The organism is Chloroflexota bacterium (assembly GCA_016875535.1).
Lineage (GTDB): Bacteria > Chloroflexota > Dehalococcoidia > SHYB01 > SHYB01 > VGPF01.
This window is the reverse complement of record VGPF01000004.1, coordinates 1-54,465: the sequence shown is the minus strand read 5'-3', so window position 1 is coordinate 54,465 and position 54,465 is coordinate 1. Positions and strand designations below refer to the sequence as shown.

Sequence of the window (54,465 nt, the reverse complement as noted above, 5' to 3'; positions counted from 1 at the left end):
AGTACAACCTGCCCATCAACCTCCACATCGCCGGGGGACGCACCCAGCAGGCGAACTTCCTCAAGGACCCGCTGCCCGGCCAGGCGGAGGTCTTCCTCACGGAAAGCTCCCTCACCAACTTCTCCATCCTGGCCTGGATCGTTTGGGGCGGACTGCTGGCGCGGCATCCCAAGCTCGTCTGCGTCTCATCGGAGGGCGGCATCGGCTGGGTGCCCTACTTCCTGGAGCGCGCCGACCATGCCTTCAACCGTCACCGCTTCTGGATGAAGGCCCAGATCAAGGAGCTGCCCTCCAGCTACTTCCACCGCCAGTGCTACGTCGCCTTCATCGAAGACTATGCCGGCATCTTCGCGCGCAGCCTCATCGGCGTCGAAAACATCCTGTGGGAGTCCGATTACCCGCACACGGACACCACGTGGCCCTTCTCCCACCAGGCGGTGGACAAATCGCTGAAGGGCGTGCCAGAGGACGAGCGCCGCAAGATCGTGTACGAGAATGCGCGGCGGGTCTACCACCTGGACTGAGAGACACCCTCTCCTCTCGGGCTACGCTCGAGTTCCTCTCCCATCAAGGGAGAAGCGCGCGGGCAGAAGTGAACTTCCACCCAAAGAGGGTCACATCGTGAAGAGGTGGCCTGCCTGGCGGAGCTTGGCGCGCCGGGCGGTGAAATCCGGAATGAACCTGGCGACGCGCTGCCAATACCGCTGCGAATGGTTCGGCACAGCGATGTGCGCCAGCTCGTGGACGACGATGTAGTCTATGAGCGAAGGCTCCATCAGGGCGACGCGCCAGTTGAAGCGGAGGGTGCCATCCCTGGCGCAGCTGGCCCACCGCTGGCGCTGATCGCGAATGAGGAGGCGCTTGGCCTTGAGGCCCATGACCTCCGACCACCTGGCGAGGCTGTTGGCGATAGGCTCGTAGGCGTGCCTGGTGTACCAGCCTTTGAAGGCCTCCACGATGGCTTCGCGGCGGCGCTTGCCCCGCAGCTCCTCCGGCACGCCCACGTGGAAGCGCCAGCCCTCCAGGGTCACGGAGACTTCGGCCACGGGCTTGGCTTCCAGCACCAGCTTGGCCGGGCGGCCGAGATAGGGGAGCGTCTCCCCGGTGACGAAGGCGCGCCGCCGCCCGCGCTTGCGCATCTCGCCGACGGTCTTGAGGATCCAGCGGGCCTTCTGCTTCACAAAGCTGTTGATATCACTCCAGGAGGCGCGCATGGGCACGGCCACAATGACGCCATCGCTGGGGTCAACGGTGATCTGGAGCGTGCGGCGGCGCTTGGGGCTGCGGACCACCTGGTAGCGGATGGTGGAGCGCCCGACGCGCAGGGTCGCCTTCGCGCTTGTTGTTCGCTGGGAGGGAGGCATAGGAACGGGGTAGGAGAAGGCCTCGAAAATCTCGAACAGCGCGAGTTGTATTGGTACGCCCTCGCCGGACTCACCATGGGAAGGGTGCACAGGAACCAGTCTAGCGAATCGCGCGGCGGGAGGCAAGACGATTCAGGAATCTTGACTTCTGAATCAAACTGCGTGAGAAGCTGCCGCGCTGGCGGACCACGATCCAGCCGTCTCGTTACAGGGCGCGGACGATGAGCCGATACGAAAGGCTGGGAACAACAGTCACAACGCCAACTCTACCACTTCAGCCTTCTCCGCCGCGACCATATCGTCTTCGGCGGGCTTAAGATAGAGGGCGATCGCCTCCCTGATGTTCGCCAGGGCTTGCTTCTTCGTCTCGCCCGCACTGATACAGCCGGGAAGCGAGGGAACGTAGACCGTGTACCCGCCCTCGTCGCTCTTTTGCAGGACTACTCGAAGCTTCATGAATCCTCAACCTCCTCCTTAACCCAGGGCGTCCTTGATGCGCTCGAAGAAGCCTTTGTCCTTTTTGGAGACGTCCGGCTTCGGGAGGGACCTATGCAGCTCTTCCATAAGCTTGCGCTGGTGTGAATCCAGGCTCTTGGGGATGACGACGTCTATCGTGACCAGGAAATCGCCGCGACCGCCGCCGCGCAGGTGGGGGACGCCCTGGCCCTTGAGCCGGAAGACGGTGCCGGGCTGTGTCCCCGGCGAAATCTTGATCTCGGTCTTCTTTCCCTGGAGGACGCCGATCTCAAGCTCCGCGCCGAGGGTTGCCTGGGCGATGTTGAGCGGCAGGGTGTAGAGCACGTCGTCGCCCTGGCGATCGAAGATGGGGTGCGGGGCGATGTTCAGCGTGATGAAGAGATCGCCGGAGGGGCCGCCGTTGACGCCCGGTTCGCCTTGCCCGGTGAGGCGCACCTGCGAATCTTCGCTGACGCCCGTCGGGATCGCCACGCCGATGTTGCGCTTCTTGCGCTCGCGCCCCGCGCCCTTGCACTGTTTGCAGGGGCTGGAGATCACCTGGCCCATGCCCTGGCAGGCGCTGCAGGCGGCGACGTTCACGAACTGGCCGAAGACGCTCCGCTGGACGCGGCGGATCTCGCCCGAGCCGTTGCAGGCGGCGCACCGGCTCGGCGAGGTGCCGGGCTCGCTGCGCGCGCCCTTGCACCGCTCGCACGTCTCCAGGCGGTTGATCTCGAACTCCTTCTCCACGCCGAAGGCCGCCTCTTCGAAATCAATCGCGATGGTGGCCGCCAGGTCCGCGCCGCGGATGGGGCCGTTGCGGCGGCCCGCTCGGGCGCCTGTGGCGCCGCCGAAGAAAGCGTCGAAGATATCGCCGAAGCCGCCGAAGCCGAAGTCGTCGCCGTTGGGCGCCTGTGCGCCGGGTCGCGCGTGGCCGAAGCGGTCGTAGTGGGCGCGCTTCTCCGGGTCGCGCAGGACCGCGTAGGCCTCGTTGACCTCTTTGAACTTCGCCTCGGCATCGGGCGCTTTGTTGCGGTCGGGATGCAGATCGAAGGCCTTCTTGCGGAAGGCCTTGCGGATGTCCTCTTCCGAGGCGTTCTTTTCGATGCCGAGGACTTCGTAGTAGTCGCGCTTGGTGGTAGCCATGTCGGTTATGGGCGCAAGGCACCCAAGCAATCATTATACCGGATAAGGGGAGGGTGACCGAAGGCTAAAGCGCGGAGGCCGATTACGCCGGTTTAGGCTGGCGAACCATGGCCCAGGCCATCGCCTTGCCGCCGTCTATGCTCAGCTGCTGCTTCACTTCAAAGCCGTACTTCTGGTAGAAGCTCAGGTTCTCGCGCTTGAAGGTGTCCAGGTAGATGGGGAGCTTATCGCGGTGCGCGCGCGCGAGGAGCTCTTTGAGCAAGAGGCCGCCGAGGCCGGTTCCCTGCCGGGGAGGATTGACGCCCAGGAGGAGGAGGTACCAGTGCGGGCCGCTGATGTTGCGCACGTGGAGCTCCCGGATGGCGGCGGAGGCGAGCTGATAGCGGCGCCAGGATTCGCGGCCGTACTTGAGGCGGGTGATGAGCTGGCGCAGCTTGTAGGTCCTGCCGGGCTTGGGCCTCGGCGCACCCGGGCGGCCATGGACGGCGGTGACGGAGGCGCCGTGGATAGCGCCCTGGGTGACGTGCGCCTGGCCGTAGGTGAAGGCGTAGGTGACGCCGGACTTCATGATGACGGGAACATGGCGGGCGCGGGCGCGCTCATCCGGGAAGACGTAGATGAACATGCCGTCCGTCTGGAAGGCGCGCCCCAGGATGTAGGCCGCCTCATTGATCTGCTCCCTGCGGAGCGGGGCAAGGTTGGGAAGAGCGATTGCTTGTTGGTTCGCCACGTAGGCCTCTTGGAGAGTGGCACCACTTTACCAGGGCAAGCAACTGGGTGGAAGGGATGGAAGCACCCGTCAATCGCGAAGGGCGAGGGCGAAGCGGATGGCCTTATTCACGGCGGCCGCCTTTTCAGGGATGAGGGTGGTGATATACCGGTCAAGCCAAGCCTTCTCGATCGTAGCGATGTTGTCCAGGTTTGCGACACACCGCTCGGGCAGGCCATCGGCCTGACCGAGTAGAACTTCGGCCGGGATGCCATAGATCCTGGTGGTTATCGGAGCGACGGTTATGGAATCGCGCACCTCGTAGGCGACATCGCGGGAGAGCAGCACGACGGGCCTGCTACCGATCGGAGCCGGGATGTTCGCCCACCAGACTTCGCCGCGCTTCACTGTTTGTCACCTGCACGCCATGGCGAATCTCGGAATGCCGATGGCGCAGTGGCGGCCGCCCACGGCACCTCGTCACCTTTGCCCTTGCTCCGGAGGTAGGCGGTGCGATATTGCTCCTCACGCGCAGATTCGGCGTCCCGATGCAGTGCTTCTTCCAGCGCCTTGCAGAAGAACTCGCTGCGCGATTGCCCCTTCGCGCGGCGCTGGCGCTCAACCCAACGGTAGAGGTCCTTTGGGATGCTGATGGCGACTTTTTCTGTCCTGTTCATACTGGATTCATACCTAAATCATACTTTGGTATGACCAGCATAGAGCCAAGCCGGCGCTCCGTCAATGGCGCGGCGGTGGGTGGGACTAGCGGGCACGTTCAGCGCGATGCATGGGTAGGCCGATGTGCGAGGCCAGGTGAAACGGCCTGCCTTCTTGAACTCACGGCGGAGGCGAATCAGCCAAGGCCTAGTGCTAGTCGTTAGAGGGAGCAAGGGGCGATCGCTTCAGAGTCGTCTTAGCAATTCCAGAACTCCAGAAATCAAGGCTTCGTTCTTTGCCCTTGTGCACCTCTTGAGCTGCTGTTCTCTTTCCATTGTCGCTGTTCTGGTCTGATACCTCTCCTGGTATGCAAGCTGAAAATTACCGTGCTCTCTTGTGAACTTCGCCCCTTTTGATGCGCCGTGCAAATGCTCTCGCAATCGGGCCTGTAAGTTGCCTGTCTGACCGATATACAGACTGTTGTCCGCAAAACGAAGCACGTAGATGGTATAGGACATGTTGATACCCTTCGGCTCCTCGCTCACGCTCGTCGCTCAGTGCATTCGACTCGCTTTCCGCGGCTGGAAGCCATGAGCGAGCGAAGCGAGTGGAATGGCTGCCCCGCCTGGATTCGAACCAGGGCTAAAGGATCCAAAGTCCTCTGTGCTACCGCTACACAACGGGGCAGTGAGACCGGACGGGCGCGCTAGCGCTTGCCGCGCAGCCTGGCCAGCAGGCGCGAGAGGAGGCCCTTGCGCTGCTGCCGCTCAAGCCGCCGCCTGCTGCAGTCCGCGCAGGTGCAGGCGGCCGGATGGCCCTTCGCGTATGCCTGGCGCTCGTCCATAGGAAAGGCGGCCTGGGCCGCTCGAATGATTATACCTCAGGACGGCTTGCGGGCGGCTGCCAAGGGCGTCGGCGCATCTTGCACGCCCGAGGCCCAAGGGCCGCCGCCTCAGGCGGCGGAGGGGGCTTGACGGCAGTAGAACGCCTGTGCTACCATCGAGCCATTCATCAGAACGTGCGTTCGGATTGCAGAAGGGGCAACTTGATTTGAAGGAGCACAGCGATGTCAGCAAAGGCCGAGGTGAGGCAGTTCCAAGAGGCGATTGAAACGGCGCGGACGCGGATGGCGGCAGCGGCGGACCGCCCGTGGCAGGCGAGGCAAGCGGCGGCGGTTGAGCAGCCCAATGCCTCGCGGATGTTCTCCCTGGTGCAGCGGGTGGGGATGCGCGGCGTCTATCCGCGCCGGAAACAGCCGCTGGCGGGCAAATCGTATGTGGCGGGGCTTGCGGTCTCCGCGCCCCAGACCCAGTACAACAGCTATTCACTCTTCTCCGGCGAGCCTCGCGAAGCGCTGACGCTGACCATCGCCGAAACGGACGCCGGGATGCCGAGGCCCATGGTGCGCGTGGTGCATCACGAGCAGTGGAGCGGCAAGCTGGAAGATGTGCGCCTCTCCGCGCTGGTCAGGGAACAGCTCGCGCCGTGGCGCTTGAGCCGGGTCGTCGCGGGGATGCCGTCGCTGGCGTCGGCGGCGGATCACATCGAGCGCGACGGGGCGATGGGCGACGGGCGCGTGGAGGTGACTGGCCTCTACGGGCGACAGCGCACGGAGCTGTGCGCGCGCCTCCTCCATGAGGTGGAGGCCGAGCTGGTGAAGGTCTACGCCCAGGACGGCTCCCGGGAGGCGATGGACTTCTGGGCGCAGATCGTGCGGGCGCAGGCCAAGGCGAAGCCGGACGGGGGCCTGGAGTTCCCGCCGGACACGGCCTCCGACGATGGGTATCTGATGAGCTTGGCATTAGCCCTGGAGGCGGCCCGGGGTCTCTATCTCGCCGCCGTGACGGCATAGCGTCGCAACGGAGCATTGGATTGCAGTTGAGCGCACTGGAACAAGGAGAGGACATCGCTATGGCTCGGACATCATCGCTCGATCATCTTCCGGAATTCACCAGCTATCGAGACACGGGATGCGATATGCATCCTTCGTGCCTGACGTGCCCGCTGCCGCGCTGCCGCTATGACGAGCCTGGGTGGCTCATGAAAGAGGAGCGGACCTCGCGGAACGCCGAGATCTTGAAGTTCCGCGTGGGCGGCCGGGCGTCCGTGGACGACCTGGCGAGCCGCTTCGGCGTCAGCGTGCGGACGGTGCATCGCATCATCCGGCAGGCTGCACCTTCGCCGCAGCGCATCGCATCATAACGATCGGAGCCTTTTTCGCTCGGCTCGGCCCGATCTGCCCCGTCGGGCTCTAAGAGCGAGTCCGGCCGCCGCCTGTCTCCCTTTTCCTGGTGAGGAAGCCCCAGGGAGATGAGCGGCGGCCCTTTTTATTTCCCGGGAGAGGCGCCTTGTGATGCCAAGTACCGCATGCGCCCGTGGTCCGGGATGACGCGGACCAGGGGGATCATGAGAAGCAGGATGACGCCGAGGCCCGCGAAGATGTAGCGCATGCCGATGGCCTCATCGCCGAAGCGGCTGAGGACGAGGGGGATCGAAGCCGTGCCGATGAGGCCGCCGGAGATGCGGAACATGCCGCGGATGCCGGATGCCGCGCCAACCTGGCCTGGGGCAAGATCAAGGACGGCGTTATTCGCGGCAGGATTGCTGAAGCCGACGCCGATTCCCGTGATCATGAAGATGAGCCCCAGGAGCGCGGCGTTGGACAGCTCGAAGGAGCCGATGCGAACGCCGTCCAGCCCCAGACTCAGGAGGAAGAGGCCTGCGGCCATGAGGAGCGATCCGGCGATCATGGGGCGGCGGTAGCTGTATCTGAGGAAGAAGAAGCTGCAGAGGAGCGAGGCCGCGAGGGTGGCGGTGGAATAGGGCGTGAGGGCCAGGCCGTTCTTCCCCGGGGAGAGGCCGAAGGCCACGCTGGCGTAGTACGGCAGGAAGGCCGGGATGGAGAGGGTGGCGATGCCGAAGACGACGTTGTAGAAGTTGATAGCGGCGAAGGCTGGCTGCCGCAAGAGGTCCAGTTTCAGGAAGGGGGCGCTGGCGCGTCGCTCGTGCAGGATGAAAGCTGCTAGGAAGAGCGGGCCGAGGCAGAGGAGTAGGGGAACGCTCCAAGGGATAACCCCCGTGTTGTGCGCCAGGTCGGTAAGGCCGTAGAGGGTGAGGCTGAGCCCGCCCGCGAAGAGCCCCACGCCGGTGAGATCGAGCCTCTCCGGGGCCTTCTTCGGCACGTTGGGAAGGACGATGGAGGCGCCGATGATGAGGCCGATGCTGAGGGGGACGGTAACGAAGAAGATCCACCGCCAGGAGAGGTGGGTGAGGATGAGGCCGCCGATGTTGGGGCCGGCGATGGCGCCGATGGGGACGATGCTGGCCAAAAGGCCGATGGCGGTGGAGCGTTTCGCGCCGAAGGTATCGCTGACGATGGCCGTGGAGGAGGGCTGGAAGAAGGCGCTGCCGAAGCCCTGGAGGATGCGGAAGCCGATGAGGACGCCGATGTTGGGCGAAAGGCCGGAGGCGATGGTGCAGGAGGTGAAGAGGATGAGGGCGGCGATGAAGACGCGCTTGCGGCCCAAATCGTCGCTGAGCTTGCCGGCCAGGGGCATCATGATGGTCTGGGCGAGCTGGAAGGCGGTGATGGTCCAGCCGATGGAGGCAAGGGAGGTGCCGAGCTCGCGCCGCATGGTGGGCAGGCCGACGGCGACGATGGTGGAGTTGATGGAGGCGACGAGGAGGACGGGAGCGACGACGGCGAGGATGAGGTGGGGGCGTGGCGCGCGCTGGGTCATGAGGCACTCGCGGGAGGGCGCATAGTGAGGGATTATCGCCTGGTGTGAGCAGGCGGTCAATCGCGCGACGAGGGATGAGTCGGGTATACTGGCGCGAGCCTTGTGGAGCGAGGCGGGGGCAACGCGCACAGGTGGGCATCTTCTACGAACATATGCTGCGGCCGGCGCTGCACCGGCTGGACCCTGAACGCAGTCATCAGGCAACGCTCGCCTTTCTTCGCGCCGTCCAGCGGCTGCCGCTTTCCTATCAGGTGACGCGTCGGCTGTACGCCTATGCGGACCCGCGGCTGGCCTTCACGTGGAAGGGCCTGACTTTCCCGAGCCCCGTGGGACTCGCGGCGGGAGCGGACAAGAACGCCGAGGCCCCGAGGATGTTCGAGGCGATCGGCCTGGGGTTCGTGGAGATCGGCACCGTGACGCCCCTGGCGCAGCCCGGGAACCCGAAGCCGCGGGTCTTCCGCCTCAAGCAAGAGCAATCGCTGGTGAACCGCCTGGGCTTCCCAAGCAAGGGCGCGCTGAAGGTCTCCTCCAACCTTGCGCGCTATGCGACGCGACGCGTGCCCCTGGGAATCAACATCGGGAAGAACGCTTCGACGCCGATGGAGCGGGCGGCGACGGACTATGAGAACTGCCTGGAATCGCTCTACGCCCACGGCGACTATTTCACCGTCAACGTCAGCTCGCCGAACACGGCGGGGCTCACCTCCCTGCAATCGGCGCAGTCGCTGCGGGACCTGGCTGCGCGGCTCATCGCGGTGCGGAGCCGCGTCTCCCAGGGAAGGCCGCCGAAGCCGCTGCTGGTGAAGCTTTCGCCCGATATGAGCGATGAGCAACTGGCCGATGCGGTGAGGGCCTGCGTGGAGAGCGGCATGGACGGAATCATCGCGACGAACACCACGACGGAGAAGTCGCTGCGGCCCGAGCGGGCGCGCGCCTGGGAGGGCGGTCTGAGCGGGCGCCTGCTGCACCAGCGCTCCCTTGCGGTGGTGCGGGCGGTCCGCACCCATGCGCCCAAGGACTACTTCATCATCGGCGTCGGCGGCATCTTCGGCGGCGAGGATGCCGAGGCGATGCTGAACGCCGGGGCGGATGCGGTGCAGGTCTACACTGGGATGGTCTACCGGGGGCCGGGGATCGTGAAGGAGATCAACCGGCACCTGGCGCGGGTGCGGCGATGAAGGGCCGATCACAGCTCGATGTGCTGACGCCTTCCGGGTGGAAGGACTATGAGCTGTTGGATAGCGGCAACGGGCAGAAGCTGGAGCGCTTCGGGCCGTACACCTTCGTGCGGCCGGAGGCCCAGGCGATCTGGAAGCCGGGCTTGCCGCAAGAGGCGTGGGACAAGGCGCACGGCACCTTCCGGGGGACGGACGATGCGGGGAGCCGATGGTTCTTCCCGAAGGAGATCGAGCCGCGGTGGCAGATGAGCTACGAGAGGCTGACGTTCTGGACGCAGCCGACGCCCTTCCGCCACATGGGCCTCTTCCCGGAGCAGGCGAGCCACTGGGAGTGGATGACGCCGTTGATCCAGGGGGCCAAGCGCGAGGTGAAGGTGCTGAACCTCTTCGCCTATACCGGCCTCGCGACCCTCGCGGCCTCGGCGGCCGGGGCCCACGTGACGCACGTGGACGCATCCAAGAAGGTGGTGCACTGGGCCTCCGAGAACCACCGTCTCTCCGGGTTGGGAGAGCGCCCCGTGCGGTGGATCGTGGACGACGCGCTGAAGTTCGTGAAGCGCGAGGGCAGGCGCGGCGCGCGGTACGACGGCTTCATCATTGACCCGCCGAAGTACGGGCGCGGGCCGGAGGGAGAGCTATGGCAGATCGAGACGTCGCTGGCGGGGCTGCTGGAGGAGTGCCGGGCCGTCGCGAGCGAGCGTCCGCTCTTTCTTATCTTGACGTGCTATGCTGCCCAGCTTTCGCCGGTGAGCCTGGCGAACATCGTGGGCGACGCGATGGCGGGCAAGGGAGGACAGGTGACGGCGGGCGAGCTGGCGAACGTGGAGAAGAGCAAGGGGCGATTGTTGCCCACGGCGATCTTCGCGCGATGGAGAGGGTGAGCGAGTTTCTCCCTCTAGCCCGCTCGTCGCTCTGTACAGAGCGCGCGGGACGGGAGACGGCACGAGCTCGGTCGTGAGACAGTAGAGTCATCGGGAGGCAGAGATGGCAGAGCAGGCGCTGAAGTTCGGCATCTTGACGCCGATCCTGACGCATTTGCCCAGGCGGCATGGGAAATGGGAGACGGAGGGCGGCCCGGCGGAATTGCGGCAGATCGCCATCACGGCGGACCGCTGCGGCTTCTACCACATGACGTGCAGCGAGCATGTGGGCATCCCCACGGAGATCGGGAAGATACGCGGCCACCGCTACTACGATCCGCTGGCGACCTTCGGCTATTTCGCCGCGCTTACCAAGCGCATCCGGTTCGCGACCCACGTGCTGGTGCTGCCGTACCATCACCCGCTCGCGGTGGCGAAGCGTTACGGCACGCTGGACAGGATGTCCGAAGGGCGGGTCATCCTGGGCATCGGCGTCGGCAGCCTGCGGCAAGAGTTCGAGCTGCTGGGCGCCGAGTTCGAGCGCCGTGGGGAGATCTACACGGAGGCGCTGCAGGCTCTTCGCGAATCCTTCGGCAAGCAGAAGCCCGTCTTCAAGGGGAAGTTCTACGAGTTCGACGACTTCGTGATCGAGCCCCACGGCGTACAGGAGCATGTGCCGATCTGGCTGGGCGGGCGCACCAAGCTTTCGCTCAAGCGGGCGCTGGCCTCGGCCGACGGCTGGGACCCGTTCGGCTTCGACCTGGCGACGCTGGGCGCGCTGCTGCCCGAGGCGAAGCAGTGGCCTGAGTGGCGATCGCGGAGGGAGCCCTTCGATGTGGTGCTCGGGCCGGAGCCGGTCTACGACGTCACGACCACGAGCGGGCTTGCCGGCGTGACGGACCAGATCGCCAGCTATCGAAGGGCGGGCGGGACGATCCTCAACATGTATTTCCGCTCAACATCCCTGGAGCACTACTGCGAACAGCTGGAGATATTTAGGGACCGAGTCGCGGGGAAGTTCCAGTAGAGATTCGTCCACAGAGCGCACAGAGTAGGAAGACGGAGCTTGAGCCAAGGATGATCGGGGGGATTGATGGCTGAGCGCGGGATGCTCTTCGGGCTGGTGACGCCAATCGCGACGCACCTGACGCGCCGGCACCAGCCGTGGGAGGTAGAGAGCGGCCCCAGGGAGCTGCGGCAGATCGCTGTCACGGCGGACCGCCTGGGCATCCACCACATCTCCTGCAGCGAGCATGTGGGCATCCCTACGCACATCGTGCAGTCGCGCGGGCCGCGGTACTACGACCCGCTGGCAACCTTCGGCTACCTGGCGGCGGTGACGAAGCGGCTGAAGTTCCTGACGCACGTCATCGTGCTGCCGTACCACCACCCGCTCTCCGTGGCGAAGCGCTACGGGACGCTGGACGTGATCTCCGGCGGGCGGCTCATCCTGGGAGTCGGCGTCGGCACGTTGAAAGAGGAGTTCGACCTGCTGGGCGTGGAGTTCGAGCATCGGGCCGAGCGCTACACCGAGGGACTGCAGGCCCTGCGCGCAGCCATGGGGGAGCGGCAGCCGGTCTTTCACGGGAAGTACTACAACTTCGATGATTTCATTATTGACCCGCACGCCGTCCAGGAGCGCATGCCCATCTGGCTGGGCGGGAACACGAAGGTCTCCCTGCGGCGCGCCGTGGCGAGTGCGGACGGCTGGGACACCCCCGGCCTATCCATCGAGCAGTTCACCGAGATCATCACGGCGGTGAAGCAGACTCCCGAGTGGAAGGCCCGCGCCTCGCCCCTGGAAGTCGTCATCATGGGCGACCCGAACTATGACATCAGCGAGCCGAAGGGTTTCGCAGCCCTGGTGGACCAAATTGCGGCCTATCAAAAGGCGGGCGCCACGGGGATGAACTTCTACTTCCGGGCGAAGTCCCTGGAGCACTACTGCGAGCAGTTGGAGACCTTCGCCTCCAAGATCATGGCGAACTTTCGCTAGCAGCTAGCGGGAAGCGCCCCCGCCGCCGGAGCGGCCTCCGCCGAAGCCTCCGAAGCCCCCTCCTCCTCCGCCTCGATAGCCGCCGTAGAAGCCGCCCCACGTGCTGCCCCAGGATGTGGAATGCCCGCTGGAGGACTGCCACTTGTAGGCGTTGGAGAGGATGTAGTCCAGGACAAGACCTGCGACGGCGCCGATGAAGATCCCAAGCACGATCGGAGGCCAGCCATTGGCCAGGATGCCTGCGATGAGGCCGACGACGACGCCCCAGATGCCGCCGAGCCAGATGGACTTCGAGCGGGCCATGTAGGCGCAGGCATAGATCGATGGGATGCCCAAGCCAACGAACCACCAGAAGTGCCGTCCGAAATAGTCGCCGACCTTTTCAGAGACGGGCCGAGTCCGCACAGTGCCGGGAACGTAGCTGCTGTCCTTGACGGCCTGGGCCATGGCCCGCGCCGTGGAGACGAGTCCCAGGGGCACGTTGCCCCTGGCGCGCTGCGGGACGAAGTTCACCTCGAGGAGGAAGCCCGCGAGGCTATCCGGGATATAGGGCTCCATGCCGTAGCCGACCTCGATGCGAACGCGCTTCGATTCGTTATCGAAGAGGAGAAAAAGGCCGTTATCTACGCCCTTCTTCCCGATGCCCCACTTCTCGAAGAGGCGAACCGCATAGCCTTCGATGGTGTCCCCCTGGAGGCTCGGGACCGTGACGACGGCGATCTCCACGGTGGTCTCCTGCTCGAACTGGCGAAGGGCCGTCTCCAGCGGGGTGCGAATCTCAGGCGTGAGGATGCGCGCGAAATCGCTCACGTACCCCTGGGGCTCGGGATACTTCTGCGCGGCGGCCGAGGCCAGCGGCAACAGGGCCGCCAGCGCCGCGCAGACGATGAAGAGCCGTCGCAGGCGCGACATGGCGACCTCGCTATCTCGAGGGCGTTGGCGTGCGGCCGAAGTTCACCGGCGGAGCGACATCGGTCCCTGGGGCGGCGTTGAAGTAGGTGCGCTTCTCGAAGCCGAACATGCCAGCGACGACGTTGCTGGGGAAGCGCCGGACGGCGTTGTTGAGGCTCAGGACCGCATCGTTGTAGCGGGGGCGCTCGACGGAGATGCGGTTCTCGGTGCCTTCAAGCTGGGCTTGCAGGGCGCGCACGTTCTGGGCGGATGCGATCTGCGGGTAGTTCTCGACGACGACCAGGAGGCGGGCGAGGGCGCTCTCCGTCTCGCTGGCGGCTGCGGCGCGATCGTTTCGCGGGAGCGCATCGGCTAGCCCAGCTTGATCCAGACGGCCTTCGTCTCGAGGGAATGCTCGTACTGCTCCGTGCCGCTCTCACGGCCGAAGCCGCTGAGCTTGTAGCCGCCGAAGGGAACGGCGGGATCGGCCGCCTGAAAGCAGTTGACCCACACGGAGCCGGCCTTGAGCGCTCCGGCCAGGCGGCGAGCCTTGGTGATGTCCCTGGTCCAGATGCCGGCGGCGAGGCCGAAGGGGTTCTCGTTCGCGAGTCGCGCCGCTACTGGACGGGCGACCAGGGAGCCGGGAGAAGCGTGCGCTCGTCCCAGCGGTCGCGGAAGGCGAGGGCCCTGGCGAGGGCGCGCTTGAGCGGCAGGTGCCGTTGGCGCGCCTGGACCACATCGGACCAGTCGTTCCAGTCCTTCACGGCCCAGAGCTCCACGCACTGGTCGCTGGGGCCGGTGCCGGGGAAGATGTGAAGAAAGGTGATGAGCTCCATGCCCTGCTTCTCCCAGGCGGGCTTGAGGGTGGAGCCTGCGAAATCGAGCCACTGCTCCATCTTGCCCGGGGTGACGCGGTACATTAAGTGGATGAAGGTCGCGCCGTTCTTCTTGCGCTTCATGAGCTGCTCATGCGATGGCGCAAAGGGCGCGGGGAAGTAGAAGTTCTTGATCCACCGCTTGCGGTAATCGAAGGCCATCTCGGCCCAGGAGCGCACGCCGGGGTGCCACTCATCGCGATTGGGGTGGCCTTCGGTCGTCGCCACGTCTTTGCCCCAGCGCCGCCAATCGTCAATGCCGTTGATGAAGATCACTTCGTTATAGGTGCCTGTGCCGGGGACGACGCGGTACATGCCGATGGGCTTGTTGCCGCGCTCTAGCAGCGGCGGGAGGGCCTTTTCGCCGAAGATCTTCAGGTATCTGTCCATCATGCCGGGTTCGGCTTGGACGATGTCTTGGTAGTAAATCATGGCGCTCTCGATCCTCCTCTCTTTCATTCTCTCCAGCCGGGGGAGAGAGGGTGCGGAGATCTCTTAATGGGGTTTCATGCCGCCGTCCACGTTGATGGCCTGGCCCGTGATATTGCGCGCGAGCTCGGAGCAGAGGAAGACGCACATCCAGCCGATGTCTTCCGCCGTCTGGGCGCGCCCCAGGGGGATCTGCCGCGTCACCAGGCCGTCGAACCACTTCTTCGGGTCGTCGCCCGCGAGCCGCTCGCCGTGCTTCAGCTTGAGCTGATGCCACAGCTCGTTGGAGATCTCCGTGTAGACCAGGCCAGGGAGGACGGCGTTCACCGTGATGTTGAACTTGCCCAGCTCCTTAGCCATGGCCTGGGTGTAGTTGATCTCGGCCGCCTTGGTGGCGGCGTAGGCCACGTGCAGCGTCACGCCTTCCAGCCCGGCGGGCGAGGCGATGTTGATGATGCGCCCCCATGTGCGCTTCTTCATGGATTCGGCGACGGCGTTTATCGCCAGGACGCGCGAGAGCGTATTGACGCGGAAGGCGTGCTCCCAGTCGTGGGGGCGCTCGGGCCACACGGTGTTCCACCCGGGGCCGCCCATGGCCCCTGCGTTGTTGACCAGGATGTCCACCTGGTCCCACTTCTTCTCAACCGCGCGCACCATCGCGGCGACGTCCGCCTCTTTGGTGACATCGGCCGGGACGACCAGCGCCTCGCCGCCGGCCTTGCGCACTTCAGCCGCCGCGGCCTCCAGGCCGGAGACGGTGCGAGAGGCGAGGGCGACCTTCGCCCCCTCCTTGGCGAGGCAGACGGCGATGCCGACGCCGATGCCGCGGCTCGCGCCGGTGACCAGGGCCGTGCGCCCTTCGAGCCATTTAGGCATGGAGACCTCCAGACGGGACTGTGCCGATTATAGCGGGGAGGCGAAGGGGTGCATCGGTAAAGAGCTGCGCCGGTTATGGGCGGCCGGGCGGCATATCGTACAGCTTGCACCAGTTGTCCCACACGATCTTGCGCTTGGAGGCTTCGGGGATGGGAAGCTTGAAGAGTGAATCTATCGCGTGCGGATACTTCGAGTCGCCGTGGGGATAGTCCGTCGAAAAGACCAGGTTGTCGTCGCCGAACCACTCGATGTACTGCTTCACGGGAAGCTCATCGGCATCAACGGCCAGGAAGCAGTTCCGGCGGAAGTATGCGGAGGGCTTCATCGTGAGGTCGGGCGCCGATTCGTGGAGCCATTCGTAGTGCTCATCGAGCCGGTGGAAGAGCCACTGCGCCCAGGAGCAGCTGCCCTCCAAAAGTCCGGCGCGCAGCTTGGGGAAGCGCTCGAAGACGCCGCCGGAAGTGAGGCTGACGGCGACGGTCATGAGGCCGACGGGCTGCGAGAGGGTGTGGTGCTGCATCAGGTTGTCGAAGATATCGAAGGAGAAGTCGGACTGGAGGCAGGTCCTGCCGCCCCCGTGAAAGAGGACCGGGACGTTGAGCCGCTGCAGCTCGGCCCAGAGCGGGTCATAGTGGCGGCTGTCCCAGGGCGTGCGGTTGACGCACCCGGGCGCGAGGAAGACGCCCCTGAAGCCCAGTTCTTGGACGCAGCGTCGCGCCTCCGCCGCCGCCGAGGGCACATCGTGCGGCGCGATCATGCCGCAGCCCAGGAGCCGCTTCGGGTCCGCCTTCACGAAGTCGGCCATCCAGTTGTTGTAGGCGCGGGCGATCGCCGCGGCCTCGTCGGGCTTCAGGCCGTCGCGGCCGATGGCCTGTTGTGAATCAACGCTCAGGGCGAAGAGCCCGCGCGTCGGGAAGAGAAGGGCGTAGTCCAGCCCTTCCGTCTCCATGGCGGCGAGCTGGGAGGCCGGGTCCCAGCGGCGCTTGATGGCCGATTCGTAGAGGTCTTCGCGCTGCTTGTGCCAGGCGAGGGGCTGCCTGTCCACGAAGCGCGTCGCGCCGCTGTGGGGCAGGATCTGCCACTTGATGCGGATGCGCAGGTCGCGCGGCGATTCGGCGAAGCCTATCGGGGCGGCGTGCTTGTAGGCAGGCTCCATGTAGCGCTGCCACAGGTCCGGCGGCTCGATGACGTGCATATCGCAATCGGCGACGGGGTGGCCGTTTCTCGCCATGGCCTCAGCCTCCTATGGCCGCCAGCCTATGCCACGGCGCGGCGAGCGTCAATGCAGGCGGAAAGACTGGTCGGGGCGCTCCGGTTCTGCACCGGAGGACCCCCTCGCGCCCCATGCAGTCGGCCTAAGGCCTGTGGTAGAGAAAAGAAGAACTGGTCGGGGCGCCGAGATTTGAACTCGGGACCCCCTGCACCCCATGCAGGTGCGCTACCGGGCTGCGCTACGCCCCGCCGACCAGACTCTCACACAATCGCGAACTCGGAACCCTCCCGAGCCGCTCGGGATGCGCTATGGACCGCGCACGCCCCGCCGACCAGACTCTCACGCCAACGCTTGTCCATCAGGGAACGCCGGGCGGTACGCTGGGGTTGCGCGCCGGGCGAAATGCCCCCGTTCACAGGGGGAGAAGGACCCGGAAAGCATACCATAGGCTTCAGAGGAGGGGCAACGGCATAAGAGGCGGCTTCGGGTAAGCTCTTCAGTCTGGATGGCCAGTGGTACTATATGTCGCGCGCACGTGCGCACGCGATATGGACACAAAGCAAGCAACCTTCGATCTGTACGGCGACTTCACCTGCCCCTGGGTCTACCAGGCCTCGCTTCTGTTGAAGCGGGCTGAGGAGGCCGCTGGACGGCCGCTGCGCTGGACCTTCCGCTATTTCGCCCTCGACCAGGTGAACCAGAAGAACGGCCCCGATTGGCGCCTGTGGGAGCATCCGGAGACGCCCAGCCGGGGCCTCCACGCCTTCCGCGCCGCTGAGGCGGCGCGACGCCAGGGGGAGGAGGCCTTCGAGCGCATGCGCTGGTCGCTGATGGAGGGCCGGCACCTGCGGCGGAAGGAGTTCAGCGAGCCGGGGGACATGGAAGAGATCGCGCGGGCGGCTGGCCTGGACATGGCCCGCTTCCACAAGGATGTACGCGACCCCGCGATCTTGGCCCGGTTGGCCGAAGACCACACGCGCGGGGCGAAGCTGGGCATCTTCGGCACGCCGACCTTTGTCTTCGAGAACGGCAGCGCCTTCTTCCTCCGAATCACAGCCGGCGACGACCCGAAGGATGCCCTCAAGACCTGGGACGGCCTCCACGCGCTCTTCGTCTCTCAGATGAACATAGACGAAGTGAAACGCCCGCGCCCGTCGAAACCGTAGGGGCGCAGGGCATGCGTCCTTTGCATGGCGTGATAACACGCCCGTTTCACCTGATCGCCGGCGCCTGGATCTCCGCGATGGGGACGCCCCTCAGCACCTGGGACATGATGTGTCCCGCTGCGCTGCCAAGCCCCTTGTGATCGGCCGCCGGCCCGGCGGCGATGGAGACGCCGACGGCGTTGGGCGGGCGGTTCACGATGCCGCCCGCGAAGGCGTAGACGATGGGCCTCCCGCCCGCCACATTGGCGATGGCATCCAAGGCCTCTGGCGACATGGCGAAGAAGTAGTCCACCTTCTTCTCGTTCGCCAGGTAGTCGGCAAGCTCGTCGTAGGGGTCGTCGCGGAACTCATAGTTCCGGCGGAAGAAGCGCACGTTGTCGCCCGCCGCAAAGCCGTCGGCCTTGAGCGCTTCCAGGAAGGCGAGTCGCGTCGCCTCCGTGCTCGCGCCGAGGTCCGGCTCCAGGATGCCGATGGTCGGCGGGTCATCGCCGCAGGCGGTGACGGCCAGCGCGATGAGCAGGGCGACGAGGGCGGATGCGGCGATGCGGAGGTGTTTCATGGTTCTCATTATATTTCCAGTGAGAAGCTTGCCTTGTAGTCGGGCTCTTCGGCGGCCCAGCCGAAGCGCTCGGCGATGCGCTGCTTCAGACCGGCGCGCGCCTCGGGCTCGCCGTGGGTGATGAAGAGCGTGCGCGGCGCGGCGGTGAAATTGCTCAGCCACTGCAGCGTGTCCTGCCAATCGGCGTGGGCGGAGATCCCGTTGATGACTTCGATGGAGGCGCGCACGGGGATGAACTGGCCGTGGATGCGCTCCGTCTTCTCGCCGCTCAAAAGGCGCCGCCCCCTGGTGCCTTGGGCCTGATAGCCCACGAACAGCACCGTCGTCGCCGGATCCGGCAGGCGGTGCTTCAGGTGATGCACGATGCGCCCGCCTTCGCACATGCCGCTGGCGGCGATGATGATCATCGGGCCCGGCATATCGTTGAGCCGCTTCGATTCCTCCACCGTGCGGACGAAGCGCAGGCGGTGCGCATGCAGGGGGCAGCGCTCCGGGTCTTTGAGGAGCGCCACGCTCAGCTCATGCTCGTCGCTATGGCGGCAGTAGACCTCCGAAACATCGCTCGCCATGGGGCTGTCCACATAGACAGGGATATCCGGGATGCGTCCGCTATCCTGCAGCCGGCGCAGGTGGTAGAGCATCCGCTGGGTGCGCCCCACCGCGAAGGCCGGCATGAGCAGGACCCCTTTCCGTTGCGCGACTTTGTTGACGACTTCGGCGAGCTGCTCTTCCACCGAGGTCGCCGGGTGCGCGCGATGGCCGTAGGTGGACTCCACCACCAGGTAGTCGGCCTCCGTCACCGGCTCCGGCGGCTTCATGAAGACGCGGTCGTAGCGGCCCAGGTCGCCGGAGAAGACGATGGCCGCGCGGCGGCGGCGCAGCTCCACGGTGAATTCGAGGATAGAGGAGCCGAGGATGTGGCCGGCGCGGCGCATCGTGACGCTGATGTGCTCGCCCACCTTGGTCGGCTCGTTCGGGCGCACCGCGCGGATGAGCCGCAGGGCGCGCTCGGCGTCCCTCTCCGTGTAAAGCGGGACCGCGGGACGGTGCTTGGAGTAGCCCAGCTTGTTCGCGTAGGCGGCCTGCTCCTCCTGCAAGCGCCCCGAATCGGGGAGCATGATCTGCGCCAGGTCGCGGGTTCCCTGGGAGGCGAAGACCTTGCCGCGGAAGCCGTCCTTCACGAGCTTGGGCAGATAGCCCGAGTGGTCAATGTGCGCGTGGGAGAGGATGACGGCGGTGATCCTGCGCGGATCTATGAAGAAGGGCTGGCGGTCCCGCTGCTCTAGGTCGTCATTCCCCTGGAAGAGGCCGCAATCAATGAGGTAGGTCGCGCGGCCGAAGCGGAGAAGATACTTCGAGCCGGTGACAGTCCCGGCGGCGCCGAGGAAGGTGAGGGAGAGTTCGGACACGGTGTGTTCCTTGGCACCCATTGTCGCAGGGATGGGGCCCCTTGTGCGGGGGGTGTGCCAACCGCCCCTGGACAGGCGCGGGGGACGGGCCGAATACTTGTGGCGTGCGTTGCGAGCGACGGCGCGGGCTGTGGACAAGACTTAACTTGTGAGTTACTATGCGACTTGATGTTGTCTATCACGGCAGGCTGCATAAAGTAGTGGCGCTGTACGATAGTTCCGGAAGGTCCCCTGCGATGGACTTTCTGGAGCGGCTGCGTCGGACGAACAGGAACTCTGCCGAGGCCCTTGTTCGACGATCGGAGAGCCTTGCGAATCACGGCCCAGTCGCAAACACAGCGATCTCGCGCCAAATCAAAGGGAGGAAGAACCTCTTCGAGCTTAAGTCGCATCAGGGGGACAGGCTCCTCTATTCCCTCCTGCCCAATGGAGATATCGCCTTCTTGGGAGGATTTCACAAGGGCGCGCCGCCCGAACCGGAGTTCGAGAGAGCAGAGCGATACCGCGACGTGATTCTCACATGGATGCGCCCGAAGGGATAGCGTTAATGACCACAAATCCACGGCGGTACTATACGGAAACCAGTGAGAAGCCTCTGCTTCAACAATGGGCGGACGAATACCGCAACGACCCCGTCTACATCGCCATCGGCCTCGCCATGGAGGTCACCGAGTCCGTCGCGCGGGAGCTGCGGCGGCGCAAGCTCACCCGAGCCTGGCTCGCCCGGCAGATGGGCGTCTCCCAGGCTCACGTCTCCAAGGTCATGAGCGCGCCGCCCAACATGACCCTCACCACCATCGCCAAGATGGCCGTCGCCCTGGGCTATGAGCCGCGCGTCGTGCTCAAGGGCCGCCGCTTGAAGCCCGTCGGCCCCAAGAAGACCCCTTCGCGCAAGGTCCGCGCCTCTTCCCGGCGCCGCTAGGCCGCCTTCCTGTCACAAATTGACACGCCGGGGCGCCCCTGGGTAGCATGGTGCCAACCTTCAGAAGTGCGAACCGGGCGGCGCAAGCCTTCCATCCCGGCCTTCCTCTTCACTAAGCAGAGACGCTATGCCCTCCAATCCCATCCTTCCCATCTTTCCTAAGACGGCGGTCATCGGGCCGGACAACCGGCTGAGCATCGGCGGCATCGAGGCCGCCGCGCTGGCCAAGACCTACGGCACGCCCCTCTACGTCTTCGATGAGCAGACCCTCCGCTCCCAGTGCCGCTCCTACAAGCAGGAGTTCGGCAAGCGCTACCCATCGGTGCAGGTCCTCTACGCCTCCAAGGCCCTCCTCCTCGCGCCGCTGGTGAAGCTCATCGCCGAAGAGGGGCTCGGGCTGGACGTCGTCTCCGGGAACGAAGCCGCCATCGCCAGGGCTGCGGGCCTTCCGGCGGAGCGCGCCTACTTCCACGGCAACAACAAGACGCCCGATGAGCTGGAGCTCGCGCTCAAGTGGAAGATCGGGCGCATCGTCGTGGACAACTTCCATGAGCTGAAGCTGCTGGACGAGCTGGCCGCCAAGGCGAAGCGCAAGCAGGACATCCTCCTGCGCATCTCCCCCGGCGTGGACCCCCACACGCACCACAAGACCACCACGGGCATCACGGACAGCAAGTTCGGCTTCACCTTGGAGAACGGGCAGGCGATGGAGGCCGTGCGGCTGGCCCAAGAGGCCAGGAGCCTCAACCTCATCGGCATCCATATCCACCTCGGCTCGCCGATCTATGAAGTGGCGCCCTACGCCGAAGGGATCAACGTCATCTTCGGCTTCATCGCCAAGGCGAGGGACAAACACGGCCTGAAGCTGCTGGAGTTCAGCCCCGGCGGCGGCTTTCCCATCCGGTACGTCGTGGACAAGGCGCCGCCGCCCCTGGCGAACTACGCCGAGACCATCACGGCGGCGCTCAAGGCCGCCTGCAAGCGGCACAAGTTCGATCTGCCGAAGCTCGTGCTGGAGCCCGGCCGCTCCATCGTCGGTCGCGCGGGTGTCGCCCTCTACACCGTCGGCGCGACCAAGACGATCCCCGGCGTCCGCAAATACGTCTCCGTGGACGGCGGCATGGGGGATAACATCCGCCCCGCCATCTACGGCTCCAAGTATGAGGCCTTCGTCGCCAACCGCGTCGAGTCCAAGGAGCGCGAGAAGGTGACCATCGCCGGGAAATACTGCGAATCCGGCGACGTGCTCATCAAGGACTACAAACTGCCGAAGGTCCGGGCCGGCGATATCATCGCCATCCCGGCCTCCGGCGCCTACTGCATCGCCATGTCCAGCAACTACAACGCCGTCTCGCGCCCGGCCATCGTCCTCGTCAATAAGGGCAGGTCCAAGCTGTGGCGCAGGCGGGAGACCGCGGAAGACTTGATGCGGAACGAAGTGCTGTAAGGAGACCTTTGTATTTCGGACAGCGTCCTGATGCGAATCCTCCTCTCCCTCGATGGGAGAGGAACTCGAGCGTAGCCCGAGAGGAGAGGGTGAAGACTATCGTGAGCAGAAGTGCACGATAGTATTTCTGCCCCAGGGCGCTTTGCCCCTGGATCACTCAGGTTCTTTCTATGTGGAACGTCATCGGGCATGAGCGGGTGGTCCTAGCCCTGGCCCAATCGGTCAAGGATGGAAAGCTGGCCCACGCCTACCTCTTCACCGGTCCCCAGGGCATCGGCAAGATGACCCTCGCGATGCAGCTGGCCTGCGCCCTCAACTGCCTCGCCGATGGCAAGCCCTGCGGCGCCTGCGCCCAGTGCAAGCGCATCCTGGATGGCAAGCACGCCGATGTGCAGGTGGTGGGCTTGGGGGGAGACGGCGAAGAGACGCAGAAAGAGATCAGCATCAAGCAGGTGGAGGCCCTGCAGGAGATGGCCAGCCTGGCTCCTTTCGAAGGCGCGCACAGGGTCTTCATCATCGAAAACGCCGAGCTGTTGAACGTGAACGCCGCCAACCGCCTCTTGAAGACGCTGGAGGAGCCTCCCGCGCAGGTCTGCATCCTCCTCCTCTCTCGTGAGCCGGCGAAGCTCCTCCCCACCATCGTCTCCCGCTGCCGCGTCTACGACCTCCGCTCCGTGCCGGAACAGGCCATCACCGATGCCCTGATGAAGCTCCACGGTACCGATAAGGAGCGCGCCCGCGAGCTCGCCCGCCTCTCCGAGGGGCGCATCGGCTGGGCCCTGGCGGCGGCGCAGAACCCCGCCGTGGAGGAAACCCGCCGCGACCTGGTGGATGAGGCCGTCGAGCTTATCGAGTCGGGTTATGTGGAGCGCCTCCAGCTGGCGGGGCGCATGGCCCAGGACTTCTCCCGCAGGCGGGAGGAGTCCTATGAGGCCCTCGCCCTCTTGCGCCGGCTCTGGCGGGACGCCCTCCTGCTGAAGGGCGGGTCGCCCCAGGCCGTCGTCAACGCCGATAGGCGTGATATGCTGGAGAGGATGACCGGGTCGCTCACGCTGGCTGAGCTGGCGGGGGCCATCCGGGAAACCGAGTCGGCCATAGCGCGGCTGCAGTTGAACGCCAACCCGCGCTTGACCCTCGAAACTTTTGCGTTGAACCTGCCGCTGGTGAAGGCGGCGGAGCCCGCTCCAACAGGGCGGCCCGCGGCCGAGCCGGAAGCGGAACAGGTCTAGATCAGAGCAGACATGGCAGGAGTCGTCGGCTTACGATTCATGAAGGCTGGCAAGGTCCAGTACTTCGACCCTGGGGACGAGGAGTTCGCCGTCGCCGAATCGGCCGTCGTCGAGACCGAGCGCGGCCTGGAGACGGGGCTCGTCGCCATCGCCCCCACCCAGGTGCTGATGCAGAAGATCAAGGGCTCCTTGCCCAGGATCGTCCGCAAGGCCGCCCCTGAGGACCTGGCCGCCCGCGACCGCAACAAGGCCCGCGCCGACGAGATCTATAACGAGGCCCGCGCCATCGTGCGCGACCTCAATCTCGAGATGAAGATCGTCGAGGCCTTCATTGACCTCACGGGCGAGCGCCTCACCGTGAGCTACACCAGCGAAGAGCGCATCGAATTCCGCCCCATCCTCCAGCGCCTGGGCGCCAAGCACGCCGGGAAGATAGACCTGAAGCAGCTTGGGCCGCGGGACCATACCAAGGCCCTCGGCGGACTGGGACGCTGCGGGCGCGAACTCTGCTGCAGCAGCTGGCTCACAGAGTTCGCGCCGGTCACGATGAAGATGGCGAAAGAGCAGGACCTTCCCCTCAGCCCCCCGGGGCTGGCGGGGGTCTGTGGAAGGCTCCGCTGCTGCCTCCGCTATGAGTATGAGCAGTACCGCGAGCTGAAGCAGGGCCTCCCCAAGATCGGCGCGACCGTACCCACAGCCAACGGCCCCGCCCGCGTCGTCGTCGGCCACCCCCTCAAGCAGACCGTCACCGTCCAGCTGGAAAGCGGCGCATGGGTGGAAGTCTCCATGGCCGAGCTGAGCGGCGCCGCCCCCGCCAAGCCTCTTCCCGTCCCCGTGCCCGCCGCGCCCAGCGCCGCCGAAGGCATGGGGCGCGTCGAGCCGCGCCCGCCCCAGGAGCGCGACCGCCGCGACGACCGCAGAGGCGGCCCGCGAGGCGACCGCAGAGATGATCGGCGCGACGACCGCCGCAACGAGCCCCGCCAGGACAACCAGCGCCGCGACGACCGCCGGGACCAGCCCCGGGGCGATCAGCCCAGGGGCGACCGCCGTGATGATCGCCGCGACGACCGCGGTGGCCCGCCCCGGCATGACCGGCGCGATGATCGCCGCGATCAGCGCCCGCCCTACCAGCAGCAGGGCCCGCGCCCCCAGGACCAGCGGCGCGATGAGGGGGGCCAGCCGCCGCCCCCGCCGCCTCAGCAGGGGCCGGACCAGGGCCAGAGCAGCCCGAGCGGGCAGTAGCTAGCCTTTCGCAAGCGCCGCCTTTCGGCCGGAGGATCGCATGCCGCCGCGCATGGGCCTAGTGATGAGCATCGGGGAGCATGCGCCACGCTCCCGCGTCATCGAGTTCGCCCAGCGCGCCGAAGCCCTGGGCTATGACGCCCTTTGGATGGGCGAATCCTGGGGACGGGACGTCTTCACTGGCCTCACCCACATCGCCTGCAGCACCAGCCGCATCAAACTCGCCACCGGCATCGTCAACGTCTTCAGCCGCACGCCCGCCCTCATCGCCCAGACCATCGCCTCCCTCGATGAGATCTCCGGGGGCCGCGCCATCCTCGGCCTCGGCTCCTCCGGCGAGAAGGTCGTGCGCGATTGGCACGGCCTCCCCTTCGAAAGGCCCGTCGCCCGCACCCGCGAATATATCGAAGCGATCAACCTTATTTTGAGCGGCGCGCGCGCCGACTATAGCGGCAACTTCGTGAAGATCCGCGACTTCCAGCTCAGGTTCAACCCGCCGCGCCGGAAGGTCCCCATCTACGTCGCCGCCATGGGGCCCAAGAATATCGAGATGGTGGGCGAAGTGGCCGATGGCTGGTCCCCCGTCTTCTTCTCCCTGGGCCACCTGCCCGAGTTCCGGCGGCAGCTCCAGGCCGGCGCAGCCAGGCGTGCCAGGCCCTTGGACGCCGTCGCCATTTCCCCGTGGCTCCTCTGCTGCGTCACGGACGACCTGGCCCAGGCCCGCGACCTCGCGCGCGGCCATCTGGCCTATTACGTCGGCGGGATGGGCAGGTACTACAACGAGCTCATGCAGCGCTACGGCTACGTGGAAGAGGCCAAGCGCATCCGCGAGCTGTGGCTCCAGCGCGATCGCAAGGGCGCCGCCGCCCTGGTGACCGATGCGATGGTGGACGCCATCGCCATCGTGGGGCCTAGGCGGCGCTGCCAGGAGCGCATGCTGGAGATGGAGGCCCAAGGCGTGAGCGCGCCGGTCGTCTTCCTGCCCTTCAGCCTCTCCCGCGACCAGCTCCGCGATACCATCGAAGGCCTCGCGCCCAAGAGCTTCGCCTAGGGGATGCGACATCCTTCCTGGTAGGGGACGGCCTGCCCTTTCCGAAGGGCCGGCGCCATGCGCCGGAAGGCCGTCCCTCGCGCCGCTAGTCCGCGAAGACGAACTTCCGCCACTCGGCCCGCGAATCCAGATACGGCACAAAGAGCGAGTACGGCGTTGTGCTGGGCCGCGTCGGCTTCGAAAGCAACGTCATCCCCGCCTCCTTCGGCGTGCGCCCCGCCTTCCGGTGGTTGCACGCCATGCACGCCGTCACCACATTCTCCCACTCATGCTTGCCGCCGCGCACCCGGGGAACAACATGGTCCAATGTCAGCGGGCGCACCTCGTTGCCGCAATACTGGCAGCGGTGCTTATCGCGGATGAAGGCATCGCGCCGGGTCAGGCGGCGCATCGGCAGGGGACGGCGGACGTGGTATCGAAGACGCACCACTGTGGGCAGGTGGAAGATCCTCGTCGCCGTGCGCAGGCTTCCCGCCCCGTTCTCCACCATCTCGGCCTTGCCCTTATCAATGAGCACAAGGGCGCGGCGCACATTGCAGACGTTCAACGGCTCGTAGTTTTGGTTCAGCAGCAGAACGAGCGTATTCGTTCCCATACAGCCTGCCCGATCGGTGTCACTCCCTTGCGTCTCGGATGGCTCGCAGCTCCGCGTAGGCCTCGTGGAAGTCTCCGGGCACCATGCCGAAGGCGTTGCCGGGGAGTTTTTCCTCAGCACTAAGATATACAGGGACAAAGGCCGAGTCAACAAGGGTGTTGGTCAGCCCTTCGCGTATCTTGGTCACCTCTTCACCCGCCAGGGGCGCGCTCTCCGGCACCAGCACCGCCAGGCGCGCCAGGACGGCGATCAGGAAGCCCGCCCCGATGACGCCCGTCAGCGCGCCTAACCCGGCCCCGGCGATCTTATCCACGAAACCCAGGAAGACCAGCTTCAAGAACTTCTGGATCGCCGCGCCGATGATCTGCACGACGATGAAGACGATGGCGCCGATGACCACATAGGCGATCACCGTGGCCGTCGCGTCGTTCTCCACACTGTTCGTCGCCCAGGACGCGATGGGCTCGCTCAGCCGCGCGCCGATGAGGGCCGCCAGCAGGATGCCGAGGATAAGGAAGACGGACCTGATGAAGCCGGACTTCCAGCCCTTATAGGCGCTGAGCAGAATCATGACCAGGATGACGATATCGAGCCAGTTCATGCGGCCTCCGGTTCCCTAAGGAGGGACATCTGCTCCGATTCTAGCAGGGCGGCGGAGGTTTCGGTGACGCCCTAAGGTGTGGAGATGGGGAGGTGCCGTCTCGAGTCAGTCTGCAACCTCTGGCGGAGCGACGCCGCATCTGGCAGAATAGACGCGTTTGAGGCTTGCTGGTTGCAGCACGCTTCACCTGTCCGAACCGAATAGCCCCGCAGCGATCGCGCGCTCCGGCAGTTGGGTCGGCGATAAGCGCCCCAACGAACCGCGCTCGGCGCTGCCCATACTCAGGCATGCGCAGCCAAGAAAGCGAGCCCCTGCTTGTCCTCCGAACTTGCTCTCTGGATCGTCTTCGGCGGCGTCGTCACCGGCGTCCTCGCCCTCGATCTCGGCGTCTTCCACCGCAAGGCTCACGTCGTCCATTTTAAAGAGGCGATCGCCTGGAGCGCCGTCTGGATCAGCCTCGCCCTCCTCTTCAACCTCGGCATCTTCATCTGGCGCGGGTCGGACGACGGCGTCAAGTTCCTCACTGGCTACCTCATCGAAAAGTCGCTCAGCGTGGACAACGTCTTCGTCTTCGCCCTCATCTTCACCTACTTCAAGGTGCCGGGCGAATACCAGCACCGCATCCTCTTCTGGGGCATCCTGGGCGCCCTGGTGATGCGCGCCATCCTCATCGCCGTCGGCATCACCCTCCTGGAGAACTTCCACTTCGTCATCTACATCTTCGGCGGCTTTCTCATCTTCAGCGCCTACCGCCTTGTGAAGGATAAAGACAGGGAGATCCACCCGGAAAGGAATCCCGTCATCCGCCTGGCCAAGAAGGTCATCCCCACGACGGATACCTACCACGGCGCGAAATTCTTCGTCGTCGAAAATGCCAAGCGGGTGGCGACTCCCCTCTTCATCGTCCTGCTTGTGGTGGAGGTCACGGACCTCATCTTCGCCATAGACTCCATCCCCGCCATCCTTGCCATCACCACGGACTCCTTCATCGTCTACACCTCCAACGTCTTCGCCATCCTCGGCCTGCGCGCTCTTTACTTCGCCCTGGCGGGCATCCTGCAGATGTTCCACTACCTGCACTATGGCCTGGCCGTCATCCTGGCGTGGGTGGGCGTGAAGATGCTGATGACGGACGTCTGGAAGGCGCCCATCGTGCTCTCCCTTGGCGTTGTGGCGGGCATCCTGGCGGTCTCCGTTCTCCTCTCGCTCAAGCTCAAGCCCCAGGGCAAAGGCCACGCCGGTGCCCATGCGGGCTAGCAGAGGCATTTCTTACTGATCATGGAGGAAGGCCCCGGGCAACCGGGGCCTTCTTGTTCGGGAGGGATGGCGCGCTAGAAGCCCCCGGCAAGCCGCTCTGCCTGGGAGGCTTCGTCCGCGATAATGAGGAGCGTGCGATCGCCGGTGATGCGGAGATAGTGGTAGCGGCCCCCGGCGGCGCCGGCGATGGTGGTGGGCGTCTTCTGCGCCTGGCCCTTCTGCGCCTCGAGCGATTTCGCATAGAGATCGAAGAACTCCTTCGCGTCGTTCTGCGTGTCCCAGCGCGTGGGGATGGCGATGGCCTTTTCGCCGCTCGGCCCCCGGAAATAGGCGAGCCTATCGCCGCCCCAGCCCTCCGCGCCCCGGTTCGCGTCCGCCCGGCTCAGGTGGGCGTCCAGCAGGATGCGGTAGGAGAGCTCGCCCATGTAATCGGTGTCCGCAAGCACCCAGCCCGCGCCCAGGCGCTCGGCTAGGCCGCCGGGCAGCGTCACCGCCAGGGCGGGCTCGCGGCTCGTGTATTTCTCCGGGTGGAGGATCTGCTCCGTCGTCTTCGGCGGGTCGGCGTAGGCGTCGTTGATGGCCTTCCAGCCGCCGGTGCGGTAGAGGTAAACGGCGAACAGCAGGCCGTCCGTATAGGGGAAGTTGAGCGATTGTTCCAGGACGAAGGGGATGGAGGCGCGGTCAATCGTGCTGATGATGGCGCGGGCCTCTTCGTTGATCTTCCGGGGGTCGAGGAAGGCCTGGGCGTAGAGCTGTCCCGCCAGGGTGGCATCGCCTTCGATGAGGGCGGTGAGGGCGGCGGAGGCTTCGGAGTCGTCTTCCAGCGCATCGCCTTTCGTGTGGATATCGAAGTGGTCTTGCTGGAGGGCGTGGACGAACTCGTGGGCGTGGGTCATCTCCTCCAGCTGGCTGAAGGTCTTGCCTGAGGTCACGATATAGAGGTCGCCCGTCTTGGTGTCGAAGAGGCCCAGGATCTCATCGCCGAGCTGCTTGAGCTGCAGGGCCGCGAGATCGGTCCCGGGAGAAAGCAGGCCCAGGGCGATCAGCACCTCCTGGACGGTCTGCATCTCCTTGGCGTCCTCCGATTCGAAACCCCGGCGGAGCTTTTCGGCCAGGCTCTCTTTGGTAAGCAGCTTTCGCTTCGGCTCCCCGGCCGGCTGGAGACCCCGCATGTTGACGATGCGCTCCTCCGTGACCTTCAGGCGCTCAAGGAGGTCCGGCGGGAATGGCAGGCCGATAACCGGGGTAGGCGTAGGCCGGGCCGTGGGCGTGGGTCCTGCATCCGGGATCGGGGTCGGCGTTGGCGCCGGCGCCGGACGGGTGGGCGCAGGGATGGGCGTGGGCGTCGGCGTGGGCTTGACCGTCTGGCAGGCGGCAAGGGCCAAGGAGAGCGCCGCGCCCAGGAGCGCAAGGCGGATGGCGATGTGGGTTGGGAGGCGCATAGGAGTAGGTGCCGTAGCTATTCATAGTACGACGGGCAGGGGGTTTTGGGACGACCGGGGGCGCGGGGCGCGTGAGTTAGGGTTGCGGGGCAGCCCAGTCAGCGTAGGCCCGTTCGTCGTGGCAATTGCCATCGCCGCTCCTCAGGGTGACAGAGGGGGCGCCCCGTTCGGTGGACCCAGGGCGCGTGCCCCGCGCCCCTACGCTGTGGTTTCTCCTTTCAGGTGTGATGGGTGTGGGGATAGGTGTGCTGCAGAGGGCCCGACGGTGTGCCATGGGTGGACGCGTCCAGCAAAGGTGCGGGCGTTTAACGTCCCAGTGGGACAGGGCATCGCGATAGCAGTCTCGCGACTTCCCCACAGTGCCCTCGGCGACATGGGTCAGCCGGTCACGCCCGCGTGTGAGTCGTCCAAGACGGACAGATCGTACGATCTTCCTTCGTCGCGTGGGCCTAGGCCAAGTGCGAGTGCGAAGCGGGGGCTGAGCGCCGGGTACCATTCGGCGCGGCGTCCCGCAACGGGGCCGCTCTGCAGAACTCTGTGGCATAGGCTGAGGGTGTATCGCCATACGTTCCTCTACTTCAATGATAAGTACTAATGTTAAGTAGGGAGAGGACAAGAGGGTCTACCACGGAGGGCACAGAGATGAGAAGGGAACGGGGAGGAAGAGAGTATCCACGAAGGACTCGAAGCGCCGCAACGGGGCGATAGACACTCCACGCCTGGGAGCATGCAAGACCCGCGCTGAGGCGATAGGATAGGGGCATGTCGTTCCTGGGCGTTTCGTTCATCGGGCTGGTGATCGGCCTCTTGGCGCTGGGGGCGGTGTTCTATGGTATCGAGCGGGTGTGGCCGGCGATACCGAGGCGTCCTCGCGCGCCGAATGCGCTGACGACGGACATTCTGTGGTGGTTCGTGACGCCGTTCATGAGTCGCATCGCGATGGTGGTCACGCTGGTCGTGGCGGCGGCGATCGTGGCAGTAACCTTCGGCAGGCCGGAGGGCGAAGGGATCCGCCGCTTTTTTGAGCGGGAGAATGCCGTGAGCCGCCTGCCGCTGTGGGCGCAATCGGCCATCGTGGTGCTGTGGCTGGACCTGGCGGGCTATTGGGGCCACCGGTGGTTCCATCGGGTGAAGCGCTTGTGGCGGTTCCACGCCGTCCACCACTTTTCCGAATGGGTGGACTGGCTCTCCTCCGTTCGCGTGCACCCGGTGAACGAGCTGGGGATGCGCCTCCTCCAGGCGCCGCCGCTCTTGGTGTGCGGCTTCCATTTCTCGGCGGTGGCGGCTGCCGCGCCGGCGCTGACGCTGTATGCGATCTTCATCCACGCGAACGTGCCGTGGGGCTTCGGGCCGCTGCGCTATGTCATCGCGACGCCGGTCTTTCACCGCTGGCACCATACGTCGCAGGATGAGGGACTGGACAAGAACTTCTCTGGCGGGCTGGTCTGGCCCGACCTTGTCTTCAAGACGCTCTACCTGCCGAAGGGGCGTCAGCCGGAGCGGTTCGGCCTGAGCGGCGAACACGTGCCGGAGGATATCCTGCGGCAGATGGGCTACGGCTTCACAGGGCGGTGAGGAGGCGCATGATAGAGGCGAGGGAAGCTGTGCCGGATGGATCGCCGTGAAGAGACCAGCAGTTTTTGACGGCTGGGTACGTTAGGGATTCCAGGGTCCGTGGATGAAATGGTCGGCGGAGGTTTGGCTGTCTGCGACGATGATGGTGGTGCGGCGGTCCCTGATGCCGATGTAGTGGTAGCGCCCGCCCGCCGCGGCTCTGACGTCGCTCCCCGAGCTTTCCGGGGAGGCGCCTTGGGCGCGCAACGACTCGCGATAGGCCTCGAAGAATTCGCGAGCATCATTCTGCGTGTCCCAGTTCGCCACAAGCGCGACCGCCTCTCCCGTTTCTCCACCGGTTGCTTTCATGTGTACATAGCTGTCAGTGCCCCATCCGGCGGCCGCTTGGCTCGCGGCATCCCGGCCGATATGGATTTCGAGCAGAGTGCGGTAGAGCAATTCGCCGAAAACGCCTCCGCTTGCGACGCGCCATGCGTCCACGCGGCTTAGGAGGATGCTAGGTGGCCTGAGGGCGACCGGCGATTCGCGGGCGAGATATTTTTCGATGTGCAGAACCTGCTCCGAAGAGACGGGGCGGTCCTGATAGGCTCGGTTCACAGCCTCCCACCCGCCCCGACGATGGAGCTCCGTAACAAAGGCCAACCCGTCAACATATACGAACCGTTCAAGGGCCCTCAGCACAGGCGGAGCCTCAGCCAGGAGGGGGGCAAGGTCGCTGTTGGGAGCAACGGCTATCGCGTCACCCGGCAAGAACCGCTGCATATAGAGCCCTTCGGTGAGCATCGCATCGCCTTCGATTAGCGCGAGCACCGCACGCGAAGCGTCAGCGTCTGCGCCATAGGGCCTGAGCAAATCAGGAAGGAGAGCATTCGCATCTTGCAGGGCATGGAGGTACTCGTGGACGTAGACCTGTTCCTCGGCTTGCGTGAAAGATGGACCGCGTTGGACGATGAAAATCTGGTTGGTGCTTGGGTAAAAGTATCCAAGGAGCGCTTTGCCTTCCAGGCTATTCATCAGATCGAAGAAGTCTACGCTGGGTGGGAGCAGCCCGAGGGCGGTCAGCATCTGGCTGAATCGTTTTTCGTCCGAGATGTCTCTGAAGATGAAAGACTGTTGCACGATGAGATCGAGGTTCTTTTGTGAGACTAGTCTTCGGCCCGGAGGAGTCTGGAGGGAGAGGCCTCGGATCTCCGAGACGCGTTGATCGTAGATCTGGACATTGGCGCGAAGAGAGTTTGGGAATGGAGTGCCCTCGACAGGCTTGAGGATGTCATAACCGGACTGCTTCCTACAGGCGGGAAGAATCGTCATGCAGAGGACGAGGAACACCGCTAAGCAGCGCTGGTTTCTTCGTGAGCCAGGCATATCGGAGCGATTATATCAAGGCCGTCCCGCATGGGGAGGATCAACTCTTGGCGAAGGCGATGGGCTTGCCTTTGCGGAGGAGGAGGGCGGTGCCTGGGCCGTAGAGTCGCGGCGGGGCGAGGGGTTGATCATCGAGGGTTGCCGAATCGTTGGTGATGTGGAGGCGAAGGCCGCCGGAGAAGAAATCGCCGGTGAGGCGGAGGGAATCGCCATCGGCTGTGGCGGAGGCGAGGAGCGCGCCGGAGGCATCGGCGATGCGAACGGCGGGGCCTTCCGCGGCGAAGGAGAGGCCTGGCGCGAGGAGGAGCGGGCTGTTGCGCTCGATTTTGGCGAGGGGTTTGCCGTCACGCGCGCGGAGGTCCATGTTGACGGCGATATGGCCGTCTTCGCCCCGGTGGCGGAGCCGGAAGATTTCGAGGCCTTCGAGGACGATGACGCCGCTGGTGTTGCCGATGGCGCAGGGGCCGAGGAGGAGGGTGCAGGTGAGCGCGGCGGATCTAGGCGCGGTCCCCGGTTTTGGAGGAGGGCGCGAAGCGGGGTTGTGCTCGTGCTGCGCCCAGGCGGCGGGAGCGAGGTATTGCTTGCAGAGGACGCAGAACTTGAGGTCGTCTTTGGCGCGACGGGCGCGGTCTTCTTCGCGAAGGGGCATGGGCAGATTATAGGCGTTCCATCGCGGAGGGCGTAGACTAGCGCCATGGCGAAGCGGCACAGCATACGGACGAAGCGGGTCTACGAGGCGCCGGAGGCGAGGGACGGGAGGCGGTTCCTTGTGGACGGGCTGTGGCCCAGGGGAGTCTCTCGGGAATCGGCGCGGATCGAAGCCTGGCTGCGGGAGGTCGCGCCGAGCGATGGGCTGCGGAAGTGGTTCGCGCACGAGCCTGCGAAGTGGGAGGAGTTCCGGCGCAGATACGCGCTGGAGCTTGAGGCGAAGGAGGCGACGTGGCGGCCGATCATGGAGGCGCTGGCGAAGGGCGATGTGACGCTGGTCTTCGCGGCGAAGGATGCGCAGCACAGCAACGCCGAGGCGTTGAGGGGGTATCTGGAGGGGAAGCGGGGGTGAGGGCCAGGGCGGAGTGTGCGCCCGATGGGGATGGGATTACGAAGGCAATCTGGGGAAGATGCACCCTCACCTTCCGGGAAACATCGGGGCCGAGGATACGGCCTGAGGACAAATGCTTCTCGGGTTCCTCTCCCCGACGGTTCATTGGAATGAACCTCGGGAGAGGGACAGATCGGCGCAGCGCACGCTCACGGGAAAGGGCTGCCCGTACGCAGATGGGTTGTTAGGGCCTGGGGTTGCCGGTGACTTGCTTGGCGAGGCGGGCGACTTCAGCGGAGAGCTTGGCCAGGGAGGCCTCCGTCTGATATTTCTCGGCGAGGTGTTTCTGGAAGAGCTCGTTGAGGGCGGTCAGCTCGCGGATCTTCTGCTCCAGGTGTTCGGTGGCTTCGGCGACCTTTTGCTCGAGCTGGCGCTGGTAGGCCAAGTTTTCGCGGACGAGGCGCTGGCGCTCCAGGGCGCGGTGGACGGCGTTGAGGATCTCTTCGCCGTGGAAGGGCTTGGGGATGTAGTCGTAGGCGCCGTGGCGGAGGGCCTGGACGGCGGTTTCGATATCGCCGGTGCCGGTGACCATGATGATGGGGATATCGGCGCTGATGGCATGGAGGCCGCGCATGACTTCGATGCCGGTCATGCCGGGCATCTTCATATCCGTGAGGACCAGATCGGGCTGGCGCTGGCCGGCGGCTTGCAGGGCTTGCCGGCCGCTGGATGCGCCGATGACCTCGTAGCCGTTGGGCTCCAGGAAGCGGCGGATGAGGAAGAGGATGTCCGGCTCATCGTCTATGGCGAGGATCAGGGGCTTGCTCATTCTGGTGCGCTCCAGTGGGAAGATGGGTTGCTGGGGCTGTTCATGGCGTTTTTTGCTCGGCCTCTTGAGCGGGCAGGGTGATCAGGAAAGTTGCGCCCTTGCCGGGGGAGCTGATGGCGGAGATATCGCCGCCGTGGGCCTTGATGATGGTGTGGGAGATGGAGAGGCCGAGGCCGGTGCCTTTGCCGGGCTCTTTGGTGGTGAAGAAGGGGTCGAAGATCTTGGCGATGACATCGGGGGTCATGCCGGGGCCGTCATCGGCGAAAGAGATGGAGACGCGCTCGCCGGCTTTTGCGGTGGCGATGACGAGGACGCCCTTGCCGTTGGCGGCGAGCATGGCGTGCTCCGCGTTGATGATGATGTTGATGAAGACCTGCTGGAGCTGGTTGCCATCGCCGATGATGCGCGGGAGGTCGGGCTGGAGGCGGGTGACGACCTGGATGTTGCCGGCCTTGAGCTCGTAGGAGCGCAGCTGGAGGGCGCTGGCGAGGGCGTCATTGATGTTGACGGGGGCGCGCTGGAGCTTGTAGGGCCGCCCGAAGGCGAGGAGGTTGCGAACGATGTGGGAGGCGCGCTCGGCGTTAGCCTTGATGGTGAGGATGTCACGCCGGAGGCTCTGGGGGAGGGCCGGGGAGGTGGAGATAAGCTCGCTATAGCCGAGGACGCTGGTGAGGGGGTTGTTGATCTCATGGGCGACGCCGGCGGCCATCTCGCCGATGGAGGCGAGGCGCGCGGTGTGGTAGAGGGCGGCCTGGGAGGCGCGCTCCATAGTGGCGTCATGGAGGATGACGAGGTAGAGATCGCCGGCGCCGCCTTCCGCTTCCGGGCTGTGCATGGGGATGACGCTGGCGATGAGGTAGCGGTCGGCGCCGGATTCCTGGTAGCGGAGCTCCAGGTTGGTGACGTGCCGGCCTGCGGTGAGGGCGCTGGAGAGCTCGGGCAGAGGAAGGGCGTCTGAGAGGGTGACGCCTGCGAGGGAGTCTTCGGCCTTTTTGAGGAGGTCGTGGCAGGCGGGATTGGCGAGGATGATGCGGCCCTCGGGGTCGGCGACGATGAGAGCGTCCGGGGTGGACATGACGAGCTGGTTCAAGAGGGTGCGGCGGCGATCGAGCTCCTGCAGTTGCTGCATGCGCTCGGTGACGTCCCGGATGACGCCTTCCACCGCCGCCAAGCGGCCCGAGCCATCGAAGAGATGGCGGCGGGTCACTTCCACCCAGATGACGGCGCCGTCCGTGCGCAGGGAGCGGTGGGTGAAAGTGGTCCAATCGGAGCTGAGCTTTCCGGTCCGCTTCATCAAGTCGGGGATATCGTCCTTCAGCCAGTACTTGCGTGTGATGTGGGGGTCTGCATAGAAGTCTTCCGGCGTGAGGCCGTAGATGCGCTCGCAGGCGGGGCTGACGTATTCGTAGCCCACGGGCTCTGTCATCCGATAGCGGTAGATCATGTCATGGGCGTTCTCCGCCAGGAGGCGGAAGGTCTCTTCGCGCTTGCGCAACGACTGCTCGGCCTCCACGCGCTGGGTGACGTTCCTGATGACGCCTTCGACGGCGGAGAGGGCGCCTTGGTCATCGAAGATGCAGCGGCGGGAGACTTCCACCCAGAGCTTGGCGCCGTTCTTGTGCTGGGCGGGCAGAACCAGAGCCTGCCACGACTTATCGAGGTCGCTAACCTCATTGTGGATGGCATCGGCCTGTTCCGGGGCCCAGAGCTTGCGGGTGATCTTGGGGTCGGCGTAGAACTCTTCCGGAGTGTAGCCGAAGATGGCGGCACCGGCGGGGCTGACGTATTCATAGCCGTAGGGCTCGGTCATGCGGTAGCGGTAGATCATGTCACCGGAATTTTCCGCCAGGAGGCGGAAGATCTCGCCGCGCGCGCGGAGGGCCTCCTGGGCTTCGACGCGGTCGGTGATGTCACGGGTGATGCCCTGGGCGGCCACAAGGGCGCCGTCATCGTCATAGATATAGGAGACCCTGCGCTCGATCCAGACCATCTTGCCGTCTTTCGTGATGATGCGGACGGTGGCAGGCTCCGCACTCCTGGCGCGGCCGCTGGGGCGGTCTTCCAGGAGCTTGCGGTCGTCCGGATGGACGATCTTGGTCAGGAGGCGGCTGTCATTGTAGAAATCGGCGGGGCTGTAGCCGTAGAGCGCCAGGGCTGAGGGGCTCATATATTCGTAGCCGCGCTGGGGCTGATAGTGGTAGCGATAGATGACGTCCTTGGAGTGTTCGGCGATGGCGCGGAAGCTCTCTTCGCTCCGGCGGAGGGCGCGGTTGGCCTGGACGGAGTCCGTGACATCGCGGATGATGCCCCGGGCGACGAGGGGCTTGCCGGCGGGATCGCGCTCATAGGAGACGCGGGTCTCTATCCAGATAACGCGGCCGTCCTTGCGGACGACGCGGATGCGAGGGGGGCTTTCCGCGGAGTCAGGTCGGCTGACGTCGCGGTTGAGGAGGGGAAGATCGTCCGGGAGGGTGATGCGGGCGAGGAGATCGGGGGCGGCGTAGAAGTCCTGCGGCGCGAAGCCGAACAACGCTTCGCAGCTGGGGCTGATGTATTCGTAGGCGCGCGCGGGGCGGATCCGATGGATGAAGATGACGTCCCGGGAGGTTTCCGCCAGGAAGCGGAGCTGGGCATCGGACTCGCGAAGGGCATCAGCGGAGCGCTTGAACTCGGTGATATCGAAGAAGCTACCGAGGGTGGCGCGCGTGCCTTCGAAGGTGACGCTGCGAACGGATTCGACGATCCACCGCGGGGAGCCGTCCTTGGCGACGGCCTGGAAGCGGTAGGGGGAGGTATCGCCGGAGCGGAGGCGCTTGACGGCTTGAGCGCGGACGTGCTCCCGGTCTTGGGGCGCGATGATGGTCCAGGGGTCGAGGGCGAGGAGCTCAGCGCGGGTGTAGCCGGTGAAGGCGCAGAAGGCGTCGCTCACCAGGCGGAAGCGGCCGCCGGCAAGGATATAGACGCCCGCCGGAGTGATCTCCGCCAGGCTGGCAAAGAGCGAATGCCCGCTGGTTGTCTGCGGATGCTTGGTCATCAGGTCTCTGGCCATAACCGCCGTCACGCCCCGCGCAAGGCACTATTATCCGCGTTGATGCATGGAAGACATCCATCGCGGCTCCCCCTGGTGCCAGGGCACCATAGCTGGATTGTAGAGGGTGGGGGCAATAGCGCAATCGGGACAGCACCCACCCCATACCTAGGGAGGTCGGCTCCGTAGGCGGCGGGCGCTTCTCTTACCCATACCCGAAAGAGAGCCGTGGCAAGGCATCGCCGGCGGTGGGATCCCAAGATGGATAGCTGGAAATGCCGTATAAGAGTATGGTGTGGGTTTGGATAGGTTTTTTTGGCTAGCAACTAGCCTGTCTGGAAGCGGACGGGCGTGCGTCCGGAAGCTGGAGTGTGTGAAGGGCGTTACCGAGCGTTACCAAAGGCCGGTTAGCGCGGAAGGCGCTTCTCCAGGGTCCAAAGGTTCAGGGGGCCTTCCCGACGGCGGGCGCCGCCGAGGGAGGACCGGTTCCGCCTGATCCCGCGACGGGCAGGGTGAAGGAGAAGGTTGAGCCTTTGCCCAGCTCCGAATCAACGGTGATTTTGCCGCCGTGGAGCTCGACGAGGAGCTTGGTGATGACGAGGCCGAGGCCGGTGCCGTCTTCGGCACGGGCGGCGCGGTTGCCGGAGCGGAAGAACTTGGTGAAGAGCTTGACGAGGTCTTCCTTGGAGATGCCGATGCCGCTGTCCTGGACGCTGATGCGGACCATGTCTCCCGCCAGGGAGGCGCGGAGGGTGATGCGGCCACCATCGGGCGTATATTTGTGGGCGTTGGAGAGGAGGTTCGCGAGGACCTGGGTGAGGCGTTGGGGATCGGCCCAGATCTTGGGGAGGTCTCTTGGGACATCAATGACGATGGAGTGCCGCTTTTGGGCGAACGTGGGGGCGGAGGCGGCGACGGTGGCGTCCGCGCAATCGCGCACGTGGAGGGCTGCGGGAGCGAGGGCGACTTTGCCGGCTTCGATCTGCTGCATGTCCAGGAGGTCGTTGACGAGGGCGATGAGCTGGTTGGCGCTCTTTTGTATCTCGCTTACGTACTCGGCCTGCCGGGCGTTGAGGGGGCCGGCATCGCCATCGGCGAGGAATCCGTTGTAGCCCTTGATGATGGTGAGGGGCGCGCGCAGCTCGTGGGAGACCATGCTGATGAATTCGGTGCGCATGCGCCCGAGCTCGCGCTCCTGGGTCATATCGCGGAAGGCGACGAGGCGGCCGATGAGGGAGCCGTCCCTGCCGCAGGCCGGGGTGGAGAAGAGCTCGAATTCGCGGACGGGGGGCTTGGTGAAGAGCTTCTCCTTGAAGGTGCGGTCGCCATCGGTGAGGCTATCCTTGACGGCGGCGATGGCGCGCTCCGCATCGTCGAAGGCGCCGAGGAGGCGGCTTGCAGAGACAGCGAAGGGCCGGCCGATGAGCTGGGTGACGGCGATGCCGTCCGGGAAGAGATCGCGAAGGCGCTCGTTGACGGCCAGGGTGACGCCGTCCGGATCGTAGACGATGACGGCGTCTGCCGTGGCGTCCAGGGTGGAGCGAAGGATGGAGTTGGCGCTGGCGGTGAGGCCGACCTGGGCCTGGAGCTCTGCGGTGCGCTCGGCGGCGGCCTCCCCCAGCTTGCCCTGGCGGGCTTCCAACTCATCGGCCATGGTGTTGAAGGTGGCGGCGGTGCTGAGGAACTCAGAGGCGCCGCCTTTCATGCGGACGCGGCTTGCGGCATCGCCCTGGGCGATGCGAAGGGCGGCGGCGCGAAGGGCGCGGACGGGGCGGAGGACAAGGAGCTCGCTTCCCAGGGAGGCGATGATGAAGACGGCGGCGGCGATGATGATGAGAGCGATGAGGCTGCGATCCCGGACGCTGTTCGCCTCGGCGAAGGCGACGGAGGAGGGGATGCCTGCGGCGATGAAGGCGGAGGTGTTGCCGTGGGCGCCTTTCATGCGGGAGAAGCCGTAGATGCGGCGATCGCCGTCAATCCCGCCGCTCTCCACGGTGAAGCCGGAGAGGCCGCCGCTGATGGCCCTGGTGATGCCGGGCGCGGGAACGGTTCTGCCGACCCAGCGCTCAGGATCAGGATAGCGGGCGAGGACGATGCCGCCGGCGGAGAGGAGGGTGATAGTGGAGCCGTTGGGCAGGCGCTCTTCATCGGCGACGGTCTGGAGCCAGGAGAGATCCAGATATGCGGCGATGACGCGGACGACGGAGCCGGCATCATCAAGGAGGGGGAAGCTGACGGCGAGGGCGAACTTGCCGGAGAGGGGATCGGTCTTATAGCCGCCGATGACGAAGGTTTTGAGGTCAATGCTTTGCCGGAGATCGGGCCGCTGGGTCAGGTCCAGCGGGGCGGCGCCGGAAGGGGCGCCGCAGACGGGAGAGCCATTCCTGCCGGCGACGGTGAAGGAGGCGAAGGAGGGATAGAGGGCGAGGACGACGTTGGCGATGGCGTCGCATTCGGCGGCGGTGCCGGAGCGGAGGTCGGAGAAGAGGTTTTGGAACTCGATGAGCTGTTGGTTGGCGGTGGTGACGAGGTCGCTCTCGAGCTTGGCGACGCCGCCGGAGGCGCGGAGCACATCTTCGCGGGCGTGAAGGGCGGCGTCATCGTGCTGTGCATCGGCGATGAAGAGGATGAGCCCCAGCGCCGGAAGGAAGGCGCAGAGAGAGAAGGATGAGGCGGGAGCGGAGGCTTGCAAAGAGCCGTGGCAACCGCGACCCCTCTGCACCGTTCTGCGGTGAGCGTCTCGCGGCTACCCATGATAGCACCGGTGACGGGGCACGGCGCGGGCGATGCCGGGAGGCAGCCTAAAAGGACCACTTGGAGGCGGACTTGGGGAAGTTGCGCTCTTTCCAGGCGAGGGCGGATGCGAGGCGCAGGCGGAAGAAGGCGCCGTTGGGATCGTCCGTGTTGGGGCGGAAGGCGTATTTCCGCTTGTAGGCGCGCGCGAAGCGGTTGAGGAGCTTGGGGTCCGTGATGCGCTCGGCGCGGCCGGTGAGGATGACGGCATCATCGCCGCTTTCCAGGTGGACGACGAGGCGGGGGTTGGCGGCGAGGTTGCGCCCTTTGCGGGAGTTGGGGTCCGTGGAGAAGCAAAGGGAGCCATCGAACCAGAGGCCCCAGACGGGGGCGGCGTGGGGCGCGCCATCCCCGGAGGCGGTGACGATCCAGTAGTTGCGAGACTTGGCCAGGGCGCGCTGAACGGCAGGCCATGCGAGCATCTCTTTGGTGAGCCTGCGCTCGATGCCGTAGCCGGGGGTGAAGTTTGGCCGCGCGGCGCGGGGGGAGGGCGGACGTTGTGCAGGCACGGGAGCCTCCTAGCGTGTATAGGCGGCGGGCTTGGCCGCGCCGTTGCGAAGCCGGCGCGAGGTTAGAGCGAGAAGACAGGGACGGAGCGACGCTCTTTCGGTTCGGCGCCCCCGGCGACGATGCGGTCCATCGCCTTCAAGGCTGAAGGCGCAAAGAAGGTCTCGCCGCACTGGGTGCATGCCTCCGCGGGCACGTTACGCAGGATGAAGAGAGCACCCTTCCAACGGTGGACGTGCTCGATGCGCTTGCGTTGAACCCGCCCTTTGCAGAAAGGACAGATGGTGAGAGATTTCATATTCGGATGCGCCAATCTTTCCAGAGCTTCGAATCGGGCCGGTAGACGGTTACAACCACTACTATAGCAGGGCCGGAAAGTCCGATCACAGCATGGATGGGTCGGCCTACCTTTGTAAATCCAAGGAAGAGCGCACTTGGGCCGCGTGGATCGCGAGGATAGTCTTCCAGAATCTCGACATTTGCGGAAGAGAAGGCCTCCTCCAGTTCGTGCATGGCGATCGTATCTGCTTCACGCTCGTGCTCGGCATGCTCTGTCAGACGATAGCGTCCCAGGCGAATCGCGCGCCGAAGGTGGAGGAGGCTTTGCTCTGTCATGGAATCCAAGACCCGTTCCAAATCTCGTGCTTGGCCGAGTATAGCAGCAGAACCTCTTCCATTGACGCCCGGGGCGCGCGGCTCTAAGCTGTCTGCAGCGGCCCGAGGCCGCATGCGAGCATCAACGAGGAGGGGCTATGTTCGATTCTTGGACGCGTAGTTGGCGGCTGGCGAAGCAGAGCTGGCACGTCCTGAAGCAGGACAAGGAGCTGGCGATCTTCCCGGTCATTTCCTTCATCTTCGGCGTCGTCCTCGCCGGCATCCTGGCGAGCGTGGGCATCGCCTTTGGCGTCTTTGATGAGGGAGAGTCGTTCACGATAACGGATGTGATTCTGATCCTCTTTTTCTACTTGGGAACGTACTTCCTGACGATCTACTGCCAGGTGGCGCTGGTGGCCGGGGTGAAGCAGCGCCTGGGCGGCGGCGACCCGACGATCCGCTCTTCCCTGCGGGAGGCGAACAAGCGCCTGGGGCCCATCGTGACGTGGACGATCATCGCGGCGGTGGTGGGCATGATCATCCAGGGCTTGCAGATGGCGGCCCGCCGCAACAGCGACGGCGTGGCGCGCATCATCTCGCAGATCATCATCAGCCTGGTGAGCGTGGCGTGGACGTTGATGACGTTCTTCGTGATCCCTGTCATCGCCTACGAGGGCGTGGGCGGCTTCGAGGCGGTGAAGCGCTCCTTCAACGTTGTGAAGAACCGCTGGGGCGAGGCGGCGGTGGGCAATGCAGGCATGGGGCTGATCTCCATGGTCATCATCCTTGTGCTGGGAGTCGTCTTCGGCGTGAGCGGCATCGCGCTCATCACGAGCGGCGCGACGGCGGCCATCGTCTTCGGCGCGATCCTGCTGGCGATCGGCATCGGCGGTATCCTGCTGACCATCGCCTTTTTCTCCGCGCTCAGCTCGGTCTACCGAGCGGTGCTGTACGAGTATGCGAAGACGGGCAAGGTGGGCGTGCAGGGCTTCTCTCCCGATTGCCTGGAGAACGCCTTCCGGCCTGCGCCGCGCAACGGCTAAGCGGTAAGCGATAGCGTGCAAAAGAGGCCCCGCCGTCCGGCGGGGCCTCTTTGTTTTGGGAGCGGCGCAACTGGACGGCATGCGCTAGAATCCCAGCATGTTGAGGCAAAGAATCGAGGCGCTACTCATCGCGATCGGCGCGGCGCTCATGCTGGCGGCGTGCGCTTCAGGCGGCGGTGATCCACCTTCGCCGACGCCTACGCCGCAGGCGACGGCGACGGCTGCAAGAACGCCGCCGCCCCAGGGGACAACGGTTGCGCCACAGCCCAGCCCAACGCCGGGCAGCACGGTGACGCCGACCCGCGCCCCAACGCCGACCCTCGCGCCGACGGCGACGGGCAGGCCTGTGCCTACCGCAACGGCGACCGCGACGCAGAGGCCCACGCCGACGCCGACGCGCCCGCCGCTTCGCGGGCAGGCGCTGCTGGACCAGCAACGGGCATATCCGCATGCGACGCTCTTTCGCGCGGTGCTCGAGCGGCTGGCGCGCACGCCGGGCAATGAGTCCCTGGAACAAGCGCTTGCGATCGCGGCGAACTACGATATGGTGATCGCGAAAGGGCTGGACGAAGAGGTCATCGGCCTGCAGGCCGTGGGGCCGTACCTGCGCGCCGTGAAATCGCGATACCCGGAGAAGATCGTCCTCGACCACTTCCTCTTCGAGGGGCGCAACCCGGATGGCAGCCAGCCGGCAGTCTTTCCCGGCCACTGGCTACTCATGAACGGCACAACGCTCGCAGCGAATGTCTCCGCCGCCGCGACGATCTTGCCCGTGGCCGACAGCAGTCTGTTCCTGCCCGGCGAAGCGGCGCAGATGACGGCCCTGGGCGCCGATGGGAAGCCGGACTATAGCCGGGTGGAGCAGGTGCGGATCGTGGCTGTGACGCCCGGCCAGGTGCAGGTGACACGGGGCGCCCACGGCTCCACGGCGCAGGAGTTCCGCGCGGGGCAGACGCGCCTGGCCGCCCACGCCTACGTGCGCTACAGCAACGAAGTGTGGAAGTATAACTTTTGCCTGGAAGGCCCGCGGGACGCCCAGGGCAGAAGGCTTATCGAGGCGCTGGCGCAGACGCTGGCGGGCTATCTGCGCCCGGGCGGGGCGCTTGAGGGGATAGACGGCTACCAGTTCGACGTCTCGCGCTTCACGGCCGCCTCCACGGTGCAAGGCCCGAACCGCAGGCTGGATTGCGACAACGACGGCGCGGCGGACGCAGGCTACAGCAACAACGCCAGCTCGTACGGGCTGGGCGCCGTGACCTTCATGCAGACGCTGCGCTCCCTGGTGGGCGAGAGCGTCTTCCTCATCAGCGAGGCGACGGGCGATACCAGCAACCGGGACACGGAGTTCGCCAACGGCATCGAGAACGAGTCGTTCCCCGACCTGCACCAGTGGGACGAGATCTCGGCGCCGCTGCAGCGCTATTTCTACTGGCTCCAGGAGGCCCGCGCGCCGCGACTCTCCTACCTGCAGCTGAAGGAGTTCACCGAGGCATTCACGCGCTGTCCGGAGGAGGAGAAGGGGACGAACTGGAAGATACGCCTGGCCCTTGGCGCGGCGCTGCTGGGCAACGGCTACTTCGCCTACATCCCCGTGAACCCTGAAGTGGAACGGGACCAGTGCGCCTACGTGGACCCGGCGACGCGGCTCAACTACGCGGAGCCGGATGAGTTCAAGGCGGGACGGGAGAACCGCTGGGGCTATCTGGGCAGGCCCGTGGAGGAGCCGCGCAGGCTCGACCGCCTGACGAATGCGCCGAACCTTCTCGCGAGCGGCGACTTCGAGCGGGACACCAGCGGCGCGACGCTCACCCAGCTCGGCCAATCGCGGGCGACGCTCTCGAGGGACGCGGCGAAGGCGGGCAGCGGAAGCGGCTCGCTCAAAGTAAGCATCACTCAGCTCGATCGAGACCCTGCCGATTCGAAGATCAGCGTGAGCATCGGCACATTCGCCGTGCGGAAGGATCGGGAATATACGCTGCGCGTGAAGGTCGCCGCCGACCCGAAGTACGGCGCTCGGGACGCCGCGTACGGGCGGATCCCGCGCCGCATCGCCTTCGGCATCGCGACGCCGAGCGTGGCCGGGTCGCGGCCAGCGACGCAGGATGTGATGGCCGATGGCGCGTGGCGGGACTATTCGCTGACGTTCATCGTGCGGAGCGACGAGGCCAGAGCGACGCTGGTAATGGAGCTCGGCAGGGAGGCCGGCGATGTGTGGCTGGACGACGCGCGGCTGATGGAAGGCCCCGGCGATATCTTTGCGCGGCGCTTCGAACGCGGCGTGGTGTTGGTGAACGCGAGCCTGCAGGCGGTGACGTTCGAGCTGCGCGCCCTCTTCCCCGGGATAGCCCTGCGGCGCATCGCGGGGACGCAGGACGCCGCCGTGAACAGCGGCGCGCCTGCGGGAGATGCGGTGAGCGTCCCCGGGCGCGACGCGCTGATCCTGGTGACGGGGTAGCGACGCCGACGATCGCGGGGACTAGGCGTGGGTCTCGTGCCGCTCCGTGCGGCTGCGGGCCGGAGGCGTGGGGCAGCAGCCTGCGGCGGGAGCCATAGTGGTGAGGCCGATCAGCTTGCCGCGCTTGGCCATGCCCATCTTCTTCTCTTCGATGGGGTCAAGGTCGTAGTTGAGGTGATAGACCTCCCAGTCAATGCCGCTGGGGTCGCGGACCCAGAACTTGTCCTGGTTGGCGTGGCAACAGTTCACGCTGATCTCGTCGCGCACCTTGAGGCCGGTGGCCTTGACGCGCTGCATCTGCTCGAAGACCTCTTCGGAGGAATCGAGCTGGACGCCGACGTGGCTGACCTGCCGGGCGCCTTCGGCCTCCAGGGAGCCGCCGGAGATGGCGAGGTTGACGGGAGCGAAATCGGGAAGGAACTTGACGTAGTCGGCCAGGTCCTTGACGGGCTTGACGCCGAAGAACTTCTCGTAGAAGTCCTTGCTCTTGGCGAGGTCGTCACTATGGATGTGGATATGGATGCGCGCGGGCATGGGTCCTCCTTTTAGCAGCAAGCGGTAAGCAACCGAACTAATTCCTGCACTGTCTCGCGTTTGACCGAGTAGTAGATGTAGCGCTCCTCCTGCCGGCTCTGGATGAGGCCCGCCCTGCGGAGGAGGTCCAGGTGGTGGGAGAGGGTGGGTCCGGGGACGCCGAGGGTCTCTTGGATCTCGCCTGCGGGCGCCTCGCGATCGGCGCGCACCAGATGGACGAAGACGCGCATGCGCGTTTCGTGGGCGAGGGCCTTGAAGGCCTCGACGTGCTCCTCTTTGAGGAGGGTCTCATGGGCGGGCAGGAGAGTGAGCGCTTTCATATTTCTAAATATATGGAAATGAGGAGAGGATGTCAAGAGGGGAGGGAGGGAGTTTCGGAGCGAGATGGGCAGGGGGGGCCTCTATGACTACGGCGCGAGACGGAAGTTGGAGTAGACCGTAGAGACGCCAGGGCGCGCATCTATATCGAAAAAGCCGGTGAGCACGCCGACATCGCCGGAGGCGGTTCGCTGGCTCAAGTCCAGATTCGCGACAAAGACATCGTTCACGAGGAGGCGGCCGGAGTTGCCGCGGAAGTCAACGGAGACGGTGTTCTGGGAGCCTGCGGCGAGGCCGAAGCGGGTGAGGGTGGAAAAGACGCCGCGTGTAACGAGCGTTGCTGTGCCTGTGGTCCCACTAGCGGTGCGGATGAGGAGATACCACTGGAAGCGGTCATCAACGACGACGGCGTACTAGGAGCTAGCGGTATTTGCCGTGGCGGCAGTGTATCGCAAGAAGAAGCCGAAGTCCCAACCGTTCGCAGTGCTGCCGGTATAGGGAACGGTGAAGGTCGCTGAAACGAGGCCGTCTCTTGTCACGATGCCGGCGAGGGCGTTGGCGACGGCTGTTGTGGAATGGGCCAGGGAGCCGCTGACCGGGCCGAAGCCCGAGCTTGGCAGGGGGTTCGGCGTAGGGGTCGGCGTGGGCACAGGCGTGGGCGCCGTGGCGCCTGAACGGAGAGAAGGTAATCGCTCGAGAACGGTGCGTCCCATGACGGCGAAGCCGATGCCGAAGACCGGACGACCATCGGCAGAGGTGGTGGTGCGCGACGTGACCACGCCGATGACTTCGCCGGTGGCGAGGAGGAAGAGCGGCCCACCGCTGTTGCCTGGGTTGACTTCGGCATCGGTCTGGATGAGCCAGCTGTCCGAGGCAGTATCGAAGCGCGTCGCCGTCAGGATACCGTTGGTGAGGGTGGACTGACCCGGCAAGCTCACCGGGTAGCCAAGCGTGAAGACGGGAGCGCCTGGGTCTATCCCGATATCGGGGACGATGGCGGCGGCTTGGAAGGATGGTGAACAGCAAATGCGAAGGACGGCAAGGTCGCGGAAGGCGTCCTCGCCGATGAGCGTCGCCGTGTATTGGTCGCTGTCGTTCACCGTGACGCGCAAGGAGAGGGCTCCTCTGATGACATGCTGATTGGTCATAACCAGGGCGGAACCCGAAGCGCGGTCAATCTCAAAGATGAAGCCGCTGCCGCTGGCGCCACTCGCGTTGATTCGCACGACGGCAGGCCGTGAGCGCGACGCGACCTGAGAGATCGAGGGGGTTGGTGATGGTGTCGGCGTGGGCGTTCGTGTTGGCGTCGGCGTGGGCGTTGGAGTGGGAGGCGGTGTTGGAGTGGGTGTGGGCGTCGGTGTCGGCGTCGGTGTGACGGTCGGTGTTGGGGTTGGAGTCGCTGTCGGCGTCGGCGTGGCGGTTGGCGTCGGTGTGAGGGTCGGCGTGGGCCGGACCACAAGCGAGCCGGAGCTTGCTTTTGCGGAGGCAGGCGGTTGGTAGGAGAAGGTGACACTCGCTTCAACGGGGGACGCGAGCGGCGAGAGGTCGTTGTTGCTGAGGGCGGCAGTGACGGTGTGCTCCCCTGCATCAAGCCTCGTGATTTTGATGCTGGTCTTTGCGGTGCGGGTCAACTCGACGCCGTTGACGGAGACGACGATGTGCCCGGTGCCGGCCTTGTTGCCGGCCCCGATGGACTTGCCATCGAGCTTGAAGTTCGCGGCCTTGAACTTGATTTCAACATCGGCCTTGGCCTGCACGCTGCCTGGCCGAGGTGCAGTGATGCTCAGGGATGGCTGTTTGCCCTGGGCATGGGTGAGGGCGCCCGATAGGAGGAGGGCCGCGACGAAGGAGACTGCGAGCAGCAGCTTCCACATCGGACGATGGTAGCACAGGGTGCAAATGGAGTTCTTCGCCTTCCATTACAATCTGTAGCGAGTGCGTTCGAAAGGCGGCGCTATGGAGTCTGCGATCGGCTTTCTGGCGGGCGTGCTGACGACGGCGGCCTTTGTGCCCCAGGTGGCGGAGATCTGGCGCAAGCGGTCGGCGAAGGACGTCTCGCTGTGGATGTACGCCATCTTTGTCATGGGCGTCGCGCTGTGGCTTATCTACGGCGTGGTGAAGGCCTCGCTGCCGATCATCCTGGCGAACGCGGCGACACTGGCGCTTGCGGGTGCCATCCTGTGGATGAAGGTGAAGTTCAAGGACGGCGGGCGGTAGCGGCTACGGGCCTTCGCAGCGCCGCTTGAGGGCGGCGTTCATCTTCTCGAAGCCGTTGCGGGTGATGCGCCCCAGGCCCACGAGGTTCAAGAGTGGCACCAGCATGCCGGTGAACTGCTCCGTGTGCTCCAGGCGCACGCGGCCGCCCTCCAGGGGCGTGATGAGGAAGGCGTGCCCGCCGTCCATGAAGCCCTGGATGAGGCGCTTGCCCACCCAGCGGAAGACTCTGTTTGGGACGACTTCGGTGACGCGCACCTTGTAAGTGACGGGCGCGATGTAGACCTTCACGCGCCGACCGACGGCCACGACGCCGGAGGCGCGGGTCATGATGGGGTTCCACTGGGCCCATTGGTCCAGGGACGTGATCTCGTGCCAGATGCGCTCCGGTGGAGCGGCGATCTCGATGGCGGTGTGGATGCGGAGCATGGGCTACTCGGCGGACGGGTCCATGAGGCTGAGGTTGGCGCGCATCATAGCAAGTGGACATTGTCCATCGAAATGTCCATGGACTTGGCTCAAGCCGCCTACAGTTTCCTGATGTGGCCGATGACGCGCCCGACGAACTGGACGCTGGAGGCCTTCATGTCCTCGTACTTCTTGTTGGCGGCCCGCAGGCGGACGTGGCCCTCTTCGATGTGCAGGTGACGCGCGACGAATTCTTCGCCGACGCGGACGATGAAGATGGCGCCCTGCTTGACGGAGGCGTCCGGGTCCACGACGAGGAAGTCGCCGTTGCGGATGCCGTCGCCTTCCAGGGAGTCGCCGGAGACGGTGAGGGCGAAGCATTTGGGCGAATCGAGGCGGAAGAAATCGGGGACGGTGATGGAGCCGAGGTCCTGCTCGTAGGCCTCGCGCGGGGTGCCTGCGGCGACCCAGCCGCGGATGGGGATCTCGCCGGCGAACTGGGGGGTGCGGAAGTTGGTGCCCTTGATGAGGCTGTCCACGGAGACCTTGTAGATGGTGGCCAGGCGGTTGAGGGCGTCGAGGCCGGGCTCCACGGCGTCGCGCTCGTAGCGGGAGATGGACATGTTGGCGAGGTTGGTCTTACCGCCCGCCTCCTGCTGGGTGAGCTTGCGGGCCAGGCGCGCCTCGCGCAGGCGCTGGCCCAAGGTGGTCCCTTTACCCCGTTGCGGCAGCTTCTTCCGTGTTCCCATCGTTATGCTCCTGTGATAGCCAGCAGAGGCTAGCTATGGTGATACAAAGTGGCTACGAGTGTACGCCATCCGCCCATTGACGGCAACTAGGCATCAGGAGTTACGATAAGCCATAGATGACTAGACATGTATTTGAACCGAGAGGAGCGCGATGGAGCCCTACGCCCACTTCGATTGCTCGGTGCGCAGCTCCTGCTGCGGGAACGCCATCTTCATCGCCCGGCACCCTTCGGGCGTGGAGGTGACGTGCGCCTCCTGCTCCGGCCCGGTGGACCGGGCCACGGGCGCCAGCCTGCGCCGCCGCGGGCCCCTGGCCTGGGATGAGGCGGCGATGCGCGCGCTCCAGCGGCACCTGGTGAGCCGCAAGGCGGTGAGCGATCGCCGCTTCAAGCGGGAGATCCTGGGCAAGGAGGTGGCGTAGCGATGTTCGGCGAGCCACGCTGCGGCATGAGCGCCGAACTCGTGCTGGTGGTGAACTACAACGCGGTGCGGCAGTGGGAGATCGACGCCCGCCGGTATGCGCTCCTGGCCGTTCTGCCCTGCTTGGACCCGGTGGTGGTCTCCATGTTCGAGCACTGGCTGGCCATCGCAGGGCGGGTGAAGGCCGCCATCGCGGAGGAGCTTGGGCCTGAGGGCATCGCCAGGGCGGATCGGGCGTGGAGCGAAGTTGAGGACGTTGAGCACTCCGCCTGGGCGGTGCGTGATGCAATAGCCTACCGCCCGGGAACGATGCCGCGGAATTAGCGAAAGGCGAGATCCCTGATGCAGTGGCGCGAAGGATTGAGCGAGGCGGAGACGATGCTGCGGGCCTATTGCCGGGCGAAGGCGCGGCTGGCCCGGGCGGAGGCGGCCTATAACGCGGCCTTCGAAGCGGCGCTGGAGGCCTTCCGCAAGGAACGCCGGGAGCTGTTCGAAGAGCTGCTCAGCGCGCGGGGGGCGCTGGAGGAGGCGGAGCGGAAGATGGAGCCGCAGGTCGCGCAGATGGAGGCAGCGGGCAGGAGCGAGCGGACCTGATGGAAGGGCGATCTTGCATGGTCGCCCGCAGGAAAGGAGCGAGATGTCCTACACGGTGATCATCAAAGAGAACCACATGGGCCAGCGGAAACTGAATACGTGGATGCGCGTCTCCCCGGTGAACGGGCAGGACGAGGCGACCTTCCGTCTGCAGGAGGTTGACGAGGCGGTGGCGGACAGCAAGACGCTCTATGAGCAGACGGTGGAGAGCGTGGAGATCGGGGCGGTGATCAAAGCGGTGAACGGGCTGGGGTAGGGAGACCTCTCCCTCAATCCCTCACGTAGCTCGAAGACGAGCTCACGCCATCGGGATGGCGCTGCTCGAGAGGGACGTTTTGCTGACTACTTCGAACGCAATTGCCCAAGCTAACCAAGTGACTTTCTCTTAGATTCCGCATCGGGAGGTTAGGTTGTTCGATCGTTCAGTTACGACAGTTGTGCTAGGAGGAAGGGAAATAGGATGAGCGGCGCGGCGATGCAGTGGGCATGGAAGCAGCGGGCGGGCAGCGCGACAGCGAAGGCCGTCCTGCTGGCCCTGGCCGACCACGCCGATGCGCGCGGCGTCTGCTGGCCCGGCATCCTTGAACTGGCCGGGCGGCTGGAGATGAACCGCCGCACGGTGCAGCGCTCCCTCAAGCAGCTCATCGCCGAAGGCATCATCCAATGCGACGGCCGCCGCCGGGCCGATGGGTCGCACAGCTCCAACTTCTACATCCTGCCCATCCATGCGCCGCCGCGGGAGGGCGTCGCTGCGCCGCCTCCTGGCGACGGCGCGACGGGAGAGAGCGTCGCTGCGACGGGAGGGGGCGCGGCGGAGGAGCAGGCTGGGGCGTCGGAGAGTCATGCAGGGGCGGCAGAGCGTCACCCCCATAGTATTGAATCTTCCAGGGAACCTTCCAAGGAACCTACTATCGTGAACCTCAAAGGCGAGCGAGTGACTTGTGCAGCGCTGTGGGAGAAGATCCGGGAGCGGCTGAAGGAGGAGGTCCCGATCCAGAGCTTTGAGATGTACTTCAGCGAAGCGAGAGCCGTGAGCATCGCCGACGAGCGCAGCGGCGACCAGATCGCGACGCTGGTGGTGGCGTGCCGCAGCGCCTTCCACGCGGAGGCGATATCGCGGCGCTACACGATGCTGGCGCGGAAGTTCGCTTACGCAGAGATCGGGCGCGTGGTGGGCCTGCGCTTCACGGCGAAGGAGGAGCGCGAAGAGGCGTGAGAGGGAAAGCGTGGTTGCCTACGTCCTTTGTTTCCCTTGACTCCGCACCACTTTATAGACCCGCCCTCGCGTGCGGCCTTCGGCGGCGAGGAGGCCGGCCTTCACCAGGCCCGCAAGATCCCGCGAGCATGTCACATCGGATGCCTTGGTGATTTCCTTATAGTCGGCCGGCCGCAGTTCTCCCGTTTGCAGGGCGTAGATGAGCCCATCTATCTGACGAGGGTTGAGTCCGGCATGCTCTCGCTCCAAGCGCCCATGCAGCTCCGCGATCCGGCGGTGCCAATCGGTAAGGGAGTTCACAAGGTCCTGGACATGGCCCGCGAGCTCTGCCGCGAAGAACTCAACGAAGGGAGTCGCATCATAAGTGAGCGAGAAGCGTGTTCCGACCGCTCCGGCGATGACGGACTGGTAGGCCTCTCTGCGCTCGTAGAAGCGGTACTCCAGAGAGAGGAGCTTGTGGAAGCTGAAGCGCGACCGCTGAAGGATCAACGTGGCGAGCCCGCGAGCAGTCCGGCCGTTGCCGTCCCAGAACGGGTGGATGGCGACGAAGTGCAGGTGGGCGATGGCGGCGCGCGAGACAGGGTTGAGATCGCCCGGTTCTTGGCGGAGCCACAAGCCGAATGCGCGCATCAGGTCGGGCACATCGCCCTGGTCCGGTGGCAGGAAGCTGCCGATGTGATTCTGTCCCTTGCGGTAGACGCCGGGCGTCAGCATCTCTGAAGCGCCGCGCAGGAAGTGCCGATTGATCTCCCGGATGACAAACTCATCCATCGGGATGTCCTGCTGGCCGCTGAGATAGTCAATCCACTCATAGGTCTCGAGGGCGTTGACGTTCGCGGCTTCATCTTCGCTCAGTTTTGCGGGCTGGGTGCGGCGTGCGAGCTCTGCTACCTGGCGCTGGTCTAGGGCAGCGCCTTCGATGCGCGTTGTGCCGGTGGCGCGCCGCACAGCCACATCGCGTCGCACCCAAGCCTCATGCTTGGGCATGATGAGCACTCGCTCAATGAGCCACTGGTTTCGTTCGATGTCTTCTAGGCTGGATTTGAGTTGAGCCGTCGTGTGAAATTGTGGCGCGAAGATTTTATCATTCATATCTTTTTAGATAAAAATGATACTATCATACCTACTGCGACAAATCAACCTCCAGGCATCCAGGAAGAATGTAAGCAGCTTTGCCGATGCTAATGCGACCGACTCTAGCACTGAAGAGTCGGTCGCCGATAGGCTAGAAAGCTTCGGCTTTCAATACCCGCCCCCGCCCGCCTAGATTGCCTTGGCTTCCGCCGCGGCGGACTCCATCGGCCGCATGGGCACGAACTTTTGGATGCGGTCGTTGAGGGCGTCCGCCACGTAGATGTTGCCCTGGGCGTCCACGGCCACGCCGCTTGGCCGGCGCAGCTTGCCGCGCCCGCTGCCCAGGCCGCCCAGGACCATCACCACCTCGCCCTCATCATTGAAGACTTGGACGCGGTGGTTCCCCGTATCGGCCACGTAGAGGTAGCCGTTGGCGTCCACGGCCACGCCGCGCGGCTGATCGAGCCGGCCGGTCTCTTTGCCCTTGGCGCCGAAGGACCTGATGAAGCGGCTGATGGGGAAGAGGAAGACGTAGGCCGGGACCGACGCCATCGGGAAGAGCAAAAAAAAACCGCCCCAGGCCGGCACCCGGGGCGGTTTTTTGATTCGTGCGGCGCCGGTTTAGTAGCGCTTGCGGAAGGAACCGCCGCCGCGCTCTTCGCGGGGGCGGGCCTCGTTGACGGTGAGGGGACGGCCGCCCATATCTTTGCCGTTCATGGCCTTGATGGCGGCAGCCGCCTCGGAGGACTCGGGCATCTCAACGAAGCCGAAGCCCTTCGAGCGGTTGGTATCGCGATCCATCACCACCTGTGCGGAGGTGACTTTCCCGTGAGCGGCAAAGCTTTCGCTGAGCTTGCTGTCCGAGATGTCATAGGGAAGGTTGCCGACGTAAATTCGCATGCGTGCGCTCCTTGTGCGCGAGTATTGATTCTAAGGTCGGGGAGAAGCAAGCGCCGCGTGCGTGTCAGATGCCGGCTGAGAGGCGACAGGGTGTCTGCAAAACCATGAACCTAGAAGCAGGGCAAGTATACCACACGCGGCGGGTCAGGCCCTGTAGCGCTTGAGCTGCTGGGCGATGGCGGCCTTCACCGCAGCTTGCGGGGAGTCTATCGCCCCCTGGTGCAGCATGGCGACGAAGCTGCGCCCGCGGTCCTTGGAGGTGTGCGCCCACGCGTAACAGCGGGAGGCGGTTGGATGGCCGATGGGGTCGAAGACCTGGACCATCCCCTTCCAGACCGTCTTGCCCAGGAACTGCTCGGAGACGGGGACGGCCTCAACCCAGACGGCATCACAGCCGTGCATATCGAAGATCGCCTGCTTCAGATCCGCCATCGTCGTTACGGCCATAGGTCTTCCTTCGCGGCGACCGTCAGCGCGAGCGCGCTTCGTTCACCGTCAGCGTCCGGCCTTTGAACTCTTTGCCGTTCATCCCGAGGATGGCGGCGTCGCTCTCCTCTTTCAAAGGCATGTCCACGAAGCCGAAGCCCCGGGACCTGCCGGTCTGGCGATCGATATTGACGCGTGCCACGCTGACTTTGCCGAACTTGCCGAAGGCGTCTTCGAGATCGTAGTCCGTCGTTTCCGGCGAGAGGTTCCCTACATAGAGATTAATGAGCGGCTCCTTCATGGAAGGCGCATAGAGATGGCGCGCCAAGGCGCGGAGGGGGCGTGAGACGCGCTCAGCATAGCACATCCGTAGGGAGAAGGCGAAAGGGGCTATGCGCAAGGCCACGGTGCTCCCCGGAAGGCGGCTGAAGGCCGCCCTGGAGGAGCGCAGGATGGGAGGGGGTTGTGGCAGCCAAATAAAGCTAGACTTAATAGGCAAAGAGGCATATCATTGTCGTGATAGGCTCTGCCATTGCCGCCTATCGCGGTGGGAGGCGGGGCGGTAGAATAGGCCATCGCGAAAGGGGATAGACATGGGCGGCGCCTCTTCCATCGAGTGGACCCAGGCGACCTGGAATCCGCTCACCGGCTGCAACAAGATCTCTCCGGGCTGCAAGCATTGCTACGCCGAACGGATGGCGAAGCGCCTGCACGCCATGGACAACCCACGCTACATAAGCGGTTTCAAACTGACCTTGCATCCTGACTTGGTTGGCCTGCCGCTTCAGTGGAAACAGCCTCGTGTCATTTTTGTGAACAGCATGTCTGATCTCTTCCACAAGGACGTACCCGACCTTTTTATCCAAGCGGTGTTCGAAACAATGAATTGAACCGCCCCGGGTTTGATGGAGGGCTCGTTTATTGAGTCCCGGCTCTTGCCGGGGCCGGTATAGCACCGTTGGTGGCCTCATACTCCGCTGGTGGCAGGTAGCCGATGGCGCTGAAGAGACGCCGGTTATTGAACCAATCCACCCACTCCAAGGTTGCCAACTCCAGGTCTTCCCTGCCGCGCCA

Annotated in this window: 61 protein-coding genes, 2 tRNA genes and 2 pseudogenes (1 of these 65 only partly in view); 25 read left to right on the top strand and 40 right to left on the bottom strand. The window is 65.2% G+C overall.

What is annotated here, in order from left to right:
- Positions 1-524 carry the 3' end of an amidohydrolase gene (locus FJ039_02455; protein ID MBM4405028.1) on the top strand. 634 nt of this gene lie to the left of the window's left edge, so only the last 524 of its 1,158 coding nucleotides appear in the window; its start codon lies beyond the left edge, outside the window; the stop codon is at positions 522-524.
- 90 nt (positions 525-614) lie between these two features.
- Here the strand turns inward: FJ039_02455 and FJ039_02450 are convergent, their stop codons facing one another.
- From FJ039_02450 to FJ039_02410, 9 genes and pseudogenes are all read right to left on the bottom strand, one after another.
- Positions 615-1,364 carry a M48 family metallopeptidase gene (locus FJ039_02450; protein MBM4405027.1) on the bottom strand — a complete coding sequence of 250 codons (750 nt, stop codon included), beginning with the start codon at positions 1,362-1,364 and terminating at the stop codon, positions 615-617.
- Positions 1,365-1,616: 252 nt separating this feature from the next.
- Positions 1,617-1,820 (bottom strand): type II toxin-antitoxin system HicB family antitoxin, encoded by a 204-nt coding sequence (locus FJ039_02445; GenBank protein MBM4405026.1) that lies wholly within the window; start codon positions 1,818-1,820, stop codon positions 1,617-1,619.
- An 18-nt stretch (positions 1,821-1,838) separates the two neighbouring features.
- The gene (dnaJ, locus tag FJ039_02440) at positions 1,839-2,966 is read right to left on the bottom strand and encodes a molecular chaperone DnaJ (GenBank protein MBM4405025.1); all 1,128 of its coding nucleotides are present in this window, start codon (positions 2,964-2,966) and stop codon (positions 1,839-1,841) included.
- 82 nt (positions 2,967-3,048) lie between these two features.
- Entirely contained in the window at positions 3,049-3,696 is a 648-nt protein-coding gene (locus FJ039_02435; GenBank protein MBM4405024.1) for a GNAT family N-acetyltransferase, read from the bottom strand.
- A 69-nt stretch (positions 3,697-3,765) separates the two neighbouring features.
- On the bottom strand, positions 3,766-4,083 hold the full coding sequence (locus FJ039_02430; protein MBM4405023.1) for a type II toxin-antitoxin system PemK/MazF family toxin: 318 nt from the start codon (positions 4,081-4,083) through the stop codon (positions 3,766-3,768).
- Positions 4,080-4,352: a hypothetical protein gene (locus FJ039_02425; GenBank protein MBM4405022.1), complete on the bottom strand. Its 273-nt coding sequence runs from the start codon at positions 4,350-4,352 to the stop codon at positions 4,080-4,082. Before FJ039_02425 ends, FJ039_02430 begins: the two co-directional genes overlap by 4 nt.
- 225 nt (positions 4,353-4,577) lie before the next feature.
- Positions 4,578-4,850, bottom strand: a complete 273-nt coding sequence (locus FJ039_02420; GenBank protein MBM4405021.1) for a GIY-YIG nuclease family protein — start codon at positions 4,848-4,850, stop codon at positions 4,578-4,580.
- A 95-nt stretch (positions 4,851-4,945) separates the two neighbouring features.
- Positions 4,946-5,019 (bottom strand) — tRNA-Gln (locus FJ039_02415).
- Positions 5,020-5,459: 440 nt separating this feature from the next.
- Positions 5,460-5,561 (bottom strand): annotated as a pseudogene (locus FJ039_02410) (ABC transporter ATP-binding protein).
- A gap of 748 nt (positions 5,562-6,309) precedes the next feature.
- On the opposite strand from FJ039_02410, the gene FJ039_02405 reads away from it, so the two are divergent.
- Complete coding sequence (locus tag FJ039_02405; protein MBM4405020.1) at positions 6,310-6,534, top strand: hypothetical protein; 225 nt, start codon at positions 6,310-6,312, stop codon at positions 6,532-6,534.
- A 125-nt stretch (positions 6,535-6,659) separates the two neighbouring features.
- Here the strand turns inward: FJ039_02405 and FJ039_02400 are convergent, their stop codons facing one another.
- Complete coding sequence (locus FJ039_02400; GenBank protein ID MBM4405019.1) at positions 6,660-8,072, bottom strand: MFS transporter; 1,413 nt, start codon at positions 8,070-8,072, stop codon at positions 6,660-6,662.
- 74 nt (positions 8,073-8,146) lie between these two features.
- On the opposite strand from FJ039_02400, the gene FJ039_02395 reads away from it, so the two are divergent.
- The 5 genes and pseudogenes from FJ039_02395 (at position 8,147) to FJ039_02375 (ending at position 12,182) form a co-directional block, all read left to right on the top strand.
- Positions 8,147-9,250 carry a quinone-dependent dihydroorotate dehydrogenase gene (locus FJ039_02395; GenBank protein MBM4405018.1) on the top strand — a complete coding sequence of 368 codons (1,104 nt, stop codon included), beginning with the start codon at positions 8,147-8,149 and terminating at the stop codon, positions 9,248-9,250.
- Complete coding sequence (locus tag FJ039_02390; protein ID MBM4405017.1) at positions 9,247-10,131, top strand: class I SAM-dependent rRNA methyltransferase; 885 nt, start codon at positions 9,247-9,249, stop codon at positions 10,129-10,131. The genes FJ039_02395 and FJ039_02390 overlap by 4 nt, the downstream gene beginning before the upstream one ends.
- Positions 10,132-10,249: 118 nt before the next feature.
- On the top strand, positions 10,250-11,137 hold the full coding sequence (locus FJ039_02385; GenBank protein ID MBM4405016.1) for a TIGR03619 family F420-dependent LLM class oxidoreductase: 888 nt from the start codon (positions 10,250-10,252) through the stop codon (positions 11,135-11,137).
- A gap of 81 nt (positions 11,138-11,218) precedes the next feature.
- The gene (locus FJ039_02380) at positions 11,219-12,106 is read left to right on the top strand and encodes an LLM class F420-dependent oxidoreductase (GenBank protein ID MBM4405015.1); all 888 of its coding nucleotides are present in this window, start codon (positions 11,219-11,221) and stop codon (positions 12,104-12,106) included.
- Between the two features lie 10 nt (positions 12,107-12,116).
- A pseudogene (locus tag FJ039_02375) lies at positions 12,117-12,182 on the top strand (nuclease).
- A gap of 846 nt (positions 12,183-13,028) precedes the next feature.
- Here the strand turns inward: FJ039_02375 and FJ039_02370 are convergent.
- The 6 genes from FJ039_02370 to FJ039_02345 form a co-directional block, all read right to left on the bottom strand.
- Positions 13,029-13,388 (bottom strand): LemA family protein, encoded by a 360-nt coding sequence (locus FJ039_02370; protein MBM4405014.1) that lies wholly within the window; start codon positions 13,386-13,388, stop codon positions 13,029-13,031.
- Positions 13,370-13,744, bottom strand: a complete 375-nt coding sequence (locus FJ039_02365; protein ID MBM4405013.1) for an aldehyde dehydrogenase family protein — start codon at positions 13,742-13,744, stop codon at positions 13,370-13,372. Before FJ039_02365 ends, FJ039_02370 begins: the two co-directional genes overlap by 19 nt.
- Positions 13,615-14,331 carry a hypothetical protein gene (locus FJ039_02360; GenBank protein MBM4405012.1) on the bottom strand — a complete coding sequence of 239 codons (717 nt, stop codon included), beginning with the start codon at positions 14,329-14,331 and terminating at the stop codon, positions 13,615-13,617. The genes FJ039_02365 and FJ039_02360 overlap by 130 nt, the downstream gene beginning before the upstream one ends.
- A gap of 36 nt (positions 14,332-14,367) precedes the next feature.
- Entirely contained in the window at positions 14,368-15,177 is an 810-nt protein-coding gene (locus FJ039_02355) for an SDR family oxidoreductase (protein MBM4405011.1), read from the bottom strand.
- Between the two features lie 73 nt (positions 15,178-15,250).
- On the bottom strand, positions 15,251-16,408 hold the full coding sequence (locus FJ039_02350; GenBank protein MBM4405010.1) for an amidohydrolase: 1,158 nt from the start codon (positions 16,406-16,408) through the stop codon (positions 15,251-15,253).
- A 153-nt stretch (positions 16,409-16,561) separates the two neighbouring features.
- Positions 16,562-16,638: transfer RNA gene (locus FJ039_02345), tRNA-Pro, on the bottom strand.
- A gap of 300 nt (positions 16,639-16,938) precedes the next feature.
- On the opposite strand from FJ039_02345, the gene FJ039_02340 reads away from it, so the two are divergent.
- Positions 16,939-17,556 (top strand): DsbA family protein, encoded by a 618-nt coding sequence (locus FJ039_02340; GenBank protein MBM4405009.1) that lies wholly within the window; start codon positions 16,939-16,941, stop codon positions 17,554-17,556.
- Between the two features lie 46 nt (positions 17,557-17,602).
- Here the strand turns inward: FJ039_02340 and FJ039_02335 are convergent, their stop codons facing one another.
- Together FJ039_02335 and FJ039_02330 are read right to left on the bottom strand one after the other, a co-directional pair.
- Positions 17,603-18,115, bottom strand: a complete 513-nt coding sequence (locus FJ039_02335) for a hypothetical protein (GenBank protein MBM4405008.1) — start codon at positions 18,113-18,115, stop codon at positions 17,603-17,605.
- Positions 18,116-18,123: 8 nt separating this feature from the next.
- Positions 18,124-19,545, bottom strand: a complete 1,422-nt coding sequence (locus FJ039_02330) for an MBL fold metallo-hydrolase (protein MBM4405007.1) — start codon at positions 19,543-19,545, stop codon at positions 18,124-18,126.
- 499 nt (positions 19,546-20,044) lie between these two features.
- On the opposite strand from FJ039_02330, the gene FJ039_02325 reads away from it, so the two are divergent.
- The 5 genes from FJ039_02325 (at position 20,045) to FJ039_02305 (ending at position 25,415) form a co-directional block, all read left to right on the top strand.
- Positions 20,045-20,446: a helix-turn-helix transcriptional regulator gene (locus tag FJ039_02325; protein ID MBM4405006.1), complete on the top strand. Its 402-nt coding sequence runs from the start codon at positions 20,045-20,047 to the stop codon at positions 20,444-20,446.
- A gap of 127 nt (positions 20,447-20,573) precedes the next feature.
- Positions 20,574-21,893, top strand: a complete 1,320-nt coding sequence (lysA, locus tag FJ039_02320) for a diaminopimelate decarboxylase (protein ID MBM4405005.1) — start codon at positions 20,574-20,576, stop codon at positions 21,891-21,893.
- Positions 21,894-22,063: 170 nt separating this feature from the next.
- Positions 22,064-23,122 carry a DNA polymerase III subunit delta' gene (gene holB / locus FJ039_02315; protein ID MBM4405004.1) on the top strand — a complete coding sequence of 353 codons (1,059 nt, stop codon included), beginning with the start codon at positions 22,064-22,066 and terminating at the stop codon, positions 23,120-23,122.
- A gap of 12 nt (positions 23,123-23,134) precedes the next feature.
- Positions 23,135-24,364, top strand: coding sequence for a hypothetical protein (locus FJ039_02310; GenBank protein MBM4405003.1), 1,230 nt, complete (start codon positions 23,135-23,137; stop codon positions 24,362-24,364).
- 40 nt (positions 24,365-24,404) lie between these two features.
- A complete protein-coding gene (locus tag FJ039_02305) occupies positions 24,405-25,415 on the top strand; it encodes an LLM class flavin-dependent oxidoreductase (protein ID MBM4405002.1) in 1,011 nt (336 codons plus the stop codon).
- A gap of 85 nt (positions 25,416-25,500) precedes the next feature.
- Here the strand turns inward: FJ039_02305 and FJ039_02300 are convergent, their stop codons facing one another.
- The gene (locus FJ039_02300; GenBank protein MBM4405001.1) at positions 25,501-26,010 is read right to left on the bottom strand and encodes an HNH endonuclease; all 510 of its coding nucleotides are present in this window, start codon (positions 26,008-26,010) and stop codon (positions 25,501-25,503) included.
- Positions 26,011-26,029: 19 nt separating this feature from the next.
- Positions 26,030-26,611, bottom strand: coding sequence for a CvpA family protein (locus FJ039_02295; protein MBM4405000.1), 582 nt, complete (start codon positions 26,609-26,611; stop codon positions 26,030-26,032).
- A gap of 315 nt (positions 26,612-26,926) precedes the next feature.
- On the opposite strand from FJ039_02295, the gene FJ039_02290 reads away from it, so the two are divergent.
- Positions 26,927-27,868: a TerC family protein gene (locus FJ039_02290; protein MBM4404999.1), complete on the top strand. Its 942-nt coding sequence runs from the start codon at positions 26,927-26,929 to the stop codon at positions 27,866-27,868.
- A gap of 74 nt (positions 27,869-27,942) precedes the next feature.
- Here FJ039_02290 and FJ039_02285 read toward each other — a convergent pair whose 3' ends face one another.
- Entirely contained in the window at positions 27,943-29,310 is a 1,368-nt protein-coding gene (locus tag FJ039_02285; protein MBM4404998.1) for a hypothetical protein, read from the bottom strand.
- 762 nt (positions 29,311-30,072) lie between these two features.
- Here FJ039_02285 and FJ039_02280 point away from each other — a divergent pair.
- Complete coding sequence (locus FJ039_02280) at positions 30,073-30,885, top strand: sterol desaturase family protein (protein MBM4404997.1); 813 nt, start codon at positions 30,073-30,075, stop codon at positions 30,883-30,885.
- Between the two features lie 81 nt (positions 30,886-30,966).
- Here FJ039_02280 and FJ039_02275 read toward each other — a convergent pair whose 3' ends face one another.
- The gene (locus FJ039_02275; GenBank protein MBM4404996.1) at positions 30,967-32,196 is read right to left on the bottom strand and encodes a hypothetical protein; all 1,230 of its coding nucleotides are present in this window, start codon (positions 32,194-32,196) and stop codon (positions 30,967-30,969) included.
- A 94-nt stretch (positions 32,197-32,290) separates the two neighbouring features.
- Positions 32,291-32,899, bottom strand: coding sequence for a hypothetical protein (locus FJ039_02270; GenBank protein ID MBM4404995.1), 609 nt, complete (start codon positions 32,897-32,899; stop codon positions 32,291-32,293).
- A 45-nt stretch (positions 32,900-32,944) separates the two neighbouring features.
- Between FJ039_02270 and FJ039_02265 the strand changes: the two genes are divergently transcribed.
- The gene (locus FJ039_02265) at positions 32,945-33,310 is read left to right on the top strand and encodes a DUF488 family protein (GenBank protein MBM4404994.1); all 366 of its coding nucleotides are present in this window, start codon (positions 32,945-32,947) and stop codon (positions 33,308-33,310) included.
- Positions 33,311-33,533: 223 nt separating this feature from the next.
- On the opposite strand, the gene FJ039_02260 is transcribed toward FJ039_02265, so the two are convergent.
- From FJ039_02260 to FJ039_02235, 6 genes are all read right to left on the bottom strand, one after another.
- The gene (locus FJ039_02260) at positions 33,534-34,118 is read right to left on the bottom strand and encodes a sigma-54-dependent Fis family transcriptional regulator (protein MBM4404993.1); all 585 of its coding nucleotides are present in this window, start codon (positions 34,116-34,118) and stop codon (positions 33,534-33,536) included.
- A 40-nt stretch (positions 34,119-34,158) separates the two neighbouring features.
- Complete coding sequence (locus FJ039_02255) at positions 34,159-37,167, bottom strand: PAS domain S-box protein (GenBank protein ID MBM4404992.1); 3,009 nt, start codon at positions 37,165-37,167, stop codon at positions 34,159-34,161.
- 421 nt (positions 37,168-37,588) lie between these two features.
- A complete protein-coding gene (locus tag FJ039_02250) occupies positions 37,589-39,838 on the bottom strand; it encodes a HAMP domain-containing protein (protein ID MBM4404991.1) in 2,250 nt (749 codons plus the stop codon).
- 109 nt (positions 39,839-39,947) lie between these two features.
- Positions 39,948-40,448, bottom strand: coding sequence for a pyridoxamine 5'-phosphate oxidase (locus FJ039_02245; GenBank protein MBM4404990.1), 501 nt, complete (start codon positions 40,446-40,448; stop codon positions 39,948-39,950).
- Between the two features lie 62 nt (positions 40,449-40,510).
- Complete coding sequence (locus FJ039_02240) at positions 40,511-40,744, bottom strand: type II toxin-antitoxin system MqsA family antitoxin (protein MBM4404989.1); 234 nt, start codon at positions 40,742-40,744, stop codon at positions 40,511-40,513.
- On the bottom strand, positions 40,741-41,175 hold the full coding sequence (locus FJ039_02235) for a DUF4258 domain-containing protein (protein MBM4404988.1): 435 nt from the start codon (positions 41,173-41,175) through the stop codon (positions 40,741-40,743). The genes FJ039_02240 and FJ039_02235 overlap by 4 nt, the downstream gene beginning before the upstream one ends.
- Positions 41,176-41,198: 23 nt before the next feature.
- Here FJ039_02235 and FJ039_02230 point away from each other — a divergent pair, with 23 nt between their 5' ends.
- Positions 41,199-42,083: a hypothetical protein gene (locus FJ039_02230; GenBank protein MBM4404987.1), complete on the top strand. Its 885-nt coding sequence runs from the start codon at positions 41,199-41,201 to the stop codon at positions 42,081-42,083.
- A 97-nt stretch (positions 42,084-42,180) separates the two neighbouring features.
- Positions 42,181-44,538 carry a hypothetical protein gene (locus FJ039_02225; GenBank protein MBM4404986.1) on the top strand — a complete coding sequence of 786 codons (2,358 nt, stop codon included), beginning with the start codon at positions 42,181-42,183 and terminating at the stop codon, positions 44,536-44,538.
- Positions 44,539-44,559: 21 nt separating this feature from the next.
- On the opposite strand, the gene FJ039_02220 is transcribed toward FJ039_02225, so the two are convergent.
- The 3 genes from FJ039_02220 to FJ039_02210 all read right to left on the bottom strand — a co-directional run bounded on the left by FJ039_02220 (position 44,560) and on the right by FJ039_02210 (position 47,264).
- Positions 44,560-45,072 (bottom strand): glyoxalase/bleomycin resistance/dioxygenase family protein, encoded by a 513-nt coding sequence (locus tag FJ039_02220; GenBank protein MBM4404985.1) that lies wholly within the window; start codon positions 45,070-45,072, stop codon positions 44,560-44,562.
- An 11-nt stretch (positions 45,073-45,083) separates the two neighbouring features.
- Positions 45,084-45,392 carry a winged helix-turn-helix transcriptional regulator gene (locus FJ039_02215; GenBank protein ID MBM4404984.1) on the bottom strand — a complete coding sequence of 103 codons (309 nt, stop codon included), beginning with the start codon at positions 45,390-45,392 and terminating at the stop codon, positions 45,084-45,086.
- 411 nt (positions 45,393-45,803) lie between these two features.
- Entirely contained in the window at positions 45,804-47,264 is a 1,461-nt protein-coding gene (locus FJ039_02210) for a trypsin-like serine protease (GenBank protein ID MBM4404983.1), read from the bottom strand.
- Positions 47,265-47,346: 82 nt separating this feature from the next.
- Here FJ039_02210 and FJ039_02205 point away from each other — a divergent pair, with 82 nt between their 5' ends.
- Positions 47,347-47,607, top strand: coding sequence for a hypothetical protein (locus FJ039_02205; GenBank protein MBM4404982.1), 261 nt, complete (start codon positions 47,347-47,349; stop codon positions 47,605-47,607).
- Positions 47,608-47,610: 3 nt separating this feature from the next.
- Here the strand turns inward: FJ039_02205 and FJ039_02200 are convergent, their stop codons facing one another.
- Together FJ039_02200 and FJ039_02195 are read right to left on the bottom strand one after the other, a co-directional pair.
- Positions 47,611-48,033 (bottom strand): SRPBCC domain-containing protein, encoded by a 423-nt coding sequence (locus FJ039_02200; protein ID MBM4404981.1) that lies wholly within the window; start codon positions 48,031-48,033, stop codon positions 47,611-47,613.
- Positions 48,034-48,131: 98 nt separating this feature from the next.
- Positions 48,132-48,761: a helix-turn-helix domain-containing protein gene (locus FJ039_02195; protein ID MBM4404980.1), complete on the bottom strand. Its 630-nt coding sequence runs from the start codon at positions 48,759-48,761 to the stop codon at positions 48,132-48,134.
- 151 nt (positions 48,762-48,912) lie between these two features.
- Here FJ039_02195 and FJ039_02190 point away from each other — a divergent pair, with 151 nt between their 5' ends.
- The 5 genes from FJ039_02190 (at position 48,913) to FJ039_02170 (ending at position 50,991) form a co-directional block, all read left to right on the top strand.
- On the top strand, positions 48,913-49,182 hold the full coding sequence (locus FJ039_02190) for a hypothetical protein (GenBank protein ID MBM4404979.1): 270 nt from the start codon (positions 48,913-48,915) through the stop codon (positions 49,180-49,182).
- 2 nt (positions 49,183-49,184) lie between these two features.
- Positions 49,185-49,505: a hypothetical protein gene (locus FJ039_02185; GenBank protein ID MBM4404978.1), complete on the top strand. Its 321-nt coding sequence runs from the start codon at positions 49,185-49,187 to the stop codon at positions 49,503-49,505.
- 18 nt (positions 49,506-49,523) lie between these two features.
- A complete protein-coding gene (locus tag FJ039_02180; protein MBM4404977.1) occupies positions 49,524-49,775 on the top strand; it encodes a hypothetical protein in 252 nt (83 codons plus the stop codon).
- A 43-nt stretch (positions 49,776-49,818) separates the two neighbouring features.
- Complete coding sequence (locus FJ039_02175) at positions 49,819-50,031, top strand: hypothetical protein (GenBank protein ID MBM4404976.1); 213 nt, start codon at positions 49,819-49,821, stop codon at positions 50,029-50,031.
- 204 nt (positions 50,032-50,235) lie between these two features.
- Positions 50,236-50,991, top strand: a complete 756-nt coding sequence (locus FJ039_02170; protein MBM4404975.1) for a hypothetical protein — start codon at positions 50,236-50,238, stop codon at positions 50,989-50,991.
- 18 nt (positions 50,992-51,009) lie between these two features.
- On the opposite strand, the gene FJ039_02165 is transcribed toward FJ039_02170, so the two are convergent.
- From FJ039_02165 to FJ039_02145, 5 genes are all read right to left on the bottom strand, one after another.
- Positions 51,010-52,083: a Fic family protein gene (locus FJ039_02165; protein ID MBM4404974.1), complete on the bottom strand. Its 1,074-nt coding sequence runs from the start codon at positions 52,081-52,083 to the stop codon at positions 51,010-51,012.
- A 171-nt stretch (positions 52,084-52,254) separates the two neighbouring features.
- On the bottom strand, positions 52,255-52,617 hold the full coding sequence (locus FJ039_02160; GenBank protein MBM4404973.1) for a hypothetical protein: 363 nt from the start codon (positions 52,615-52,617) through the stop codon (positions 52,255-52,257).
- Between the two features lie 69 nt (positions 52,618-52,686).
- Positions 52,687-52,965 carry an RNA-binding protein gene (locus FJ039_02155; protein ID MBM4404972.1) on the bottom strand — a complete coding sequence of 93 codons (279 nt, stop codon included), beginning with the start codon at positions 52,963-52,965 and terminating at the stop codon, positions 52,687-52,689.
- A gap of 144 nt (positions 52,966-53,109) precedes the next feature.
- A complete protein-coding gene (locus FJ039_02150) occupies positions 53,110-53,412 on the bottom strand; it encodes a hypothetical protein (GenBank protein MBM4404971.1) in 303 nt (100 codons plus the stop codon).
- A 22-nt stretch (positions 53,413-53,434) separates the two neighbouring features.
- Entirely contained in the window at positions 53,435-53,677 is a 243-nt protein-coding gene (locus FJ039_02145; protein MBM4404970.1) for an RNA-binding protein, read from the bottom strand.
- A gap of 307 nt (positions 53,678-53,984) precedes the next feature.
- Here FJ039_02145 and FJ039_02140 point away from each other — a divergent pair, with 307 nt between their 5' ends.
- Positions 53,985-54,281, top strand: a complete 297-nt coding sequence (locus tag FJ039_02140; protein ID MBM4404969.1) for a DUF5131 family protein — start codon at positions 53,985-53,987, stop codon at positions 54,279-54,281.
- Between the two features lie 28 nt (positions 54,282-54,309).
- On the opposite strand, the gene FJ039_02135 is transcribed toward FJ039_02140, so the two are convergent.
- The coding region (locus FJ039_02135) for an IS3 family transposase (protein MBM4404968.1) at positions 54,310-54,465 on the bottom strand (156 nt) is incomplete at its 5' end.

Coding starts and splice junctions, on each gene's coding strand:
- FJ039_02450 (MBM4405027.1), bottom strand. CDS start 1,364: ATGCCTCCCTCCCAGCGAACAACAAGCGCGAAGGCGACCCTGCGCGTC.
- FJ039_02445 (MBM4405026.1), bottom strand. CDS start 1,820: ATGAAGCTTCGAGTAGTCCTGCAAAAGAGCGACGAGGGCGGGTACACG.
- dnaJ (MBM4405025.1), bottom strand. CDS start 2,966: ATGGCTACCACCAAGCGCGACTACTACGAAGTCCTCGGCATCGAAAAG.
- FJ039_02425 (MBM4405022.1), bottom strand. CDS start 4,352: ATGAACAGGACAGAAAAAGTCGCCATCAGCATCCCAAAGGACCTCTAC.
- FJ039_02420 (MBM4405021.1), bottom strand. CDS start 4,850: ATGTCCTATACCATCTACGTGCTTCGTTTTGCGGACAACAGTCTGTAT.
- FJ039_02405 (MBM4405020.1), top strand. CDS start 6,310: ATGCATCCTTCGTGCCTGACGTGCCCGCTGCCGCGCTGCCGCTATGAC.
- FJ039_02400 (MBM4405019.1), bottom strand. CDS start 8,072: ATGACCCAGCGCGCGCCACGCCCCCACCTCATCCTCGCCGTCGTCGCT.
- FJ039_02395 (MBM4405018.1), top strand. CDS start 8,147: ATGAGTCGGGTATACTGGCGCGAGCCTTGTGGAGCGAGGCGGGGGCAA.
- FJ039_02390 (MBM4405017.1), top strand. CDS start 9,247: ATGAAGGGCCGATCACAGCTCGATGTGCTGACGCCTTCCGGGTGGAAG.
- FJ039_02380 (MBM4405015.1), top strand. CDS start 11,219: ATGCTCTTCGGGCTGGTGACGCCAATCGCGACGCACCTGACGCGCCGG.
- FJ039_02360 (MBM4405012.1), bottom strand. CDS start 14,331: ATGAAAGAGAGGAGGATCGAGAGCGCCATGATTTACTACCAAGACATC.
- FJ039_02355 (MBM4405011.1), bottom strand. CDS start 15,177: ATGCCTAAATGGCTCGAAGGGCGCACGGCCCTGGTCACCGGCGCGAGC.
- FJ039_02350 (MBM4405010.1), bottom strand. CDS start 16,408: ATGGCGAGAAACGGCCACCCCGTCGCCGATTGCGATATGCACGTCATC.
- FJ039_02340 (MBM4405009.1), top strand. CDS start 16,939: ATGGACACAAAGCAAGCAACCTTCGATCTGTACGGCGACTTCACCTGC.
- FJ039_02335 (MBM4405008.1), bottom strand. CDS start 18,115: ATGAAACACCTCCGCATCGCCGCATCCGCCCTCGTCGCCCTGCTCATC.
- FJ039_02330 (MBM4405007.1), bottom strand. CDS start 19,545: ATGGGTGCCAAGGAACACACCGTGTCCGAACTCTCCCTCACCTTCCTC.
- FJ039_02325 (MBM4405006.1), top strand. CDS start 20,045: ATGGATGCGCCCGAAGGGATAGCGTTAATGACCACAAATCCACGGCGG.
- lysA (MBM4405005.1), top strand. CDS start 20,574: ATGCCCTCCAATCCCATCCTTCCCATCTTTCCTAAGACGGCGGTCATC.
- holB (MBM4405004.1), top strand. CDS start 22,064: ATGTGGAACGTCATCGGGCATGAGCGGGTGGTCCTAGCCCTGGCCCAA.
- FJ039_02310 (MBM4405003.1), top strand. CDS start 23,135: ATGGCAGGAGTCGTCGGCTTACGATTCATGAAGGCTGGCAAGGTCCAG.
- FJ039_02305 (MBM4405002.1), top strand. CDS start 24,405: ATGCCGCCGCGCATGGGCCTAGTGATGAGCATCGGGGAGCATGCGCCA.
- FJ039_02300 (MBM4405001.1), bottom strand. CDS start 26,010: ATGGGAACGAATACGCTCGTTCTGCTGCTGAACCAAAACTACGAGCCG.
- FJ039_02295 (MBM4405000.1), bottom strand. CDS start 26,611: ATGAACTGGCTCGATATCGTCATCCTGGTCATGATTCTGCTCAGCGCC.
- FJ039_02285 (MBM4404998.1), bottom strand. CDS start 29,310: ATGCGCCTCCCAACCCACATCGCCATCCGCCTTGCGCTCCTGGGCGCG.
- FJ039_02280 (MBM4404997.1), top strand. CDS start 30,073: ATGTCGTTCCTGGGCGTTTCGTTCATCGGGCTGGTGATCGGCCTCTTG.
- FJ039_02275 (MBM4404996.1), bottom strand. CDS start 32,196: ATGACGATTCTTCCCGCCTGTAGGAAGCAGTCCGGTTATGACATCCTC.
- FJ039_02270 (MBM4404995.1), bottom strand. CDS start 32,899: ATGCCCCTTCGCGAAGAAGACCGCGCCCGTCGCGCCAAAGACGACCTC.
- FJ039_02265 (MBM4404994.1), top strand. CDS start 32,945: ATGGCGAAGCGGCACAGCATACGGACGAAGCGGGTCTACGAGGCGCCG.
- FJ039_02260 (MBM4404993.1), bottom strand. CDS start 34,118: ATGAGCAAGCCCCTGATCCTCGCCATAGACGATGAGCCGGACATCCTC.
- FJ039_02255 (MBM4404992.1), bottom strand. CDS start 37,167: ATGGCCAGAGACCTGATGACCAAGCATCCGCAGACAACCAGCGGGCAT.
- FJ039_02240 (MBM4404989.1), bottom strand. CDS start 40,744: ATGAAATCTCTCACCATCTGTCCTTTCTGCAAAGGGCGGGTTCAACGC.
- FJ039_02235 (MBM4404988.1), bottom strand. CDS start 41,175: ATGCGGCCTCGGGCCGCTGCAGACAGCTTAGAGCCGCGCGCCCCGGGC.
- FJ039_02230 (MBM4404987.1), top strand. CDS start 41,199: ATGTTCGATTCTTGGACGCGTAGTTGGCGGCTGGCGAAGCAGAGCTGG.
- FJ039_02225 (MBM4404986.1), top strand. CDS start 42,181: ATGTTGAGGCAAAGAATCGAGGCGCTACTCATCGCGATCGGCGCGGCG.
- FJ039_02220 (MBM4404985.1), bottom strand. CDS start 45,072: ATGCCCGCGCGCATCCATATCCACATCCATAGTGACGACCTCGCCAAG.
- FJ039_02215 (MBM4404984.1), bottom strand. CDS start 45,392: ATGAAAGCGCTCACTCTCCTGCCCGCCCATGAGACCCTCCTCAAAGAG.
- FJ039_02210 (MBM4404983.1), bottom strand. CDS start 47,264: ATGTGGAAGCTGCTGCTCGCAGTCTCCTTCGTCGCGGCCCTCCTCCTA.
- FJ039_02205 (MBM4404982.1), top strand. CDS start 47,347: ATGGAGTCTGCGATCGGCTTTCTGGCGGGCGTGCTGACGACGGCGGCC.
- FJ039_02200 (MBM4404981.1), bottom strand. CDS start 48,033: ATGCTCCGCATCCACACCGCCATCGAGATCGCCGCTCCACCGGAGCGC.
- FJ039_02195 (MBM4404980.1), bottom strand. CDS start 48,761: ATGGGAACACGGAAGAAGCTGCCGCAACGGGGTAAAGGGACCACCTTG.
- FJ039_02190 (MBM4404979.1), top strand. CDS start 48,913: ATGGAGCCCTACGCCCACTTCGATTGCTCGGTGCGCAGCTCCTGCTGC.
- FJ039_02185 (MBM4404978.1), top strand. CDS start 49,185: ATGTTCGGCGAGCCACGCTGCGGCATGAGCGCCGAACTCGTGCTGGTG.
- FJ039_02180 (MBM4404977.1), top strand. CDS start 49,524: ATGCAGTGGCGCGAAGGATTGAGCGAGGCGGAGACGATGCTGCGGGCC.
- FJ039_02175 (MBM4404976.1), top strand. CDS start 49,819: ATGTCCTACACGGTGATCATCAAAGAGAACCACATGGGCCAGCGGAAA.
- FJ039_02170 (MBM4404975.1), top strand. CDS start 50,236: ATGAGCGGCGCGGCGATGCAGTGGGCATGGAAGCAGCGGGCGGGCAGC.
- FJ039_02165 (MBM4404974.1), bottom strand. CDS start 52,083: ATGAATGATAAAATCTTCGCGCCACAATTTCACACGACGGCTCAACTC.
- FJ039_02160 (MBM4404973.1), bottom strand. CDS start 52,617: ATGGCGTCGGTCCCGGCCTACGTCTTCCTCTTCCCCATCAGCCGCTTC.
- FJ039_02155 (MBM4404972.1), bottom strand. CDS start 52,965: ATGCGAATTTACGTCGGCAACCTTCCCTATGACATCTCGGACAGCAAG.
- FJ039_02150 (MBM4404971.1), bottom strand. CDS start 53,412: ATGGCCGTAACGACGATGGCGGATCTGAAGCAGGCGATCTTCGATATG.
- FJ039_02140 (MBM4404969.1), top strand. CDS start 53,985: ATGGGCGGCGCCTCTTCCATCGAGTGGACCCAGGCGACCTGGAATCCG.